Here is a 57671-nt window from a genome sequence, read left to right on the forward strand (position 1 = left end):
AGACGAAGCCATAGCCCGGCGAATCCTGCGGGATCAGTCCGATATTCGAGGCGATGATCGCGAACAGGATCGCCCAGACGGCCCCGGTCAGCAGGGCGCCGATCCGGGTCTTTTCCATCAGGAAGCCGGCGGCCGCGATGACGAACAGGCCTGCAATGGCGGCGACGGCATTATCAGCCGGAATCAAGGACATGCGCATTCCCCCAAAGAGTGTCTTGACCCCGGCCCGAGCCAGGGCGGCAATGCCCGGAACACCTTGCCGGGCCTGCCGCCCAAGCCGCCACCAGTCTTGCCGGCACCACAGGCATGGACGAGGTGCCGTGCCGGTAGTCCCGTAACAGTGGCGGGCCGGTCAGACCGCCTAGCCCTCGGTCGGTTTGGGCAGAAGGTCCATCGCAACGGCCGTGCTGGCCTCGATCGCCATGGTGATGCTGGTCTGTGGATCATCGGGGGCGAAGAGCGGCGAGTGATTGGATGGCGCCGCGATGCCCTGCTGCGCATAGGCCGCCAGCTGTTCCCGCGTGGTGCCGCCAACCCAGAACATGAAGCTCGGAATCGCTGCCTCGGTGCGGTGATATTGGGCGAAATCCTCGCCCCCCATCACCGGGTCGGCCTCGGTCACCGAGTCACTGCCGAAACGCGCCCGCATGGCCGAGACAGCGCGCGCCGTCAGGGCCGGATCGTTGTACATGGCCGGCGTATAGGGTTCCTCGACCTCGACATCGGGATACTCGTCCGGTGTCAGGCCATAGGAAGCCGCCTGGGCATGGGCGATACGCTCGATGCCGGTCAGCAGATGGTCACGGACCTCGTCGGTATAGGAACGCACGGTCAGCTGGAGGTGAACCTCGTCGCTGATGATGTTGTGCTTGGTTCCGCCATGGATCGCGCCAACGGTGATGACGCCGGGATCAAGCGGCGAAAGCTCGCGCGAGATCAGCGACTGCAGCGCGACAATGATCTGGGCCGACAGATAGACCGGATCCTTCGTCGCCTGGGGATAGGCGCCGTGCCCGCCGCGGCCGTGGACGGTGATATCGACCGAGTCGACATTCGCCATGGCATAGCCGGGGGCGTAGGTGATGTGCCCGGAGGGAATGCCGGAGAAAGTGTGGAAGGAGAGGTTGAAGTCAGGCTGCGGGAAGCGCTCGAACAGACCATCCTCGATCATCATGCCGGCACCGAGACCGATCTCTTCGGCCGGTTGGCCGACCAGGACCAGTGTTCCCGACCAGTCATCGCGCCGATCCATCATCTGGCGCGCCGTGCCGACCAGCGCCGTCATATGGGTGTCGTGGGCACAGGCATGCATGACATGGCTTTCCAGCCCGCGCCGGTCGATGCCGGTCACGGTGGAGGCATAGGGAACGTCCGTCTGCTCCTCGAGCGGCAGGCCATCCATATCGGCGCGCATCATCACGGTCGGCCCTTCGCCATTGACCAGCACGGCAACAAGCCCGGTGCCGCCGACCCCTTCGGTGACTTCATAGCCCAGGGCCCGCAATTCACTGGCGAGCCGGGCCGCCGTCTCCACTTCCATCAGCGACAATTCGGGATTGGCGTGGAAGTGCTCGTAGAGGGATTGCAGATTGGCGGTGTAGTCCGCAGCGATGGAGGCACGCAGGGCGTCATCGCCGGGCGCAACCACCACAGGCGCGACGGTGTCCACGGCGGCGGCATCGGATGGTGTTGCAGCATCATTGGCCGTCTCGGAGGACGGCTGGGTGCAGCCCATCAGGGCCAGAGCCGCGACGGCACTCAAAAATTGGCGTTTCATATCGGTCCAGTCCCCATGATCTTCAGTTGCCCCTATTCGACCCGCGACTCGCGATGAGGTCAATCACTCATCGGGGATTTGCGCGGCTGTGCCACACCCAGCAAGCGCTCATAACGTGCCGCGACATGGCTGAGGTCGATCTCGTTGAGGAAGGTGGAATAGGCCAGATAGGAGAGGAGGTAGCGCAGATCCGTCGCCCAGGGCGGCATGAAGGCGGGTTCCGCGACCAGCCCCTGCTCACGCAGCATTTTCATCGCCTCCAGATCAGCCAGGTCGATCTTGCCGACAAAGAGCAGGCGGATGAAGGCCGGATCCCCGGCCCTCACCGCGGTGCGCAGATAGTTGTGCACCTCCAGCAGGCCGCCGAGATAGATCGAGTCCTTGGTGCAAGGCGCACCGCCGCCCACCAGGCCGCCGCGCACGACCCGGCGCGCATTCTCGAAGGCCTCGATTGGCGCGTCATGGACACCGCGCTCGCGGAAGAAATTGAACAGCTCGATGAAATCGGCACCTTCGGCCGCCATGTCGATGGCGATGGTGCGGTCGGCCAGACGGCGGAAGCGGCGCGGATCGAGCGCCCCGGAGATGAATTCGGCAAAGACCGCCAGACCTTCCTGGGTGCGGGCATTGCCGGGATGCGCCTCGCCCAGGATCGGGAAGCGGTTCTGGGCGGCGCCATTCATATTGGTGGCGATATGGATCAACGCCTCATGCTGCAGCAGCTGGATCACGTCGAGATCGGAGAAGGCCGCATCAGCGCGCAGCTTGATATAGTCACGCCCGGCCGCCGCCTTGGCCGATACATTCAGCGTCACCTCGACCTGCGGCGCATAGATGCCGAAATGGCGCGGCAATTCGGCATCGAGCCGGGCTTTCAGCTCACCGGCGGTCAGCCTTTCCGGCGGTTCCAGCCGGATACTGCCCTCCTCGAAATCGGCCAGCAGCGTGTCGAGCCGGTGGGCGAGATCGAGGGCATTGCGCTTGCCATCGGCGATCGGGGTCCGGGGATCGCCATACAGGGCGCGCGAATGCTCATGGAAGGCTCTGGTGCCCGTATTGGCCAGCAGGGCCGCAGTTTCCGCCGTCGTGTCCGCAAGCCGCCGCAACCAGTCATGCACCGGACTGTCACCAGCGATCAGCGCCCGCGCCGCCGCCACGCGCTCCAGAGAGGGCGCCGGGTCGATGCGCGGATAGACAGGTTTCGGCAATTCGCGCGCGCCGGCCGCAAAGAAGGCGTCGGCATGGGAGCGGTCCCAGGCGATGGTCCTGAGGACGGGCAAACGGTCTTCGGCCTCAAGCAACAGCCAGGCCGCGCGCGACAGGCGCTCGACCTCAGCCTCTGCCAGCGCGCCGGACATCAGTTCACACGCCGCGCCCGTGCCGGAATATGGCAGGCCTCGATCACCGCTGGCGGCGTCTCGAAAAAGAAGTCGGCCGTGCGATTGCGCCGCGCCGTCTTGAGGTCGAAAAAGGCCTGGCCATCAGTGCGCATGATCTCGTAGGCCGGGCGCTCCGCCTCGGGCAGGTCGGCAGCGATGCGCATCGACAGGATCGGATCGCGCTGCGCCGGATCGGCGATGACGCCGGAATTGGCCATCGGGTCACCGCGCGTGAGCGCCTGGACATGATCCATGCCGTCGATCACGCGTCCGAACACGCTCATGATGCGGTCGAGATGGCGCGGCCCCTGCCCGATCACGATGTAGAATTCGACATCGCCGGTATCGGGACCATTATCGCGGGCCATCGCCACGGTTCCCGGGCAATGGATCAGCCAGGTTTCGCTGCCATCGGCTGTCTGCGCCGCCGGAAAACCGTTCACATGCCCGACCACGGGCGCGTAGAGATCGTCGTCAATCATCGGCGTGAAAACGATACCGGCGCTGGGACGGTAGAACTCGCCCGCGAGCACGGGATATTGCGGCAGCTCCACCGAATCCGCCTCCTCGCCGCGTCCGCCCTGGGCAACGAAGCCATCGATCACGCGATAGAAGTCACGCCCATCGAAAAATCCGTCGCGGACGGCCTGGCGCATGCGCGCTGCGTGATTGGGTGCGAACTCGTCGGAGAGTTCAACCGTGATCATGCCATGGCGCGTCTCGATCAGAAGCAGGTCTTCCGGATCCGCCAGCCGCCAGTCGGGGATGCCGGTGAAATCTGGCATTTCGATCTCGGCCATCGCCTGATCGGCTTCGTCAGGACCGAATTGCGCCTCATCAAGCGCGGTGCGATCCCCCTGCGGCGAACACGCCGCCAGCGCCAGCATCGACAATCCCAGAACCAGACCACGCATCACAATCTCCCGCTGCAGCATCAGTCCTCGGCCCCGCCGAAGCGCTGCGTCCATTCGGCGATATCGTCTTCCTCGATCTTCTTGAACAAGACCTCGGGCGGCTCGACCGAAAGCCCGACCGGCATCGCCGTCAGCATCGCCTTGGCATCGCCCTTCGGCCAGCTGCGGTGCTCGTCCGGAATGCTCAGCGCATCGAGAATGACCTTGGCGGAAACCGGGATGATCGGCTGGGCGACGATGGCCATGATGCCCATGAAATTGAGCGCCGTGCGCACGCCGATTGCGGCGCCTTCCGGGTCGGTCTTGAACTTGGTCCAGGGCTCGGCGCGGGTGAGGTATTCATTGCCGAGTGCCCACAGGCCGCGCACTTCGGCCGCTGCCTTGCGGAACTCCATCGCCTCGAAATTGGCCGCAGCCGCTTCCAGCCGGACGTTCATTTCGGCCGCCAGCCAGTCCTCGTTTTCGCCCCATGTCCCGCCGGCAGGCACCACGGCCTCGAAGCGCGACTTGTTGAAGCGCAGGACGCGATTGACGTAATTGCCCAGCACATCGGCCAGGTCCTTGTTGATCACCGACTGGAAATGCTCCCAGGTGAAGGCTGAGTCCGAGCCTTCCGGCGCATTCGCCGTGAGATACCAGCGCCAGTAGTCGCCGGGCATGATCTCGAGCGCCTTGTCCATGAAGACGCCGCGCTTTTCCGAGGTCGAGAACTTGCCGCCATACCAGGTCAGCCAGTTGAAGGCCTTGAGCTTGTCGACCGTCTTCCAGGGCTCTTCCGAACCGAGAATGGTCGCCGGGAAACTCACCGTATGGAAGGCGACATTATCCTTGCCCATGAACTGGACATAGGTGACGTCATCAGCGCCCTTGTCGGTGCGCCACCAGCTCTCCCAGTCGGCCTGGTTGAGCGCGGCCCATTCGGCCGTCGCACCGAGATAGCCGATCGGCGCGTCGAACCAGACATAGAAGACCTTGTTTTCGAAGCCCTCGCGCGGCGCGCCATGGCGGGTGACCGGCACGCCCCATTTCAGGTCGCGGGTGATCGCCCGGTCTCTCAGGCCTTCATCAAGCCATTTATAGGCGATGGACTTGGCCAGGGAGGGCCAGCCGGTGGCGGCGTCGACCCAAGCGCGAATGCGATCCGCCATCTTGGTCTGCATCAGGTGAAGATGCTTGGTGCCGCGCACTTCGAGATTCTTCGAGCCGGAAACCTTGGAATAGGGCTCGATCAGATCGGTCGGCTCCAGCAGGCGGCCGCAGCTGTCACACTGGTCGCCACGGGCGCGCTCGAAACCGCAATGCGGACAGGTGCCCTCGACATAGCGATCGGGCAGGAAGCGGTCATCATCGATCGAGAAGATCTGGTGTTCGAGCACTTCCTCGATCAGCCCCTTGTCCTCGAGCACATCGGCGAAATGCTGCGTCAGCCGGGCGGTTTCCGGATTGGAGGTGCGGCCGAAATAATCATAGCTCAGCGAGAAACCCTCGCCGGAGCGTTTCTGGATCTCGTGCTGTTCGTCGCAATAGGTGCGCACATCCATGCCCGCCTCGCTCGCGGCCAGTTCGGCCGGCGTACCGTGCTCGTCGGTGGCGCAGATATACAGGACCTCATGGCCGGCCAGCCGTTGGAAGCGCGCATAGACATCGGCCGGCAGCATCGAGCCCGCCAGATTGCCGAGATGTTTGACCCCGTTGATATAGGGCAAGGCGCTGGTGATCAGGATACGGGCCATGGTTGGTGCTTCTTCTTTGCGGCGGAATTCGTGTATGTCTATTCGCCTGAAGCGCGAGGATCAAAACCCGCGCGCAGGACGCGCAGACATAGCCGTCCTTACAAGGGGAGGAAATACCCAATGCCGCGCATATTCGGTCTCAACATCATCGCCGTGCTGGTTTCAGCCATCGCACTCTTTTTCGTCGGCTTCCTGTTTTACGGCGTGCTCTTCACCGATCTCTGGGTCGGCCTGCACGACTTCACCGATGCCCAGATGCTCGCCGCAGACGAGAACATGGCCGCCGGCATGCTGCACGGCTTCCTGCTCTCGCTGGTCACCGCCATCTTCATCGGCCTGGCGCTGGAGCGCTTCGGCGGCGATGGCATGATGTCCGCGATCAAGAGCGCCGTCCTCCTCTGGGCCGGTTTCGCCGCAACAACGCTGGCCTATGGCTTCGTCTATGCGATGCAGCCCTTCATGCTGTTCGTGCTCGACGCCTCGCACCTTCTGGTCGGCTTCATCGTCGTCGCCATCGTGCAGACAGCGCTCGATGGCGTCGCCGTCAAATCCGAATACGCCTGATACCTGGCGCGCGCAGTCGAGCCGGCTGCGCGCGCAGGCCACCAGAATGACCGGCCCCCAGCCCCGCCGGGCGGTGGTCGCTAAAGCCCCGTCACGATCGTGCCCGCGACCACGGCCAGGCTCGCCGCCAGCCCGACAGCCGGCACCCAGAGCGGTACGCGAAAGCTTCCCGGCGCGCCCGGCACCTGGCGCAGGCGCAGGGCCAGCAGCGCCCCGTTGACCAGCGAGAAGACCAGAAGGGTCACAGTCGAGGCAGCAATGGCCAGCGGGCCCAGGGCTCCGGAAAGGGCCAGCAGGGCGACAATGCCGCCCGCCACCAGCGTCGCGACCACCGGCGTGCGGCGCCCCGGATGCACCATGCCCAGCACAGCCGGAGCCAGGGCGCGGCCGGCCAGGCCGTAGAGCACCCGCGCCACCATCACGATCTGGACCAGGGCGCCATTGACCATGGCCAGCAGGGCGATCAGGGCAATGCCGCGGCCATCGAGCCCCGTCGCCTGTTCGAACACGGCGGCCAGCGGCCCGCCCTCGCTCGCCAGCACCTCCGGCGGCAGCGCCCGCACCGAGACCCAGGCCACCGCCAGATAGATCACCGCCGAGACCGAGAGCGTGATCAGGATCGCCAGCGGCAAGGTCCGGCGCGGGCGTTTGACCTCCTCGGCCATGTTGGCGATGTCCTCGAAACCGATAAAGGCGAAGAAGGCCATCACACTGGCACCAAACAGGCCTGCCCAGGGCACCGGGCCGAAATCGGCCGGCGCCGGTGCCGCGATGGCGCCGGGCGCGGCGACCGCGATGATCAGGATCAGTCCGCCAGCCTCGACCAGGGTAATCGCCCCGGCAATCCAGACTGAGGCCCGAACGCCCCAGCTCGCCACCGCGACCAGCACGATCAGGGCGCCGGAAATGGCGATCCAGCCGGGCACCGGCGCCAGCGCGCCGAGATAGCCGGCAAAGCCGTGCAGGACGACGGCCGAGGAAATCGAGCCCGACAGGGCAACCCCATAGCCTGCCGCCGCCGTCAGCCAGCGTCGCCGGAAACCGTAATCGACATAGGCCGCCTCGCCGGCACTTTCCGGATAGCGCGAGCCGAGCTCGGCATAGGACAGGCCGGTGAAGGCCGCCAGCGTGCCCGCGAGGAGAAAGGCCAGGGGCGCATACAGTCCCGCCAGGCCCGCAATCTCGCCGACCAGCGCATAAATTCCCGCCCCCAGCGTGACGCCGATTCCGTACAGACAAAGGCCGGGCAGTCCGATCACGCGCTTGAGCTGGCTCATGCCAAGCGCTTAGCACTGCACGCATTGCAGCGAAACCTTGTGGGATGCTCCGGCTGCGGCTATCAGAGCGCCAGACGATCGAAATCGGGCCGGCTTAGCTCAGCTGGTAGAGCACCTGATTTGTAATCAGGGGGTCGGGGGTTCGAGTCCCTCAGCCGGCACCATTTTGATCTTGGCGGGCTCGCGGCGGCGCCCGGTTTTTGACAGGGCTCTCCCCGCAAACCTTACCCCTCGATGTTTCCGAAGGCACCGGTCCGTTGCGGACCGTGTCCGGGTTTGCGCTGCTGCTGGCGGCGCGGCGCGTTCGGGCATCCCGACAACGAATGGGACATCCAATCATGACGCGTCACCTGGTTCTGCTTGCCGGCCTCGCCGGTCTTCTGGCGCTGCAGGCATGCGAAGCCATTCAGCCGGAACACGCGCCGCCCGGGCAGGTCCGGGAAATCTCCTGGTCCGATGGCGATAGCGGCCATATCGACGGGGAACGCTTTCGTCTCGCCGATATCGATGCACCGGAAACAGGAACGGTCGGCTCAAGGAGCGGGGCACGATGCGAACTTGAGCGTCAACGGGGCCGCGAGGCCAAGGCCTGGATGGTCAGTCTCACCCGCAGCGCCGTTGTCACCATCACCGGCGATCATGGCGCGGACCGCTATGGCCGGCGCGTCTTGCGGCTCTCGGTCGACGGCGAGGATCTGGCCCGCACCGGCATCACCGCCGGGTATCTGCAGGCCTGGCCTCATCGCAATGGACGGGCCCAGACGCCGAAGCCGGACTGGTGCGGCAATGCCCGCTGAAGACCGGATTTGAGACCGCCTCAGCCTTCGCGGTAGGGATCGGCCTGGCTTTCGAACAGCTCTGCATAGAGCCCGCCCATCGCGACAAGCGCATCATGGGTGCCCGCCTCGATCAGCCTGCCCTTGTCGAGCACGATAATCTGGTCGGCACCGCGCAGATTGGACAGGCGGTGCGAAATCAGGATCACGGATTTGCCGTCGAGCGGGCGCTGCATGAATTCGGCTTCAGCCGCCGGGTCCATGGCGGCCGTGGGTTCATCGAGAATCAGGATGTCGGCCTGTTCATTGAGATAGGCACGGGCCATCGCGAGGCGCTGCCACTGCCCGCCGGAGAGATCATGGCCATCAATGAAATGGCGCGAGAGGCGGGTATCAAGCCCGTCCGGCAATTCGCCGATCAGCTCCTCGGCGAGGCCGAGCCGCGCGGCCTTGCGAATATCGGCCTCATCAATCTTGGCCAGGGCCAGGCCGGCGGCAATATTGTCGCGCGCGCTCAGCTTGTAGTTCATAAAGGGCTGGAACATCACGCCCAGCCGCCTGTGCAACGCCGCGTGCTGCCACTGCCGCAGATCGAGACCGTCGAGGGTAACGCGGCCGCTATCGGGCGCGTAGAGGCCGGTGACAAGCTTGACCAGGGTCGTCTTGCCCGACCCGTTGGCCCCGACAATGCCAAGCCGGGCGCCGTGGGGCAGATGGAAACTGACCGAGTCCAAAGCCGGGCGCTTGCGGCCGGGATAGCTGAAACTGACATTCTCGAAGCGCAGCCCGTCGGCCGGATCGGGGCCCTCGGTGGCACCGCCGGTGCGGTCCTCCTCGGGCAATTCCATCACCGCAAACAGATTGGCGACATAGAGCAGGTCCTCGACGACACCATTGAAGGCCGCCAGCAGGGAGGACACATTGGCCTGGCCCTGTTTGAGCAGGCCGACCAGCATGGTCATCTGGCCGAGACTGATCGCACCGCCGATCGTCACCCAGACAATCCAGACCTTGCCGCCAAGAAACACGGCCGAACTGAGCACACCGAGCGCCGCCGCGATCCAGGCCTGGCGGGCATGCAGGGCCGTGTCGGCGCCGTGCAGGCTTTCAAACAGATCGCCATAGCGGCGCAGCAATTCATCACCGAAGCCGAAATGCAGCCGCTCGCGCGCGGCGGCCTCGGTGGTGATCAGGCTCTCCAGATAGCTGCGCTCGCGCATTTGCGGCGAGCGGCCGGTATAGAAACGGTAGGCGGTGCCGGCAAAGCGCAGATTGCCGATGAAGAGCGGCAGACCGCCGGCAACGACCAGCAGGAACAACCAGGCCGAAAAACCCCAGAGCAAGGCCGCCACCGAGATCAGGGTCAGGAATTGCTGGGCACCATCGAACAGGCGGTTGACGAGATTGTAGGGGCGGCTGGCCGCATATTGCCGCGCCAGCAGCAATTGCTGCTGGATCGCCGCGTCCTCGACCTGCGCCAGCGACAGCGCCGCCGATTTGCGCAGGATGATCGAGGTGACGGCGAAACCCAGCTCGGCGTGCAGGCGGGTCTTGTAGAAGACCAGCAAGCGGCGCGCAGCGAGCAGCAGCGCCAGGGCAGCGGCTTCAGCCGTGACCCAGATCAGCGCCAGATCGCGATCCCCGGCGGCGGCGCTGTCCATGGCGGTCACGACCCCGTCGATCACCAGTTTGGACAGGTAGAGCGCCAGCGCCGGCAGCAGCGCGACGAACACGGTCAGCGCCGCGATCAGCAATGTCAGCGAGCGGCTTGTCGACCAGGTAATGCCGAATGTGCGCCAGGCATGGCCCAGCGCAAGGGCAAAGCCGGGCCCCGGCGGCGGCACGGCAGCGTCTGGGTCACCGGTTTGCGCCATTGAAATCTAGGCCACGCGGACCGATTGCGACTCCGCCTCGCTCTTGCCGGTCATGGTCGCCGAAAGCACGGCGCCATTATGCGGAAAGGGAGCCGCCGGAATCGGACGTTCCAGGAAGCTCGACAGCTTGCTGAAACCCTCTCCGGAACAGATATCGATGACCAGAAGGTCATCGGGCCGGTCCTTGAAATATTCCATCACCGAACGGACGTGCTGGTCATAGACGTGGGAGAAGCGCTCCGGGTCGAAATTGTAGCAACCATAGACCGCGGCGCGCAGGAACTGGCGCATGCGCAGATGCACTTCCTCGTCAGGATCGTCGAAATCCTTGAAGGCCGGGCGGTTGTACCAATGGCGCGCACAGGAGGCGAGCCAGTCATCCTTGTCGCGGACGGTGAGGATGAATTTGCTGCCCGGATAGAGCTTGTCGAAATGCGGGTAGAAGGGAATGGTGGTGATGTCTGTCAGCCCGTCGAGATCGCGGAGCAGGGTCAGGTCATACTGGGCATTGGCCAGTTCAACATAGGTGTCCTCGTCAATCGGATAGTGCGAGCAGTCGAAGCCGAGCATTTGCAGAGCGCTGGTCAGGCTGCGCGTACCGGTCCGGCTGAGACCGAGACCGAAGACTTTCGGTTTGGCAGCGTTCTGGCCATAGGCGATGCGATTGCGATTGCTTGCCAACCAGGCGTCGAGTTCCTCGCGGCTGAAATCCGGCTTCTCGGCAATCCCCATCCGCGCCAGCTCGGCCGTCGCATGCCGGGGCAGCGCCTCGATGAAATCATGCACTTCCTGCGGCGACGCGCTCGCGGGCACGGATGTTTCCGCGAAGGACACGGCATGACGGGCAATCGTCAGATCGCACATCACGCCCTCTTCGGTCTTCCAGCTGCGCATCGCGCGCTCCAGCCGCTGGCGCTGGACCTTGGTCCGGCTGCGCAGCTGGCGCAGGGCGTATTTCATGAAGACGTGGTGATAGGACTGAAAGTGATCGTGCAGGATGTCGAAATTGCGGAACTGCTTGCTCGATCCCATCGGCTTCATCGCCAGATTGCGCAGGCGCGATTCCGGACGCAGCACGTATTTGAGGTCGTTCTCGGGCACTTTCGTCGCCGCCATCGCCCGCACCACATCGATACGGGTGATATGGACACCGCAATGCAGCCGGCCGCGGAAACGGTCGCTGACATAGGAATCGACATAGGGCGCATCGCAGGCATCGATGAAGGCGCGCATATCCTCGAGGATCAGGCAGTCGGCATCGACATAGACGACGTAATCGCAGTCATGATTGATGGCGAGCATCTGGTTGACGCATTCGGTGAAGGGCCGGACGTCATCGAGAATGAAGGTGTTTTCGGGCCGGATATGCTCCTGCGCCAGGGCCAGGGCGACGTCGCGCGTGCGCTCGTCAATCTGCCGGAAAACAAGGTCAACTTTTGCCATAATCTGCTCAGACTCCAACACTGAACTGTGCGTTCAAGGCTCCGGCAAGCTGTTCGAACAAGGCCAGGTGGGCCGGGTCGAGTTCCTGCTTCCATCGCAAATCGAGCTCAATCCCGCCGGAATGATTCTCGTAATAACCACTTGTCCGGTCGGTCAGGCTGACGAAGGCCTCGTCCGGATCGTCGAACCGCGTTTTGGCGGCAATGAACTGTGTACCGCTATTGCCGCCCAGCACGTGATGCGACTGCTCGGCAAAGCGCAGCATCGACGGCTCGAATTCAATCTGCATCAGGTCACAGACCCGGCGCACTTCCGTCTCGGTCTGCGTCGACAGCAACTCATAGCTGATCTGCAATTTTGGCCCCTCAAACGCGTCGAACAGGGCCTGGCTCAGCGCCATCTTTCCCATCCACTGCCGGATCTGTGCCTCGGCACCGCGTTCCGGGTATTTCCTGATCCGGGAATTGACCACCGCACGTCCGTCCCGGGTCAGGAAGATCAGGCAAGCCTGCCGCCCCGACGCGTTCATTTCGGCGGCCCGCGCCTCGATCCAGGCTTCATCTTTTGTCGAGTCGATGATGACTGGGCGATGAACGTGCGCCGCAACCTGTTCATAAAGCGGGCGGTCGCGATCCCAGCGAAACCCGGCCCAGACCTCGCAATCCTCGCCGCATATCTTGCAGACACGCTTGCGCAGGGGTTTGTTCTCGTCACCGAGATTACGGATCTTGGCACCCTCCCCGACATAGAATGCCTGTGAGTGGCTGCCCAGAATCATGCCCAGGAGCGTCGATCCGGAATGACCGGCACCGCACATCAAGGCTGCCTTCAGATCGCCCGGCTCCGTCATCGTATCACCTTGATGGGCCAAATCAGCCTCGTCCAAGCCCCATGGCCCGAACGAGCGATGTGGAACTCCAAATTCTGGCATACTGCAAGCGGAATTGCATATCCCTCAGTGCCCGCACCTCAAGGCCGAGGGTGGCATCCTGCCACATGGCCTTGCCAGCCGGGTGCGGTATGGAAGACTCTCGCGTGCCAAGTGGAGACTCTGCATGACCCGTTACCTGCTGCCCATTCTCGCCGCCTTGACCCTGAGCGCCTGCGGCGACGGGTCTGACCCGCAGGTCACGCCGAGTGCCGGCGCGCAATCTCCCGCAAGCCAGCCCCCAGCTCCAGCCCCCGGGACAGGCTCGGCGCCCGTCCAGCTGGCCGCCTTGCCCAGTGGCCCCGATCTCGCCAATGGCCAGCGCCAGTTCCGGCGTTGCCAGTCCTGCCACACCATGACCGAGGGCGGGCGTCACACGGTGGGGCCGAATCTCTACGGCGTGCTTTCACGCCCGGCGGCCAGCGCGCCAGGCTTCAGCTATTCCCGCGCGCTGCGCGAATCGGGCCTGAACTGGGACCGGGAGACGCTCGACGCCTGGATCGAAAACCCGCGTCTCCTCGTGCCGGGCAACCGGATGAGTTTTGTCGGCTTGCGCAATGCCGAGGATCGCCGCGACGTCATCGCCTATATCGCCTCGGAAACCGGTGGGCATCCGGAGCATGACGAACACCATGAGCGCGGCGAGCACGGGGATCGGGACGGGCACGGCGACGACGACTAGAAGCGCCGCCAGACGGACAGGAAAACCGAACGCTCCGCAATCGAGTTGCGGCCGGCTGGCGTCAGGGCGGCGCCCAGATGGTATTCCAGCCCGCCGATATCACGCCCGATCGAGAGCTGCAGCTTGTGCTGCTCGAATTCGCGTACGCCCGGGCGCGGCGCGTCCAGGCTCCAGACCGAGAAAGACTGGGCGATCACGTGCCAGCGGTCGCGCGGCTGCCAGCCGACGGTCAGGTCCAGCCGCGCTTCATCGGAGTATTCATCTTCGCGCGACCGATAGGCGAGCTGGGCATCGGCGAAGACATCACGCGCCAGATTGCTGCCCCAGAGCAAACGCCCCTCCCAGGCATTGCCACCATCACCCAGCGGTTGATCGGAAATGTTCTCGCCCTCTCCGGGCAGGATGGCCATCGCCTGCACCGACAGCACCTGGCGATCACCGGCCCTCAACACGCGGCGCAGGCCCAGCTCGCTGGCCGCGAAGCCCTCCGCGCTGTCGAAGTCAGGACCACTGCGGCGCTCGACGGTCTGCCAGGCCAGACGCGAGACCAGGGTGAGGCGCTCACTCAGCCCGTATTCGAGATACAGCGCGAGCTCGTCCTTATAGAAATACCCGTCATCGCGCCGCTCACCCTCGGCATCAAAGCTGGTCTCGGCGCGATCAAGCAGAGTGGTGGAGATCAGAAGCCCCTCGCCGCGCGGCTGCGGCCAGGCTCCGGCATCGGCCGGAACCGTGACTGCAGCCAGCGCAAGCGATGCTATCAGGTATCGAAGCCAGGGCTTTCGCGGCGGACGCGGTCGAGCAAGGCAGCCCAGGCAATTTCCTTGAAGAACTCGTTGCTGGAGATCTCCGAGGATTGCCCGAATACCCGATCCTGCATCTTCTGATCCCATTCGATCAGCTCTCCGCCGGCCTGTGCCATGACCTGAATCCGGCACGCACGTTCAAGTAGGTATATACGAATATACGCGCTAAACGGGTGATCGCCAACCGACAAGGTGCCGTGGCTGGACAGAATCATGAGATTCTTGGTGCCGAGATCGGCGACGAGGCGTTGTTTTTCATCCGCTTCCAGCGCGATGCCTTCATAGCCATGATAGGCCACATCATTGAAAACATTCATCGCCAGCTGGGAAATCGGCCGCAGCCCGCCCTTCTGTGCCGCCACGGCGACGCCGGCATCGGAATGAAGGTGAAGCGCGACCTGGACGTCCTCGCGCGCGGCATGGATGGCCGAGTGGATGGTAAAGCCGGCCGGATTGATGCCGTAGCGTGACGGCGGCAGCACATTGCCCTCGAGATCGACCTTCACCAGATTTGAGGCGGTGACATCCTCATAGAGCAGGCCGAAGGGATTGAGCAGGAAATGCTCGTCCGGGCCGGGCACACGCATCGAGATGTGGGTGAAGAACAGATCGTCCCACCCGTGCATGCGTACCAGACGGTACAGCGCCGCGAGATCGCAACGCGCCTTCCATTCCTCGGCCGATACCTGGTCCTGAACCGAGATTGTCGCTTGGTCGTCCATTCTTACCTCCCGCAAGGTCTTTCGATTTTATGGTTTCAATCATCCGCCGCCAGGGCTGCGCGGTCAAATGTCCTTTGCCAGACGAAGGCCGGAAAACTGCCATCGCGCCTGCGGCGGGAAGAAATTCCGGTAGGTCGGCCGGATATGTCCCGGCGGCGTGGCGCAGGATCCTCCGCGCAGCACGTATTGGCCGCTCATGAACTTGCCATTGTACTCGCCTACCGCGCCGGGCGCCGGACGGTATCGTGGATAGGGTGCGTAGTCGGAACGGGTCCATTCCCAGACGCCGCCAAACATCTGCCGCAACCGGCCATCCTGCGGCCCGCAGGCACCGGGGTGCGCAGCACGGCCCGGCACAGCAAACCGTCCGTCCGCACCGGCAGATTGCCGGGCGGCATGTTCCCACTCGCGCTCCTCGGGCAGGCGGGCGCCGGCCCATTCCGCATAGGCCGCCGCCTCGTAGAAACTGAGATGCACCACCGGCGCATCGGGCTGCGGCGCGGCTTCGCCGTGCAGGGTGAACTCGCCCCACCCGGCCTCGCCCCGGCGCCAATAGAGCGGCGCCTGCCAACCTTCGGCATTCAATCGCGCCCAGCCATCCGACAACCAGAGAGACGGCGTGCGATAGCCATCATCCTGGATGAAGGCCGCATATTCGCCATTGGTCACCGGCCGGTCAGCCAGCGCGAAGGGCGTCAGGACCGCCTGGTGCCGCGGCCCCTCATTGTCGAACTGGAAGGGCAGCTCCTCGGCCCCGAACTCGAACACGCCGCCATCGAAGGCAAGCCAGGAGGCCCCCGCCTCCCCGTCAGCCATGGCGTCACCGGTCAGCGCCGGCCAGGCGGCCGGAGCGAAGGGATGGTGCGAAAGCACGTGCTTGATGTCGGTGAGAATGAGTTCCTGGTGTTGCTCCTCATGCGCGAGCCCCAGCCGCACAAGCGGTTCCAGGCGCGCCTGTTCTGCCTCATCAAGCCCGCCCAGCAGGCTCATCATCGCGGCATCGACATGGCGGCGATAGGCCAGCACATCGTCCAGGCCCGGCCGCGACAGAAACCCGCGCTGCCCGCGCGGATGCCGATCGCCGATGGCGTTGTAATAGGAGTTGAAGAGGTAGTTGTAGGTCGGATCAAACTCGCGATAACCGTCGAGCATCTCCAGCAAGAGGAATGTCTCCCAGAACCAGCTGGTATGCGCCAGATGCCATTTGGTAGGGCTCACATCATCCATGGTCTGGACGAGCATGTCCTCGCACCCAAGCAACTCTACCATTGCTTGTGTATTTTGCCGGACCCTTGAATATTCAACCGTGAGTATTGCCCCAGAAACATCCTTCACTACCAGCAACCTCCGGCCTCAGCCCCATTAACAAGTTTTCAAGGCGAACCAGCCTTAATGGGTCACAACAATAAACCAACTCATGCCAGGTCCATGGTCAGCAACCCAGCACAAGCTATAGCCCAACTCGCGCAATTGCGAGACCCCACCAAGCGCAGTCAGCTTGCGCTGGGCGTCACGGACATGTGCCTTGCCCAACAGCTTTCGCCGACGGCCGAGCCGGTTGCCGGCGAGTTGCTGGTGACCCTCTCGGACACGCTCGACCTGCCGACCAAAATCGCCATGGTTGAAAAACTTTCGGCGTCCGAATGGGCACCCTACCCGGCGATCCGGCATTTCGCCTTCGACCAGATCGAGGTCGCCTGCATCGTCATCCGCAAAAGTCCGCGACTGACCCAGCAGGACATGATCACCCTCGCGGAAACCGGTTCCATCGACCACCGGCGCCATCTGGCCAGCCGCGCCAATCTCGGCCCGGCCATCACCGATGCGCTCGCCAAGCCGGCCGAGGCCGTCATCCTGCGGGCACTGGCCAACAACTGCACCGCCCAGATCAGCGAATCCGCGCTCGACATCTGCCTCTCCGTCGCCCGGGAGCACATGAAGCTGCGCGAGGCCCTCGCGCGCCGGCACGACCTTTCAGCCGACTACGCGACCCAATTGTGCATCATGCTGCCGGAGAACTGGCGCGAAGACCTGTATCGCCGCTTCGGTCTCGACAAGGACCATGTCGAGGGGCTGGCCGTCGAGGCCGCTCTCAACGCTACTCCGGTCGGTGTAGACAGTGAGGCCTCCCGCGCCGTGGATGCCGCAGAAAAGGCGGGGTCTCTCACGGGAAACTTTGCCCTGACCGCGCTGCGCGCCGGCAAGGAAGCCGTCTTCGACCATGCGGTCGCCCGTCTGTGCGGCCTGACCCCGGCGCAATGGCGCGTCGCCCTGACGATGGGCGGTGTCCGCGCTGCGGCCATGGCCTGCCAGGCCAGCGGCCTGGACCGGACCGATTATCCGACCGTCCACCGCGCCTTGCAGCGGACCGGACGCATGCATCAGCAGCTGGAAGGCGAGGCCATGAACGCCGCCGCCAATGTGTTCCGGATGTATGGTCCGGATAAAGCTGCCACAGTCTTGCGTCAGCTCGGAAGCAGGTCTTGAATGGGCGCCGGTCACAACGGACGCTCCCTTGCCCCCTTCCCTTGCATTTCTCGCCAGCCCCAGACCCGACGCCAAGGCCGCCAAGGCGCTGCTTGAAGAGCAATACGGTCATGTCCCGCTAGACGAGGCGGAGATTATCGTCGCCCTCGGCGGTGATGGCCTGATGCTGGATGCCCTGCACGCCGCCATGCGTACCGGCGCCCGCGTCTACGGCATGAATTTCGGCTCGGTCGGCTTCCTGATGAACGAGTTCCGGCAGGACGAGCTGCTGGCCCGCCTGGCCGATGCGGAACAGGCCCAGCTGCACCCGCTGCGCGCCACGGGCGAGGACGTCTATGGCCACCCCTTCCAGGCCCTGGCGATCAATGAAGTCTCCCTGCTGCGCGGCACACGCCAGACAGCAAAGATCCGGATCAAGATCGATGGCCGCGACCGGATGGGCGAATTGCAGGCCGACGGCGTCCTCGTCGCCACCCCGGCCGGCTCCACCGCCTACAATCTTTCGGCACACGGTCCGATCCTGCCGCTCGACTCCAAGGTTCTGGCACTGACACCGATCAGCGCCTTCCGGCCACGCCGCTGGCGCGGCGCCCTGCTGCCACACACCGCCAAGGTCGGTTTTGAAATCGTCGAGCCACGCCTGAGGCCCGTCCACGCCGTGGCCGACAACCAGGAATTCCGCGAGGTAGTCCGGGTCGATGTCATGGAGGCCAGCGATGTGACCCTGACAATCCTGTTCGATCGCGGCCGCGATCTGGCGGAGCGCATTCTTACGGAACAATTCGAAAGTTAGGCCTGCTTAGGGGGCCGTTAAGCACCCCGCGATAGAGTGACGCACGGTAACCGAGTTCGGCCCACTATCCGCGAGACGATGACAATGGCGCTCGAAGACATCCTGTCCCAAACCCGCGTCCTCGTCGTGGATGACAACGCGGCGCTGCGCGGCGTGCTACGGGTTTCGCTGCAGGCCTTTGGCTGTGCCAGGGTCACCGAAACCGGCACGGTGGCGCAGGCGCTCGAACTCCTCAAATCGCAACCGGTCGACCTGGTCATCACCGACTGGAAGATGAAGCCGCGTGACGGCATTGATCTGGTGAGCAGCATTCGTTCGCCGCTGACCAGCCCCTGCCCCGGCCTGCCGGTGATCATGCTGACCGCCTACGCCGATACCGACCGCATTCGCCAGGCCCGCCGGGCCGGCGTCAATGCCTTCCTGATCAAACCTGTCACCGCATCAGCGCTCGCCGGATGCCTGCGCGATGTGCTGACCGGAGAGCACAATATCGTGGAATGCGACACCTATGTCGGTCCCGAACGCCGCATGGCCGACCGCGCGGACCAGCCCAATCAGGCCGCGCAACTCACAGCTTCCCATTAAGAGGACTTCACCCATGGCCAAACTCAATCCCGACGTCGAGATGATCGCAGTCCCCAACATGCTGCAGATCAAGGTCGGCGGTCCGATTGGTGCGACCGACCTGCACCTGATTGAAAAGGCAGAAAATGCCCTCAACGACATGCGCTCCGATTTCGCGCTCTGGCTTGAGGATGAAGTCGTTAAGCTCGAGGAATCGGCTGCGATCGTCCGCAAGGCCGGGCTCAAGGGCCAGGAGGGGGAAGACCTCTTCATTCGCGCGCATGACCTGCGCGGGCTCGGATCAACCTATGACTTCCCGATCATCACGCGCCTGGCCTCATCGATGACCAAGATCATCGACATGCCGGAGAAGCGCAAGGTCGCGCCGGTCGCGCTGGTGCTGGCGCATGTGAATGCCATCCGCGCCGCGCTGGTGCAGAATATCCGCGACACGACAGACCCGGTCGCGGCTGAACTGGCTGACGAACTTGAAGTGATGGCGACCGCCTTCGCGGCGCCCTGGAAGGACGAGGCTCAGCCGGCAGCAGCCAGGGGCTGAGCGTCCTCGGCGAAACGCCGCAGCATGTAATCCAGATCTTCTTCCGGAATGCCCTGGAACCGCGTGATAGCCCGCTCGGCCAGGACACGGCGGAAATGCTCGCGGCTTTCGCCATCATGGGGCATTTCCGTGGAATGATAGACATCCAGCCCCGCCCGGATTGCCGGATAGAGCCGTGGCGGCATGCCGGTCCGGTCATAGATCGCACGCAGGCCCAGCGGTCCGGCATCATGGACCAGTAGCCAGGCCTTCGCATGCGGCAAGCCGGAGAGTTCGGCGAAGGCATGCTCGACAAACGCCACATGCCCGCGAAACAGCGCGCGCAGGATGAGCGACGGCGTCAGCCGGCTATTCAACCGCAATTGCTGCACGAATTGCTTCGGATCATGCGCAAGACCGGCCTGGTCGACGAGATCGATGGTCGCGCGTTCGCGCGCGCCCTCGGCGATCTCGACAGCCAGTTGCGGTGGCAGGGCATGGCTCTTGACCAGACGGTTAAGGGCCTGGTCGCTGACATGGGAGATCAGGCGTTCGGTGATGTCCAGCGGCAGGTGGGAGCGTGCCACGAAGGCGTCCATCACCGGCTGGCACTCGCAAAATTCGCTGAACGCGCGCTGATAGGCGGCGTCATCGAAATCCGCACCATCATTGGAGGCGGCAATCCCGACGGCTCGCTCGTCCATGGAATCCAGGATTTCATGGACGACAATGGCCGAGACCTGATCGCGTGCGGCAACGGCGCAGAGCTTGGCCGAGCTTGCCGAGTGAAGGATCTCGATCAGATCCTCATCCGTCAGGACAGGCGATGACAACAGGATGGGCGCCGCCACCGAGTCGACATCATCGGCCAGTTTCAGGGCGATCTCGTGTGGCAGATTCGGGGACTGGCGCAGCGTGACCGCCATGGCGCGGCGAACCAGTTCGGCGGCGTCGCGCGCGATCACGTCAAGAATGTCACGGGCCGCGGCGCGCTCAACATCGGTGAGGCTGGCAGCGTCGATGCGATGGCATATCTTGCGCGCAGCCAGGGCGCGATCTTCGGCCGTCTCTCCGCGCACCAGGCGGCGGACATCGGTTTCTGTCAGGCGATTTCGCAGCGCGACAACACTCATGATTTTCCCGAATTCTTTCAGACCTTAATGAAATCTAACGCCGACATGCTTAATGAAAGCTTGCCGTCGCGCCTGACGGTTCAGGATTCGCGCGTCCTGGCGCCCGCGGGCGCATCGAGCGAGGCGAGGATCTCGACCAGCGCCGGAGACAATTCGCCGTCCCCGACCCGGTAGCTGCCCGGATTGAGCGGGCCGGAATAACGGCCGGACGGCAAGCCGGACGCGGGCCGCGAGACCATCGACGCGTCGGAAACGGCCGCCGGAAGATTGACCACCGGACGCTCGCCGGTGAGCGAGGCGAGCACTTCGCTGGCCGACCGGGCGCGGCTACCGTCATAAAAAATGGGCCGATTGGCCTGGGCGGCTTGCGGGAAGAGGTCATCGGCACGGATATCGGGCGACTGCTCCGCCGCCGCGATCAGGCCTGCCGCGCCATGGGCGCCAAGGAAGTGCGCCGCGTAAAGCTCCCCGCCCGAGGCCGGACGGCCAAGACGTGACTGGATGACCTGGGCGTTTTCCGCGGCCAGCTCACCGGCCATGCGCGCAGCGGTTTCCGGTTCGAATCGCAAATCGAGAATACGCTCGCGCTCCGCAGGGTCGGCGACGGTCAGGCGGCCATTCTCGCCCTGGACAATCGCCTGCGCCGCATCGCCATGGCCGTGCTCGGCACCATGCCGCTGCATGACCCCGAGCCAGGTCTGCTCGATGAACTGGTACATGCCGGCCGCGCTGGACGTCGAGGCCTGCGCCGTGGCGTCGAAATTGCTCTCCCGCGCCGCAGTGCGCAGCAGGAAATTGAAATCGGTGCCGGTCTCCTGCGCCGCCTGGCGGATCAACCGCGTCGTGGAGTCCTGCTGGCTTATTTCAATCGGGCTGACCACGTCAGACCTCCGCAATTTTGCTGAATCGAATCAATCCCCAGCATCGGGGCTGCACGCCTAACCGCGCGTTAACGATAATACTATCGCCGACTCGAAATTGTGTGCTACTCTGGATTGAGGGGTCAACTAATACAGGAGTTCCAGATGAACCGTTTCTACTTCGCAGCGATGGCCGCCCTGGCCGGGATGCTGGCGTTCAGTGCTCCGTCGGCAGCCGAACGGATTCGCCTGGTCAATATCAATGGCTATAGCGTCATCGACAACCAGCACATGGTGCTCAATGGCGGACCAAGTGACCACTACCTCGTGACCCTGCGCAATCCTTGCCACGGGCTGCGCTCCGGCGTCGAGGTCGGCCTCAGCTTCCCCTCGACCACGACCCTGTACACGCCATTCCTCGAATATGTTTACACGCGAGACGATGGCCGGTGCTTCATCGAAACGATCGAGCCCGTCGACAGCAAGGAGGCCGCAGAAGCCCTGGTCGAAGAGCGCGCTGCCGAAGACGATGGCGATGAAGCCGCATCACCGGACACGCAGGACTGACAATCACCGTCAGGGCCGGGTTGCGGTCGGCAATCGCGACAGCCCCGGCCCGACGGCACCCTTCGCAAAGCCGCGCATTTGCCCGCACGATTCAAGTGCCCGTAAACCACTTTGCGGATTGAGCATCCATTAACCATCCTCGTTAGGCGAACGTTACACATAAACCGGCATGGTCGTTCCGGTACGGGGCAATTTATTGAACGGGGCCGACATGAAAAAATTCCTGCTGCGCACATCTGCGACGCTGCTGCTGACCACGTCCGTGGGCTCATTCCTCGCCCCCGCTGCACTGGCGACGGACAACCAGGACGGTGCGCCGGCGAGCACGGGCTCGGAATTCATCCTGCCCTATAGTGGCGACATCAATCCCTTCCACGGGGATATCGACCCGTTTCATGGCGACATCGACCCTTTCCACGGCGATATCGATCCCTTCCATGGCGACATCAATCCCTTCCACGGGGACATCAACCCCTTCTACGGGGATATTTCGCCATTCTGGGGCGATATCAGCCCCTTCTGGGGCGACATTGATCCTTTCAATGGCGATATCAGCGCCTTCTGGGGCGATATCGATCCCTTCCATGGAGATATCGATCCCTTCCACGGCGACATCGATCCCTTCAACGGCGATATCAGCGCCTTCTGGGGCGAAGTCGGACCGCTGTGGGGCGACATCAATGCCTTCTGGGGTGATATCGACCCCTTCACCGGTGATGCCGCCGCCCTGGCCGCCCAGCTGGAAGACCTGTTCGGCCAGGCCGAAGCCATCTTCGGAACAGCCGTGGAATCGCAAACCGGGCAATCCTTCCGCCGGGAGTTCCTGCAGACACTGCTCGCCCGCTACGGCATTGACCCGTCCAATCCGGATTCACTCGAACAGGTTTCCGCCGACCAGCGCTCGGCCTTCTTCCTGGCCTTCTATGATGGCCTGATGAACTTCACCGGCACTGATCGTGTCGACCACTGGATGCCGGCGATCAACTGGTCTCCGGCCCTGTCCCAGGCGACCGGCGGTGGCGAAGGCGTCATGGTCGGCCTGCTCGACTTCAGCTTCCAGCATGACGAAGTCTTGGGTGCCCGCTCGTTGGCGGTCCGCAATCCTGTCTTCAATCATGGCGCCGCAGTCGCCAGCCTGATCGGCGCTCCTCATGATGGCCAGGGGATCATGGGTGTCGCACCCGATGCAGACTTCAGCACATATGATCCCTTTGACGAGACGATGAGTACAAACTGGGACGAAGTGCGCACCGGCCTCCTGAGCCTCGCCCAGTCCCGCCCCGACATCATCAATCTGTCACTGGGCATTCCCGGCTGGACCCTGCACCAGGAATGGGGCCGCGTTTTCAGCGACTGGCAGGTCGCTCGCGCCACCGGTGACAGCCTGCTCGTCGTCGCCGCCGGCAATGACGGGCTCAGCCAGACCACCGACCTCGACTGGACCGGGGTCCGGACGCTGGACAATCTTCTGATCGTCGGCTCGGTCGACCCCAATGGACGGATTTCCGCCTTCTCCAACCGCCCAGGCACGGCCTGTCTGACCGTGCGCGGCCAATGCCGGACCGGCTCTCGCCTGATGGACCGCTTCCTGGTCGCCCCGGGTGAATTGCTGCTGGCCTTTGATGGCGACGGAGATGTCACCCGGGTCACGGGCACGTCTTTCTCGGCACCGCTGGTGACCGGCGCGGCCGCGCTCGTTCTGGGCCGCTGGAGCTGGCTCGAGGCGGAAAACGTGGCAGATCTGCTGCTGTTCTCGGCCGAGGATCTCGGTGCGCCCGGCGTTGATGAAGTCTATGGCTGGGGCCTGCTCGATATCGACGCCGCCATGTCACCGCTCGACATGACGAACCTGGTACACCTGGAACGCTCGAATCGCGGCAGGGGCCGCAGCCGGCATTACCGCGAACGCTCGATCGACGTGCTGTCACTGGCCACCGGCCGGCTGTCCTTCCGCTCGCCGCACGACAATACCGTGACCGTTTTCGAGCCGATCGGTGACACCTATCGCGATTTCGAAATCTCGGTCGCCGACCTGATGTTCGACAATTCCAGCCGCGACCGGAACCGGCGGGCCAATGCCGAGACCTATCTGCGCGAACGCACCTGGTGGCTCGTCAATGGACGGCAGTTCAATGATACAGGCGATACGGTGCATCAGCTCTCGGCCGATGGCCGCTTCCAGATCACCAGCATTGCTGCAGCGTCTGATCCGCGGGCACCGGTCACAACCAACGGCCTGCCCTTCCAGACCAGCCTCAGCTTCCGCGACACCGAAACCGGGCGCGAACTGCGCATCGGTTCCGGCGAAGGTGCCATGGCGCTGAACGCGCAGAACGGCTTCGGGCTGTTCTCTGATCACCGTCCGGAAACCGGCGGCGTCAATCCTGTGCTCGGCTTCGCCTCCGGCGGCGCCTACGCCCTGTCGACCCTCCCGCTGGGTACACACACGCGCCTCGCCATCGGGGTCACGACATCCCGGGACGAGCACCTGTTCGTGAATCCGTTCAGCGGCGAAGAGCAAGCCCTGGTCGAAGGCATATCCGGCTACCAAGCCACCGCAGTCCTCGCCAGCCTCAGCCATGACGTTCATCGCGACCTGACGGTGCAGGTCAGCTATACCGGTCTGCAGGAAGCCACGGGCCTGCTCGGTGCCCAGGGCAGCGACGGCCTCGGCCTGGAGGGCGGCGCGACCACCGACGCCCTGACGATCGGCGCTGAAGCGCGTCTGCCGCTCGCAGTGACATTGAGCAGTTCCGCCACACTGGCCCGCACCCGCGCCGCCAGCTTCGACGATTCCCTGCTGAGCCTGCCCGATGGCACCGTTTCCAGCGCCTTCCAGCTCACCGCACGGCGTGATGGCGTGCTCGGGGCCCGGGATGCGATCCGTTTCAGCCTGATCCAGCCGCTGCACGTGGAATCCGGTGCGCTCGAATACAGCTCGACCATGGTGGTCGATCGCACGACCGGCGAGCTGGGGACCGACCTGCAGTACTGGGAACTCGGCGGCCAGCGTCCGATCTATGCCGAGCTCCTCTACGCCAGGCCGCTCCTTGACGGCCGGGCCGATATGAGCCTCTTCACCCGCGCCGAACTGGCGGGTGAAACCTCCACCCAGGACGTGGCCGGCATGGCCACCGGAGCCCGGTTCCGCCTGGAATTCTGATGGCTGCCAGCGCGGCCTCACGGTGAAAGACTGCCGCCGTCCCGACAGCCGGGACGGCGGAACTCGTCTGCAACAACCGCTCCCCCAAACCGGCCGCCGGGCCGTCCACGCCTGCCAGCTCGGGACGCGACGCGCCTGTTCGCGCGAATTTAATCTTTTTCCTGCAACTTGATAGCGATACGAGGTCGAACCAGCCGTTGTCAGGATTAGAAATGCCCCGCGTCAACGAAAATAGCTGTCCCATCATCACCGCGATCCGGGATGTCACGTCATGAGCATCTGGCGTATCCCCGCAAGCGCGCTTACAGCCCTCCTCCTCCTGGCCAGCCCGGCTGCGGCGGTGCAGGCACTCGAACCCGATATCGAGACGGCAAGCGTCGAGCTGATCACCTTTGATTCCGAGATTGCCGCCGCACGCGCCAATATGATGGCCAATCCGAATTTGGCGCTGGCCCATATTGCCACCGCCGAAGCGCTGCTCGCAGCCCATCAGGACTCGAGCGAGGCCAATCTGGATTTTGCAACCATCGGATGGCTGAAATCCGAGGCGCTGACCCGGCTCGGACGGCCGGTCGAAGCCAGGCCGATCGCGCAGCAAGCACTGGAACGCCTGGGGCCGAATCCGGCGCCAACCAAACTGTTTGCCGACATTCTCGTTTCCCTGGGCCGCATCGACAAGGTGACCAGCGAATACGGCCGGGCGTTCGAAAACTATCAGCGTGCCTACGAGGTTTACCGCGCGATCGGCGAGACGCGCAGCGAGTCGATCGTGCTGCAGTCCATCGGCTCGATCTACAATGACGCCCACCGCTACCGGCGCGCCGAGAGCTATTATGTCGACGCGATGAATCGCCATCCCGGCGATCCGGCGCTCGATCTCGCGGCCAACAACAATCTCGGCAATACCTATCGTGAACTGGGCCAGTACCAGGTCTCTCTCGAACACTTCCAGCGGGCGCGCCAGCTCGCGCAGGACATGGGCAGCCCGACTCTGCAGGCCCGGATCCTGAACAATATCGCTTCGCTCCAGGTCGCCTTCGGAGAGCTTGATGCGGCGAGCGGGACGATTGATGAGGCCTTCGCCATCATCGACAATTCAGCCAGCAATGAGTGGAGCCGTTTCCTCTGGGGAACGCGCGCGCAGATTTCCTATGAGCGCGGCGACCTGCAGCGCGCTCGCGGCGAGATCGCCCACACATTCGACGGGGTTTCCCTCGGCGACACGACGCAGAGCTTCACCGAATTCCATGCGACAGCCGCCGATATCTACCAGGCGCTGACGCTGTGGAATGAAGCCGTGCCACACCTGCGCGCCTTCAAGCGGCTTGATGACGAGGCGCGCGAAGTCGCAGCCTCTGCCAATACCAGCCTGCTGGCCGCCCAGTTCGACTATGCCGAACAGAATATGCGCATCGAGCAGCTGCGCCTGGAAGGCTCACAGCAAGACCTGCAACTGGCGAATTCCCACGCCAGGCAGCGGCTGATCGGCGTCAGCGCCATGCTGGTGCTCGCCCTCGTTGTCCTGCTGCTGATCTATGTCCGCCACCGCACATCGCGCGAGCGCCAGCTGGTGCTCGAAAAGGCGCTCTATGAAGACATCGAGACCGGTCTGCCATCGCGCCCGGCCGTCGAACGCGCCATCGCCGGACAGGCCCTCAAGACCGGCCATCCGGTGACCTTGATCGCCCTGGGCATCGAGCGTTTCAAGCATCTCAAGATCGCCCTGGGCTTTGCCCGCTCGGCCCAGCTGAAACTGGCCATGGCGGAGCGGATCCGCGCCCATCTGGGTGCTGAAATGGTCGCAGCGCTGGGCCCCGACATGCTCGGTGTCGTTATCGCTGTGCCCGACGCCGACGCGGTCCTGCCGGCGGCGGAGCAGATCCGCCTTTGCTTCAACAGCCCGGTGACCCTTGACGGCGTCGATATCGACGTCGCCGTCACCGCCGGCCTGTATGCGGGCACGGTTGGCGAGGAATGCGTCAAGAATGCCATTATCGCCGTCGACCAGGCGCGCGAAACCTCAAGCACCTCGGCGATCTTCGATGCCGTCCGCTTTGGTGATCCGGACCAGAACCTGACACTGATGAGCCGCATGATCGCGGCGACGCGCAATGGCGATATGGCAATGCAGTACCAGCCAAAACTGCACCTCGCCTCGGGACGCTACCACGCGGCCGAAGCACTGTGCCGCTGGACGGATTCCGATCATGGTCCGCGCACACCGGACAGCTTCATCCCCCTTGCCGAAGAGACCGGGCATATCCGCGAATTCACCTTGTGGTCGATCGAACAGGTTGTCCGTGACCAGGAAATTCTCCGGAAGGCCGGCCACAATGTCAGCCTGGCGGTCAACATCTCCGGCTCCCTGATCTCCGATCCCGATTTCGCGACCCTGGCCCTGCGCATTGCCAGCCGGGGCGCTGGCCGCATTTCCTTCGAGGTGACGGAAACCGCAGCGATGCAGAATCCGGAACGGGCGCTGGAAAATCTCGAGAAATGGGCCGCGGCGGGAATCAAGCTGGCGATCGACGACTATGGCTCCGGCCTGTCTTCCCTGGCCTATCTCAAGACCCTGCCCAGCCATGAGCTGAAGCTTGATCGCGCCTTCGTCACCGACATGGCCTCATCGCAACGCGACCGGATGCTGGTCAAGTCGACCTCGGACCTCGCCCACGGGCTGGGTCTGGAGATGACCGCCGAGGGCGTCGAGACGCACGAATCCCTGGCCTTGTTGAAACTGATGGGTTGCGACTGGGCCCAGGGATATGTGCTCGCCAAGGCGATGCCCCTGCCCGCACTGATCGACTTCCTCGACGCCAATGCCGATACGGTTGTCTCACCCGAGATCACCGAGGAAGCCTGGCGCCAGACAGGTTTTCCACCTGCGACGGGTTCTACCCGCGGCTGAAGAAGAAAGAGGAATGGTACCGCCTCCCCGAATTGAACGGGGGACCTCTAGATCCACATTCTAGCGCTCTAACCAACTGAGCTAAGGCGGCACCGGGTACGCACCTGTTCGACAGGGCGTAAGGCGCGGGAAACTAGCGCCACCGCCCGGCGGTGGCAACCATGCAATCAGCCCATTTACAGGCGGACTTCAGCCATCCTCAGACATAGCCTCTCGCGGCCATGTGTTCGCGCATCGCTGCGATGCGATGCTCGTCCGAAGGGTGGGTCGATGCAAACTCCAGCTGACCGCCCTCATGGGTGGTCGACATGGCGAGCCAGAAGTCGATCGCCTGGCGCGGATCATAACCGGCTGCGACCATGTAATCGATTCCCAGCCGGTCGGCCTCGTACTCATGCTGGCGCGAATAGGGCAGGATAATGCCGAGGCTGACCCCCATGCCCAGTGCCGCCCCGAGCTGGTCACTATAGGCGATGTCGGCATTGCTGTTGAGCGCCGAAGTGACGAGGCTGAGTCCGATCTGTGCCGCCATCTGCTGGCTGGCACGCTCGGCGGAGTGGCGCCCGGCAATGTGCCCGATCTCATGACCCATCACGGTTGCGACGTGGTCGTCGGTTTCCATCAGGTCGAGAATCCCCTTGTAGAACCCGACCTTGCCGTTCGGCAGAACCCAGGCGTTGACGATGTCGCTGTCGAACACCACGAACTCCCAGTCGAGATGGGTCTGTCCCGACGCACTGACGATGCGTTGACCGACGCGGTCCAGCCGCCGGGTATAGGCCGGATCGCGCGAGACACGTTCGCGCTGCAGGCTTTCCTGCCAGGCCTGGGCAGACAATTGCGAAAGCTGGGCATCAGAGACCAGCATCAGTTGAGTCCGCCCCAATGCCGCATTTTCAGCGCAACCGGAGACGAACGGGATCATGGTCCCGGCCGCCAGTCCGATCAGAATCTCGCGACGTCGCATCAATGTCATGGAATTTCCGGTCATCGCCCCCGACTCCCTCTTCGGTTTTTTGCCAATTGACCGTAAGACTATCGCAGCCGCGCGCCACCGTCTCGCCCGAAATCTCTTTTCGGGCCGGGGGAGCAGCGTCCAGTACAACCCGATCCGGAGTACCGTCCCATGACACGCCTGCTGCAAGTCATTTTCGTACTGATCGTTCTCGTCATTGGCGCAGCGATCATTCTCCCCTTCGTTATCCCCGCCTCGATGTATCGCGAGCGCGTCCAGCTGGCGGCGAGCGAAGCCCTGCACCGCGACATCACCCTGGGCGGTGAACTGCATCTGAGCCTGCTGCCGCGGATCGAGATCCGGGCCAGCACCGTGTCGATCGCCAATGCAGAGGGATTCGGCGACGCCCCGCTGGCGGAAATGGGCGAGATGCGGGTCGCGGTGAAATTGCAGCCCCTGCTCTCCCGGCGGATCGAAATCGCCGAATTCGTGCTGATCGACCCGACAATTCGCCTGCAGCAACGCGGCACGCGCAATAACTGGACGCTGACCGATGCCGCCGCGCCGCCACCCGCGCCCGCCAGTTCGGACGGCTTCCGCCGCCCCGGCGCCCTGCCCCTGGAGGCCAGCTTCGGCGATGTCCGGATCGAGAATGGGTATATCAGCTATAGCGACGGCACCGACAGCCACGACATTTCGGGCCTCAACCTCGTGACGAGCATGCCGTCGCTGGATGGGCCCATCCAGCTCGACGGTTCGCTCAATGCCGATGGCCAACGCATCACGTTCAGCACCCGGGTCGCTTCGCTGCGCGACTTCTTCGAAGGCCGGCAGACCGGGCTCCTGGTCGACCTCAGCGGCAATCTGATCACCGCCCATTTCGATGGCAATTTCCTCGAATCATCCGACCTGTCGATGGACGGCGCCTTCAGCACCGTCATACCTTCGATCCGCAATCTGGCCACCTTTGCCGGCGTGGAGATGCCCGCGGGCGACAGCCTGCGGCGCTTCAGCGCCTCGGGCCGGATTGCCGGAGATCCGCGGCACATCGCCCTCACCGCCAATTCCATCCAGCTGGATGACGTGTCCGGCTCGGGCAATGTGACGGTCAATCTGGACGCAGCGCGCCCGGCGCTGAGCGGCGCACTCACGCTCGCCACCGTTGATGTGACGCCCTTCCTGCCAGACGCCCCTGCCGAGGCGCCGGCCAATACGGCCGACCTCCAGCCCTGGAGTGAGGCCCCGATCGATTTCGCAGGCCTCGGCCTCGTCGACGCCGATCTGCGCCTGACCGTCGGCCTGCTCAAATTCCGCGAGATCGAGGTCAGCGATGCGAGCCTGCGCCTGCAGCTGACCAACCGCCGGATGGAAGCCAATCTGACGCAGATTTCGCTCTATGAGGGCAGTGGCTCGGCATCGCTCGTGGTCAATGCCCGCAGCGCCACTCCGAGCTACTCGTTGCGCGCAGATCTGAGCGGGCTGGACGCCCAGCCCTTCCTCGATGCCGTTGCCGGCTTTGACCGCCTGAGCGGGACCGGCGCGGTCGACTTTGCCTTCAGCACCTCGGGCCAGAGCCAGGCTGCGATCATGCGAAGCCTCGCCGGCAACGGGGAGTTCAGCTTCGCCAATGGCGCGATCACCGGCATCAATATCGCCCAGACCATTCGCAATGTGAGCAGCTTCGTCTCGGGCAATGGCAATGCCAGCTCCAGCGATTCGGAAACGCCGGCGGCGACGGGCGACAATGCCCAAACCGATTTCTCGGCCCTGACCGGCACGTTCAGCGCCTCGGCCGGACGGCTGACCAACCAGGACCTGTTGCTGCTCAGCCCCCTGCTGCGTGTCACCGGGGCCGGCTGGGCCAATCTGCCCGACCAGACCCTGGACTACCGCCTGCAACCCCGCGCTGTTGCCTCGATCCAGGGCCAGGGCGGTGATCGCGACCTGCAGGGCATCACGGTGCCGGTACGTATCCGCGGCACCTTCAATGATGTCTCGGTGGGCGTCGATACCGAAGCGGTGGGCCAGGCCCTTCTGACCGGCGCGATCTCCAATGCGCTGGGCGGCTCGTCTGGCCAGGCCACGACACCGGAAGAAGCGGTTCGCAATACATTGCTGAACGCGCTGGGCGTCGATACCGGCTCCAGCACCGACTCCGATGCCCCGGCAACCGATGAGGACCCGGCGCAACAATTGCTGCGGGGCCTGTTCAATCGCGGTCGCCAGACACAGGACCCGGAGCCGGATGACGGAGCCGATGACGGAAATGGCGGACGTTAGCCCCTGGCGCGGGCAGCCCTTCGGCGCTGCCCGCGACCCCGGAGCGTGCGGCTGGCCGAGCCTGAACGATAAATGAATTGCCCGGTGAAGGCGGGTTCAGCTTCCCTGCGGCAGGTTACTCGCAGTACACTTGTCATTCCTATCCCACGGAGATCACCGATGACGTTACGCTACCGACTGGCTGCCATGGCTGCCCTCGTGCTCGCAGGCACGGCGGGCGCCGCAAACGCCCAGGAGATCATTCTCTACGACCAGCCGAATTTTCAGGGCCAGAGCCTGACGATCAATCGCGCGGTCAGCGACCTGTCCGCAATGCGGTTCAATGACCGCACCAGCTCCATCCGGATCGTTTCGGGCCAGTGGCAATTGTGCGTCGATGCCAATTACGATGGCGGGTGCTTCACCTATACGGGCAATGAAGCCAATCTTGGCCGTTACGACAATATCTACACCGCCTTGCGCCCGATCCTGCCGCAAGCCGGTTCTGGCGGCCGGCCTGGCGGGGAATCGCTGACGCTCTATTCGGGCCCCAACTTCACCGGCCGCGCTGTCGTTCTCAACGAAGCCCAGGCCGACCTTTCGCGTCTTGGTTTCAACGACGCCACTCAATCGATCCGCCACAGCGGCCGCAGCAGCTGGCGCGTCTGTGACGATGCCAATTACGGCGCCCCGTGCATGCAGGTCGATGGTGACCTTCCAACGATCCGGGGCGGCCTTGCCGGCCGGATCAGCTCGGCTGCGCCCGACTATAACGGCTACCCCGGAGGCCCCGGCCGCCCTGGCGGCAATAACGGGCCACAACCCCGCAACGGGGTCTGGCTGTTTGACGGCCAGAACTTCACCGGTCAGCGCGTCGACATCCAGCAGAGCAATCCCGATCTCGACCGTATCGGCTTCAATGACCGTGCCGACAGCCTCGCTGTTGCCCGAGGCGAGACCTGGCAGGCTTGTGAGCATGCCGACTATCGTGGCCGTTGCGAGTATTTCGAGGGCGACAGCGTCGAGGATCTGACGCGCTATTACCTGCGCAACACGATCTCCTCTCTGCGCCGGGTCGATGGCACCTATGGCCAGCCGGGCAACGGTTATCCTGGCCCTGGCGGCGGTGCCGGCTATCCCGGACCGGGCGGAGATCGCGGCATGAATGTGCGCGGCGGTGTTCGTGGTGTCGACACAACCTTCTTCGCGCGTCCCGAAGTGAACGGCATGGGTGTCGATCATTGCCTCGGTGCCGGCGGACGGTTCTGCGACGAGGAAGTGGCCCGGCGGGTCTGCCGCGCTGCCGGCTATAGCCGCGCCGTCCACTTCTCGGTTGAGAATTATTCCCGCAGCCGCACCTGGTATATCGGTGCCAACCAGGAATGCCGTGACGGCCAGTGCGCCCCACTCGTGGACCTGCTGTGCTCTAACTGATCCAGAGCCGGCAGACCTGCATTGCGACAACGCCGTCCCCGCCACCGGGGGCGGCGTTTTGCGATCTGCTGCGCAATGCAAATCAATCATTTCACCAGCGGCCGATGCGGCGTATATTTGGTTACAAACGAAACTAAATCGCGATCAGGAAAACCGCCATGCCCGTCAATGACCCGGTCGTCGCCGAACAGACCCCGGCCGCAGACTTCACGATCGAGCAAAAATGGGATCGCTATACCAGCGAGGAACACGCCATCTGGACGACGCTGTACGAGCGCCAGATGAAAGTCCTCGGCGGGCGGGCGGTGCCGGAGTTTTTCAAGGGACTGGAATTACTGAACCTGAATGAGGGCGGCATTCCCGATTTCCGGCGCGTCAACGAGAAGCTGGAGGCCCTGACCGGCTGGACCGTGGTCACCGTGCCCGGCCTGATCCCGGAGAAGGAGTTTTTCGAACACCTCGCCAACCGGCGCTTCGTGTCCGGCCGTTTCATCCGGGATGGTGAAAAGCTCGACTATCTGCCCGAGCCTGACATTTTCCATGATGTCTTCGGCCATGTCCCCCTGCTCAGCCTGCCGGTCTTTGCCGACTATATGGCCGCCTATGGCCGCGGCGGACTGCGTTCGATCGGCTTCGACGCCATCCAGCAAATCACGCGGCTCTACTGGTACACGGTCGAGTTCGGCCTGATCAACACATCCGAAGGCCGGCGGATCTATGGGGCCGGTATCGTCTCCTCGCGCGCCGAATCGATCTTCAGCCTGGAGGCGCGTTCGCCCAACCGCATCCATTTCGACATCGAGCGGATCATGCGCACGGACTATCGCTATGATGACTTCCAGCAGAGCTATTTCGTGATCGACAGTTTCGAGGAATTGATGGAAGCGACCTATCAGGACTTCGAGTCGATCTACAAGCGCCTGCGCGGCCAGCCGGAACTCAAGCCGACCGAACTCCTCGAGGGCGACAAGGTCTATAGCCGCGGCAGCCAGGAATATGCCCTCGCCGGCGGCCTGCTGGCCAAGGCAGAAGCGCTCTAGGCGGAAACCAGACGGCGCCGGCCGTCGGACAGGGTTTCGACGGTGAGCACCCCACTCGCCGCAACCACGCTCTCAAGCTTGGCGTCCGAGATCGGTTTGACGATATAGAAACTCGCCCCGGCCGCGCGGCAGGCGGCTTCCGTGTCCGGGTTCTGCGCACCGGAATAGACTCCGATCACCGCGTCCGGGGCACTCACCACCACCTGGCAGATGAAGTCGATGGCATCAGCCCCCGACAGGCCGATATCGGTGAGCACGACCACCGGACCGCCCGGATGGGCCGACAGGTGTCCAAGGGCATCGTCCGGCCGGATGAAGCAATGGATGTCCAGATCGAAACCGGCATCCTCGAGATCGGTCCGGAACAGGAAGTGTTCGTCCGGATCATCATCAAGCAATATGAACGGAACGATCTGGCTCAAGCATCTTCCCCATTGCGACCGTGACTGGCACGGCGGGATGACAACCTGATTCGGGGTGAGTGTGCCGATATCTTTACCAAGGATGGGTCAGCCACGCTGGAACGGATAGAAATCCGTACCCAGATCGAGCAAATCCGTCAGCGCATCAAGCGCTTCCCGGCTCTCCACCAGGAGGTTCGGATCGGCCAGATCGGCCGGCAGCAGGGTCTCGCGATAATGCCTGTTGCCCCAGGCATTGAGCGCCTCGAACAGGGCCGGCGTCATCAGCACATTGCCCGAAAGCGCGTTGCGCTCGGCTTCGGTCAGCACTACGCGCAGCCGCAGACAGGCAGGGCCGCCGCCATTGCGCATGGACTGGCGCACTGAGGCAAAACGGACGGCGCCGATCGGACCATTGCCCGCCACCAGCCGGTCGCAATAGGCCCGGGTGGCCGGGTTTTCGCGGGTCTCCTCCGGGGCCAGCAGGACCAGACGGTCCTCACCGGGGATCTGCAGCAGTTGCGAGTTGAACAGGTAGGACGTGATGGCGTCGTCGAGGGAGACCTCGCTGGCCGGCACTTCCACGAACGCCGGCTCGAACAACCCGTCGGCGGCCTTACGGATCGCCGCAACGGCACCGTCGCGGTCCTCGAAGGCCTGCTCATGATAGAACAGGCAGGTGCCGGTCCCGACACAGACCACATCGTTATGGAAGGCTCCGGCCTCGATCGCCTTGCGTGACTGTTGCACCAGCACGGTGCGGGCCGGATCGAGGCGATGACGCCGGGCGATCGCCTCGCAGGACTGGCGTGTCTGGCGAGCCGGGAAACGCCCCTCATAACTGGTTGCGGCATCGCGGCCCCAGACCAGCAATTCAACGCCGGCCGCGCCATGGCTCTCGCACAGGCGGACATGATTGGCAGCGCCCTCGTCGGCGAAGTCCGACTGGTAGGGCAAGGGCTCGTGGACGCAGAAGCGCCCGGTGTCAGCGAAGATCCGTGCCAGGGCACGGCGGGTCTGCGGCGCCTCGATGGCGCGGTGCCCGGTGGTCATGAGATTGGCCGGCGAGAAATGCACACGCCCGTCAGCGCTGTCGGCCGAGGGCGAGACCATGGCGGCATTGGCGGCCCACATGGCCGAGGCCGAACTGGCGCGCCGCAGGAGGTGCGGTGCCTCGCGTCCGACCTTTTCGATGATCGCGCTATCGCTGCCGGAAAAGCCGAGCGCCTTGAGTAGCGGCAGGAAGGGCCGCTCATGCGGCGGCATCACGCCCTGGACCAGACCGATATCGGCCAGGGATTTCATCTTGGCGATACCCTCCAGCACCGCCTCGCGCGGCGAGGACGCCAGGCCTTCGCTGCGCGCACTGGCAAGATTGCCCTCGGAGAGGCCGCCATAATTGTGCGTCGGCCCGACCAGACCGTCGAAATTGGCTTCAATCGCAGTCATGGCCCGGCCCTCTTCCAGCATCAGTCGACGCCCTTGATCGCCATGAATTCCGGTTCCGGAGCGGCCTGGGTGGCCACAGGGAAGGCGCAATAGTCGGCGGCGTAGTAGGCGCTCGGGCGCAGATTGCCGGACTGGCCCGGACCGCCGAACGGCATGTTGGAGGCGGCACCGCAGGTCGGCCGGTTCCAGTTGACGATGCCCGCGCGGCTCTCGACCCAGAAACGTTCCCACAGATCGCGGCTGTCGGACACCAGTCCCGCGGCGAGGCCGTAGGCGGTATTGTTGGCCGCCTGCATCGCGTCTTCAAAGCTCGCAACGCGGGTGACCTGGAGCATGGGGCCGAACACTTCCTCGTCGGGCACCTCGATGCCTGTGACATCCAGCAGGCCAGGCCGCAGGAAGGCATCACCGGGCGCGACGCGCTCGACCTTGCGCAGCGGCGTGGCGCCGAGGGCAATCAGCGCTTCCTGGGCATCAAGCACACCCTGGGCGGCACGCGCCGAGACCAGCGGGCCGATAAAGGGCTGAACCTCGTCATTCCATTTGCCGATCGTCAGCCGGTCGGCGAAATCGACGATGGCGGCGATGATCGCATCACCCTGCTCGCCGCGCGGCACGATCAGGCGTCGGGCACAGGAGCAGCGCTGTCCGGCGGTGATGAAGGCGGAATGCACGGCGATGCTGGCGGCAGCGCGGGCATCGGCCGCATCCCAGATCACCAGCGGATTATTGCCGCCCATCTCGAGCGCGAGCTGGATACCGGTGCGGCCGGCGAATTTCTCATGGATGAATTTGCCCGTGCCCCAGGAGCCGGTGAACAGGACACCGTCGAGCTCCGGATTATCCAGCGCGGCGGCGCCGGTTTCGCGCGCACCCTGGACCATGTTCATCACCCCGGCCGGCAGACCGGCCGCATCCCAGGCGCGGACCATGGCCTCACCGACTCCGGGCGTGATTTCCGAGGGTTTGAAGACGATCGTATTGCCGGCAATCAGGGCCGGGATGATATGGCCATTGGGCAGATGCCCCGGGAAGTTATACGGCCCGAGCACGAACATCACGCCGAGCGGCTTGTGCGCCATGCGGGCAAAGCCGAACGCGGTGTCGGATTCATAGCCGCCGGTGCGCGCAGCATGGGCGGCAATCGAGATATCGACCTTGCCGATCATCGCTCCGACTTCACCTGCGGTTTCCCACAGCGGCTTGCCGGTTTCGCGGGCGATCAGATCGGCGAACTCGTCGCGCCGGCTCTCCAGCTCGGCCTTGTAGCGCTGAACCGCTTCAATCCGCTCGGCCAGCGATGTCCGGCCCCAGGCCGGGAAGGCTGCGCGCGCGGCAGCAAAGGCCTCGGCGACCTCAGCGGCACTGGCCGCACCGCCCTGCCAGACCAGACTATCGTCAGCCGGATTGGTCGAGGTGAAGGTAGCGCCTTGGCCGTCGCGCCAGTTTCCATTGATGAAGTTCATGATCTTACCTCTGCCGGCGCCAGAACCGGGCGCGCTCTCCGTCTCGCAAATCCATCGCCTGCATCACCTCATAGGAGATGCCCAGCACGTCACCATCATCGACCGCCTCGACCGCACAGGTGCGAAAATCCTCCAGCCGGTCGGTCGACAGGATACCTTCAACACCACCGGCCGTGGTCGCGGCCCGCACCGTCACTTCGCGGCTCTCGCGCAGGGTTCGGATATTCTCCGTCCAGTTCGAGACCAGCGGACCACCATCGAAAATGTCGACATATTTGTCGTAGTGGAAGCCTTCCCAGCGCAACAGATTCATCGCCCCGGCGCCATCGCGGTGGGTCTTGCCGATCACATCGCGCACCGATTGCGGCAAGAGATCGACATAGATCAGATGCTGCGGACCGAGATCGAGAATGAACTGGTTGTCGGTCGAGGCACTCAGGCGATCAGCCTCGTCGAAATCCATCCGGAAGAAGGGCCGCGAGACATAATCGAAGAACGGCGAGGAGCCATCATCGAGCACCACGCCGCGCAATTCCGCCAGCACTTTCTCGCCGAAGCGCTCCGGCGCGGCGGCCATCAGCAGATAGCGCGACTGGGCGACCAGGCGCCCGGCCCCGCCGCCACGGCCGGCCTCGGAGACGAAGAGTGTTCCGACTTCGGTGGAACCGGCGAAGTCATTGACCAGCAGCATCGCGTCCATGTCGAAGCGGCGCTGGGCGTCGACCGAATGCTGGGCAATGGTAATGATCTTGAAGTCCCAATAGGGTTTGGAGACACCAACCATCGCCTTGATGGCGGAACAGCCCACGATCTGGCCACTCTCGGTATCCTCCAGCATCAGCTGATAGGTGTCCTCGGTCTGGCCCTTCGGCGTGGAGAGGTAAGCCGCTTCCGACTTCTCCAGCCGTTCAGCCAGCACATCGCGCGTGACGGCCAGGCTGGTGAAACCGGTCCCGGCTTCTTCAGCCAGACGGCTCATGGCATCAATGTCAGATGCCTTGGCGGCACGTACGATCAGCATTGTTTTCCCCGAATAGTCAGTCTTGTTGTTGAACGAGCGCGCGGGCCTCGCGCGCATCGAATTCACCGCGTGCGAATTTCATCAGCATCACGGCGGAAAGCTTGGCCCGTTCGGCAAAGCTCGAAAGCTTCACGATCTCGCGGTCCGAATGGATATCGGCCCCGCGCACACCGAGCGTATCCACATTCGGACAGCCCGCCGCCCACAGATTATTGCCCTCGCAGACACCACCCGTATCCTGCCAGCGAATATCGAGCCCCAGGCTCGACCCGGCCGCGCGGGTCCAGTCGAACATCTTCGCATTGGCGGCGCTCATCGGCTTGGGCGGGCGGGTGAAACCGCCGTGCAGCTCGGCGGCGATGCCGTCGCGGATGCGCACCATGTCCAGCAGGCGTTCGAGTTCGGCCAGCACCCAGATGCGGTCATTATCGGTCTTGACCCGGATATTGAAACGCACAACGGCGTTGTCGGGCACGACATTCGGCGGACCGCCGCCATCGATACGGGCGAGATTGAAGGTCACGTCCTCGCGGCGGCCATTGAGGCTGTCCAGCTCGAGGCCGAAGGCACAGGCGGCGGCAAGCGCATTGCGGCCGAGATGGTGTTCGCGGCCGGCATGGGCGGCGCGACCGGAAAGCTTGAGCGACCAGTTCCCAGACCCTTTACGCGCACCGGCCAGGGAGCCATCGGCGAGGGCCGGCTCATAGGTCATGCCGATATCGGCGCGTGCGCCGATCTCCGCCAAGACCGGGGCCGAGCCGAGCGAGCCGATTTCCTCATCGGGACTGATCAGGACATCGACGCCGATCTGGTCCTTCCAGGGCGAACGCTGCAGACCGAGCAGGCCATGCAGCATCACCAGTATCCCGCCCTTCATGTCGGCGACACCGGGGCCGTTCAGCGTGTCTTCGTCCCACAAGGTCGTGGATTGGAAAGCGCTCGAGAGGGGAAAGACCGTATCGTGATGCCCGGTCATGGCGATGCGAATCGGTGCCTCCGGCCGGATGCGGCAACGGAAGGACGGCGTGTAGGGCTGTTCGTGAACGCGGCCATCCGGTTCGACAACCGTCGAGGGCTTCAGCTCGACTGCCTCGATACGGGCATCATCAAGCTCGCCAAACGCCGTTTCGAGGCAGGAGCGCATGCGCTCAAGCCCCTCCGGATTGCGGCTGCCCGAATTGATCGCCGACCAGGCCTTGACGGTCTCGATCATGGCATCACTGCGCGTATCGACCCAATCGAGGACGGCACGCTCGTCGGCATTGAGCTCCAGTGGATTTTGCATGGCCCAGTGATACTTGTTTAAAACGGGCGGTCTAGCCCCGGCGGACATATCCGCCGGGGCCAGGCCAATTCCGGACCTCAGACCTTGTCGAGGGCCTGTTTCAGATCGGCGATAAGGTCGTCAGGGTTTTCGATCCCGACCGAAACCCGGACCAGACCTTCGGAGAAGCCCTGTCGCTTGCGCAATTCCGGATCGACACCGCGGTGCGTGGTCGAACCGGGATGGCAGATCAGCGTCTCGGTGCCACCCAGGCTGACGGCGAGCTTCATCACCTGCAAGGCATTGAGCATGCGGAAGGCGCTGGCCTCGTCAGCGAGATCGAAGGCGAATGTCGAGCCGGCCGAGGTGCATTGCGCCTTGAAGACGTCAGCATCGCGATTGCCTTCACCGAGGAAGCCGAGATAGCGGACCCGCTCGACCTTGGGATGATCGCGCAGGAAGGCAGCGACCTTCGCAGCACCGAGGGCGGCGGCATCCATGCGGATCTTCACGGTCTCGAGCGAGCGCAGCAGCATCCAGCAGGTGTGCGGATCGAGATTGGTTCCCAGATAGCCGCGCAGGCCCCGCACCAGCGCCATCGGCTCGGACTTGCCCAGCGCCGAACCGGCGATCAGATCGCTATGGCCGCCGACATATTTGGTCAGCGAATAGACCAGCACGTCAGCGCCGAGTTTCAGCGGCGCCTGGCCGACCGGGCCGAGGAAGGTATTGTCGACCACGATCCAGGGGCGCGTGCCCTGCTTCTCGGCAATCATGTCGGCAATGCGGTTACAGGCCGCCAGATCCACGAGATCATTGGTCGGATTGGTCGGGGTCTCGGTATAGATCACGGAGACCGGACCGAGCGCCATGGCGGCCTCGGCGGCCTCGCGGATTTCCGCTTCCGTCGCGGCCGCGAAGAAATCGACCGTCTTGATGCCGTAATTGGGCAGGAATTTGCGCAACAGGCTTTCAGTCCCGCCGTAGAGTGGCGTCGACTGCAGGATGACCGAACCGGCATGGGCCAACCCCATCAGCGTCGTCGAGATTGCGGCCATGCCTGACGAGAAGACGGCGGCCTCCTCGGCTCCGTCATAGAGCGCCAGACGGTCTTCAAGCACTTCCATGTTGGGATTGTTGAAGCGGGAATACATCAGGCCGCCCGATTCCGGGTCACCCGCCTGCGCCTGCCCCAGGGCAACGCGGAAGAAGGACGCGCCCGCTTCAGCCGACTCGAACGCAAAGGTCGAGGTCAGGAAGACCGGCGGCTTGATCGACATTTCCGAGAGCTTGGGATCATAGCCATAGCTCATCATCTGGGTCTCGGGGCTCAGCGTGTGGCCGGCCACGGAATGTTTGCGGTAGGGCTTGTCAGGTTTGCTCATCGGAAGGTCCTCGAAATCGCGCGTGGCGGGGCCGCCCCGCTGCGTATGCGGGCGATTAGAACCAGCTTCTCGCCCGGGTCAAGTCTGCCCTCGCACCCCCGAAAAATGCCTGCCGTCCAGCCCCGGTTTCGCGGTTTTGCGGCATGATTTTTCCAAAAAAAAGGGCGGCCCGGCAATATGCCGGACCGCCCGATTTTTCACATCAGCCTCAGGATTAGTTGAGGACGATGATCACTTCTGCACGACGGTTGAGCGGCTCGCGCACACCGTCTGGCGTTTGAACCGCATTGCGGGTTTCGCCAAAGGCTTCCAGCGAGATCGTGCTGGCCGGGACGCCGAGGCGAACCAGTTCATCACGAACAACGCGGGCACGGCGCTCGGACAGACCCACATTGTAGGATGCTGCACCGGAACGGTCCGTAAAGCCGGCAACCGAAACGCGCGTCACGCCACAGGAACCACGTTGGTTCGAAGCTTGTGCGATAACTGCACGTGCTTGATCCGTCAGGTCCGCACGATCCCACTCGAAGTAGACCGGGAACTGCACATCGTTACACACGACCGCTGGTGGCGGTGGTGGTGGCGGTGGCGGTGGCGGTGGTGGTGGTGGCGGTGGTGGCGGTGGTGGTGGCGGTGGTGGCGGTGGCGCTGCGAAAGCATAGCGCAGACCGATCCAGGCCTCATGACCGGCGAGCGCATCAACGCTTACGCCTGGGTCATAATCCGAACCGCCGGCCGAGAAATACCGGTATTCGGTATCCAGGGTCAGACGCTCGGTCAGGTCCCAACCAACACCGGCCATAACCTGCCAGGCGAATGGGTTGTCGCTGTCCGTCGACACGACATAGTCAGCCGCAGTCGGAGCAACAGGCATCGTGCCCGCAGACCAGCCAGCGAGCGTACCATTGGTTTCGGCAACGCCGACACCGACACCCACGTAAGGATGGTAGGAGCCATTCGGATTAAAATCGAAAATGGCGTTCGCCATCAGCGACCAGATCTGAAACTTGCTGTCGCTGTTCTCAAAGGAACCAACAGCGCCGGTATCATTGAACCGGTGAGCCAGCTCGCCTTCGAAACGGAAGCCGTCAGCCCACTCATAGCCGAGAGCAACGGCTTCGCGCCAATTGCCTTCACCATTGATTTCGCCGTTCAGCGAACCAGAAACATCGGTGTCGCCTGGGCCGCCGTAACCGACAGCGCCACGACCATACCAGCCTTCGTCAGCGAACGACGCAGGAGCCGCTGCCAGGAAGGCTCCGACGGCAACCGCCGTAAAAAGCCGTTTTTTCATCATACCCCCTCCGGAGGCTTTCGCCTCCTTGGTGTGAAAGTGTATTTCCGGAATCGTTCCGGAAAACTCGAAAACACCCACTCCGGATATTTCCCATTCAATTCAATATAACAAACCGTCTCGCTTCGCCACCGCGAAGTCCGAAAAAACACGCAATCGGTGCAAATTTCTGACGCCGTTGCAGAGACGCTACACCTTTGCGGCGAAAGCTGGGCATGACAACCAGGGGAAAGCCGCGCGAGGGCTCGGTCCCCGGCCTGTCACAGCTTGGCTTCAGCCTCTCTCGCACCGGCTCGGTGGCGGCCCAGGCCCGCTCGCGTCGGATGCTGCAGCGCATCAACATCCAGAGCGTGTAATGGCGTGAGGACGTCACTCCAGACGCCACACACCGCCCGTCCAGCCCCGGAATCGTCAGCGCAGCGAGGCCGCCGCGCCGCTGCGGCCGGCGAATCGCTCGCTGCCCGATCCGGTCACTTGCGACCAGGCCAGCTCGAACTGGCGGATGACCGCACCGTCACGATGATAGAGGTCGTTGAGGTAGCGCACCTCCCCATCGGCATCGCCGACAACCGTCCAGTAATTGATGTGGACCGGGATCCGGTCATCGAGCCAGACCACTGTCGGCGTATTGCCCGCGGCCACCCGCTCGATCTCGTCACCATCCCAGCCCTCCTGCCGGCTCAACACCCACTCGGCCAGCACCAGCGGATCGCGCACCCGGACACAGGCCGCCGAGAAATCGCGCCGCGTCTCGGAGAAACGGTCTCGTTCGGTGGTGTCGTGGATGTAGACGTTGTGGCTGTTTGGGAAGATGAACTTCACCTCCCCCATGGGATTGCTGCTGCCGGGCGGTTGCGACATGCGATAGGGCCAGTCCCGCCCCCAACGGCTCCAGTCGATCTCGTAAACGGAAATCTGCTGGCCCTGGGCGTCATAGATCCGGAAGCCGAGCTGGGCAGCCAGGCCGGGATTGCGCCGGAAGGACTGGAACCGGGTGCGGGCCAGCCCACCCGGAATGCCCCACCAGGGATTAAGGACAACATACTGCATGTCCTCGGAAAACTCCGGAGTCGAACTGACCTGGCGCCCGATCATGACCTCATGTCGCCGCGCCACCTGCCCGTCTTCCCAGGCCTCGAGGGTGAAATCCGCCAGATTGACCCGGATATGACGCTGCCCCGGATCGCGGGACTGCCAGCGGCGCTGCTCGAGATTGACCCGCAACTGGGCCAACCTCTGGCGCGGCGTGATATTGAGGTGGCGCAGGGTCGCCTGGTCCATCTGACCCGAGGGCGACAGATTGGCCCGCCCCTGATACCGCCGGACCGCCGTCTCGAGCCGCACGTCAAAGGCATCTCCTGCCTGCCAGGTTTCGCGATAGAGGCCGACAGCGGCCAGACGGGCCCGGAGCTGGTCGACCCGCTCGCCCTGGTCGCCAATCGCCAGCGACGGCCCGGGGTCGATCCCCGGCCAGATCGGCTGCAAAGCCATCAGGCGCAACATTTCGGCGCGCAGGATCTGATACCCGCCGATATCGGGCGCCAGCGCGTTCAGCGCCTCACCGACCCGGTCCGAGGCCAGGGCCCGGTTCAGCGCCGCGCCCAGCTCGGCCCGCTCGGTCTCATCGAGCACATTGAGTTCGTGCGTCTCGGCATCGGTCAGTCCGTAGCGCAGCCAGCCGCCGAAACGGAAAAACGCCTCGGTCGCCAATCCGGCGCGTCGCTCAAGCGGCACGGTCCGGTCGAGCAGGAGCCCGGCGGTATCATCAAGACTGGGCAGGCCGTGGCTGGGCGCGTCGAACAGGGTGATCGCGAGCTGCTCGATAGCTGTTTCGCTCCACCCGGCCTGGCTGCGGGCGCGAACAGACATACTCGCCGGCGCCGGCGTCGCGGCGACCTCGCGCGCATCATCACCCGCCGCCTCCAGGCGGCCGGCCGCACTCAGCCAGAGCAGTGTCAGAAAGCCTAAAACCCGAAACACGAACGGCCCCTCCCAGAACCTTTCGCGCAGGTTAACGATATTCGTCCATCGCCGAAAGCCGAATCGGCTCCGGCCTGTCAGCCCGGCCGGAAGGCACCAACCGGCTCAGTGCTCGAGCTGTTCCTCGGCATCATCGGCCATCAGCTCGCCGAGCGAGACAACCCGCGACCGGGCGCGTTCCATATAGGCCTCGTTATCGAACAGGTCTGTATCGGCATCCCAGACCTCGAACAATTGCTGCAGGCTTTCTTCATCATGCGCGGCGAAAGCCTTGATCTTGCGTTCCGCCTGTTCCGATGACCGGCCCAGAAACTCCAGCGCCTGGCGGCCGACTTCGAGCGAGGAGCCGAACAGCTCGCGAACCGCACTGTCGGCACCGGCGGCGCGCAGGCGGTAGACATGTTCCCGGCTGGCAGCGCGCGCGATGACGCGAACCTGCGGATAGCGTTGCTTGACGTGCCGCACGAGTTCGATGGCGCGGTCCTGGTTGTCGGTGGCGACAATCAGCAGGCGGGCATGGCTGATCCCGGCTGCCTCGAGCAGGCCCGGACGCAGGGCATCGCCGTAATAGACCCGGATGCCGAATTTGCGCAGGCTCTCGATATGCGCCGGTGAATTATCCAGCACGACCGGCCGCTGGCCGTCCATCACCAGCAGACGCTGGACGATCTGCCCGAAGCGCCCCATGCCGGCGATGATGACCGGCGCCTCTTCCTCGATCTGGTCCGCCTCACGCGGCGCGCCCCGGCTGCGGGTGACATGCGGCGAGACCCATCTCTCGAACACGATCATGATCAGCGGTGTGGCCATCATGCTCAGCGCCACCACCAGGCCGGTGATATTGGCGACATGGTCGGGCAGGACGCGCACGCCGACGGCATAGGTCAGCAGCACGAAGCCGAACTCGCCGCTTTGCGCCAGGGAGAAGGTGAACAGCCAGCGCGCATGGCCATGGATCCGGAAGGCGACCGCGAGGCCCCACAGGATCACGCCCTTCACCAGGATCAGCGCCAGCAGCAGGCCAAGGATCAGGACCGGTTCCTGTGCCAGCAGCCTGAACTGCATCCCGGCCCCGACCGTAATAAAGAAGACGCCCAGCAACAGGCCCTTGAAGGGTTCGAGCACGCTGACCAGCTCGTGGCGGTATTCGCTGTCGGCCAGAACCACCCCGGCCAGAAAGGTTCCCAGCGCCGCCGAGAGCCCGACCCAGCCCATCAGCAAAGAGATCGAAATCACCAGCAGTAGCGCGGCGGCGAAGAAGATTTCGTGCAGGCCCGTACGGCCGATGGCGCGAAATGCCGGCCGGGTGAGATAGCGCCCGACGAGGATGACCAGGGCGACGGCCGCGAGTGTGACCAGGGCCTGCCCCCAGGCCGGCAAATGCTGGATCAGGTTCTCGGCGCCGACCGGCGCCTCGCCGCCGGCCTCGAGCGCCAGGCTGCCCGCCACCGGCACTTCCCCCGTCCCCGTGCTCAACGCCAGCAAGGGCATCAGGGCCAGCATGGGAATGACGGCCACGTCCTGGAACAACAGGACCGAGAAGGCCGATTGCCCGCCCTCGCTCCGCAGCCAGCCCTTTTCACCCAGCGTCTGCAACACGATCGCCGTCGAGGAGAGCGACAGGATCAGGCCGAGCGCGACCGCGACGCGCCAGTCCATGCCGACCGCGAGACCGCCGCCCAGCGCCAGCGCCGTCACCACGACCTGCAGACCGCCCAGCCCGAGCAGGCGCACCCGCATGTCCCAGAGCAGGCGTGGCTGCAATTCCAGACCGACCAGGAACAGCATGATGACGACACCGAATTCAGCGAAATGCTGCACGTCTTCGGTGTGCGAGCCGACCATGTCCAGCAGCGGCGCGATCGCGATCCCGGCCAGCAGATAGCCCAACACGGAGCCGAGCCCGAGCCGATGCGCAATCAGCACAGCAATGACGCCGGCCCCGAGATAGATGGCCGCCTGCAGCAGAAATGTCTCCATGTCCGTTACAATGCACGCCCGGCAGCAAAACCTCAATCGCGGACGGGCGTGAAATCCTGATAAAAATCACATTTTTGCCAGCCTTTTCGATGCCGGACGCTCCATGTTTTCCCACCGCCCCCTCCATCCCGCTGACAGCCGCCGGGATCGATGCTAGTCCTTGGCCCGAATTTGTCTGAGCGGGGAAAATCTCATGCATGTATCGACCAAGATCGGCCTGGCCCTGGTGCTGGCCGCGAGCCTTGCGGCTTGCAGCGAACCATCCACATCCGGGCCGGCGACCGACGCGCCCGAAACCAGCGCGGCCGAGGCCACGCATTTCACGGTCCTGGTCGGCGGCACCGAGATCGGCGCCCTCGACATCACCCCGTCCGACAGCGGCTATGGTGTCGAGTTCGAATACCGCAATAACGGCCGCGGCCCGACGATTTCCGAAACCGTGACACTCAATGCCGCCGGCTTGCCGACCAGCTGGACGATCGACGGTGCCTCGACCTTTGGCAATCCGATCGCCGAGAGCTTCGAGTTCGAAGATGACCAGGCCAGCTGGAGCGATGCCACCGGCAGCGATGAAGCCGTGATCGAGGGCGAGGCCTTCTACGTCCCCCAGGATGGCAGCCCCTACTGGCTGGCCATCGCCGCGCGCGCCCTGATGGACAGCGCGGACGGCACCGTCAATGCCATTCCCGGCGGTGCGCTGCACCTCAACGAGATCGAACAGCTCAGCGTCTCCGACGGCACACATGAGCGGACGGTCACCAGCTACGCCCTCACCGGCACCAGCCTGGATCCGACCTATATCCTGATGCATGACCGCGCCTTCTTCGGCCTGATCACGCCCGGCTTCGCGATCCTGGAATCCGGGTTTGAAGCCGAGGACGAGCGCCTGCGCGGCATCGCCGCCGCCTATGGCGCCGCACGTCTCGAGAACATCCAGACGCGCACGGCCCATGATTACGGCGCCCCGGTCCGTATCCGCAATGTCCGCGTCTTCGACCCGGCCAGCCAGGCGCTCGGCGCACCGGTCTCGGTCGTGATCCAGGGGGACCGCATCGCCGCGATCGATGCCCTTGATGTCGCCACCCGCGCCGGCGAGGTCGAGATCGACGGTGCCGGCGGCTCCCTCCTGCCCGGCATGTTCGAAATGCATGGCCATATGGGCGAGGCTGACGCCATCCTCAACATCGCCGCCGGCGTCACCAGTGTGCGCGATATGGGCAATAATAACGAGGTTCTCGGCGCGCTGATCGATCGCATCGAGTCCGGAGAACTGGCCGGCCCACGCGTCTTCCGCAGCGGCTTCATCGAGGGGCAAAGCCCGTTCAGTGCCAATATGGGCATCGTCGTCGACAGCCAGGAAGCCGCCCTCGCAGCCGTCGATACCTATGCCGATGCCGGCGATTTCATCCAGATCAAGATCTACAACTCGATGAATCCCGACTGGGTGCCCGCCATGGTCGAACGCGCCCATGAGCGCGGCTTGCGCGTGACCGGCCATGTGCCCGCCTTCTCCAATGCCGACACCATGATCGCGGCCGGTTATGACGAGATGACCCATATCAACCAGGTCATGCTCGGCTGGGTGCTCGAGGAGGGCGAGGACACGCGCGAGCTGTTGCGCCTGACCGCCCTGCGCCGCCTGCCGGCCCTGGATCTGCACAGTGAGCCGGTCCAGAACACGATTAATGCCATGGCCGCGCGCGGCGTCGCGATCGATCCGACACTGGCGATCCATGAAGCCCTGCTGCTGTCGCGCAATGGCGAACTCACCCCCGGCGCTGTCGATTATATCGACCACATGCCGGTCGAGAGCCAGCGCAGCGCCCGCAGCGCCTGGGCCGATATCGCCAATGCCGAGGATGACGCCAATTATCGCGGCGCCTTCGACCAGATCCTCACCACCATCACGATGATGCGCGAAGCCGGTATCTTCCTGGTTCCGGGCACGGATCTGGGTGGTTCCTTCACCTATCACCGCGAGCTGGAACTGTATCAGCGCACCGGCATGACAGCCCCGGAAATCCTCGCCTGGGCCAGCCAGGGCATGGCTTCCTATCTCGGCGTCGATGACGAGCTGGGCACCATCGCGCCGGGCATGCTGGCCGATTTCTACCTCGTCCCCGGCGATCCGACCCAGGACCTGCGCGAGATCAAGACCATCTCCATGGTCGCCGCCAACGGGGTGATCTATTACCCCAGCGAGATCTATCCGGAATTCGGCATCCGTCCCTTTACCGAAGCGCCGAATGTAATCGCGGCGCAGTAACCGGGCCCCGGGGCTCACGCTGTCTGCCTTGCCGTCGCCGTGAGCCCGGGTGCGGTGCCCCTGCACGAAAATCTCCACGCGGCCTGCCGCTGGAGGTTTGAGGGGGCCTCCCGGGATGGGAGGTGTGCGGGACGCCGGCGAATGCCGGTTAGCGCAATAAATAGTTGAGACATTCGAGACGTCCCGCACGTGGAGATTTACTCAGGCCCCTCACGGGTCCTGCCTCGAAATGACCGTGGAAGATTGGTCGAGCCCTAATGCCTCACTTCCCCGATCATGGCCCCACCGGAACTCGGGCTGTCACGCCTCCGTGCGGATGGGCTCCACGCTCCCGATCGCCGCAAGTGACTGAGCTCACGCCTCCCGTGTGATCGGAACGGAGGGATTATGCGCCAGGGTTCTGGGGGTGGGGATAACATCAGCAATTTATCGTCATCCCGACGAAAGTCAGGACCGCGATATTGCAGGCTCCGCACTTGTCACGTCTGGGTCCTGACTTGCGTCAGGATGACGTGGGCTAGTTGTCAAACGTGGGGGATAAGCGGGAGCGCAATCGCGCCAGCCTTCACCCGCCCTGCCCCGCCAGCGCCCGTACGGTCTGGCGCGCATAGCCCGTCAGCGTCACCAGGGTCAGCGCCGCCGCCAGTACAATCAGCGTTTCGGCAATCGGGGCGAGTTCGATCTGTGTGCCCGGAACCTGGTCCAGCGGCATCATCGCCAGGCCCAGGCCGGCAAAGCTGAGCACGATCTTGGGGTATTCGAAGCGCGACGAGACCAGCGCCGGGCGGGTGGCCAGCGCCTCGCCAAAGGATGCCACGACATTGCAGCGTGCGACCAGGATGACGGCGGCGCAGGCGGCGGCCAGTCCGAGATCGCCATGCACCAGCAGACCGGCAACAGCCGCCAGTGTGAGCAGGCGGTCGGCGACAAGATCGAGCATGGCACCCAGCGGCGAGCTTTCGCCGAGCCCGCGGGCCAGCTTGCCATCGACGACATCGAGCAGACCCGACCCGAGATAGAGCGCCAGCGCGATCCATCCCGGACCGCCCATCGCGAGCAGGATGAAGAGCGGCAGCACCAGGCTCATCCGGAACAGGGTGACGGCATTGGAAATCATCGGAGTCTCCGTTTGAAATCGGGTCGGGACGCGCTCACAGCCAGCGCAGGGGCGGCGCATCCTTGCGCAGGGTTTCGATCGTCGTCTTGAGCTGATCCATGAAGGCGGCGCGATTGCCGGACCAGGTGAAGGGGGCGCCGATAATGGCGCTGCAATTGAAGGGTACGAGAATGCGCGCACCGCGCGGCAGGACCCGCCCGGCCCCCTGCAGATAGACCGGCGTGATCGGGGCGTGCGGGAATTCCTCGGCGAGGCGGGCGATGCCGGCCTTGAAATCCCCCATCTCCTCGGCCTTGCCGCGCGTGCCCTCCGGGAAGATCAGCAATATCTCGCCGCGCGCCAGCGCCGCCTTGCAGCCGGCCAGGACATCGCTGCGGCCGGCACCGGTGCGCGTGATGGGCAGAATGCCGACGACGCGCTGATAGAACCAGCTGGAGAATGGCGTCTTGAGGAAATGATCCGCCGCCGCGACCGGCCGGATTTTCGCCAGGCTGGCGGAGGGGAAGAGGCAGATCAGCAGCAGGGTGTCGATATGGCTGTTGTGATTGGCGGCGATCATCGCCGGTCCGGTGACGGGGAGATTGTCGCGCCCGCGGACATCGAGCCCGATGATCAGCCAGGCGAAGGGCTTCACGAGCAGGACCAGGATCAGTCGGCGCACCAGCTGCAGCATCTAGAAGCGCTCCAGTGCGAAGATCGCCAGCATGTGGAAATACCAGGGCGCGGTGAACATCAGACTGTCGAGCCGGTCGAGCACGCCGCCATGGCCGGGCAGGAAGAGGCTGGTATCCTTGACGCCGAGGTCGCGCTTGATCGCCGACATGGTGATATCGCCGAAAAATCCGAGCACCGGCAAAACCGTGCCGATCAGCACGCTCGGCCAGAAGGCCAGCGGCGTGAAGAAGGGCGCCAGCACGATGAAGACAATCGCCGTCGTCGCGAAGCCGCCGATCGCGCCTTCCCAGGTCTTGTTGGGGCTGACGGTGGGGATGATCTTGTGACGGCCGAAGGCCTTGCCCCAGACATATTGGGCGACATCATTGAACTGGGTGATGAAGATCAGGAAGAAGACCAGCCCGGCCGCGCCCGCCTGCGGCACCTCCGCCGCCGGTGTGCGCATCAGGAAGGCGACATGGCCGAGATTGTAGACGCAGACAATCACGCCCCAATGCATCACCCCGATCGTCGCCAGAAAGCCGTCAGTGCGGCCGAGCAGGGTCATCATCACCGCCGTGGCAACGAAGACATAGATCGGCACGATCACCAGGAAATAGGCGTAATTGTCGATCCAGATCGCCCAATAGCTGATCAGGACCGAGGCATAGACGACCAGCACCACCAGCCGGTCCTCGCGCCGCGTCGGCGCCAGGGTGAGGAATTCGCGCAGGGCAACGAAGCTTACGAAGGCGAAGACAATGGTGAAGGCCTGCCAGCCGGCCAGAAGGGCGCCGCCGATCACGCCGCAAATCAGCCACCAGCTGCGCATGCGCGGCCCCAGATCGCTCCAGCGGCCCGGCTGCACCCGCGGCAGGATGATCGCCGCGAGACTGCCGGCGAGCAACAGCACCAGCAGACCGGCAAAGCCGGCGCCGAGCGGAGCGGGAAGCTGGGTGAGCGGGTTCAAACCGCCCCGCCATCATGGCGGCGGGCGGGCTCGGACCTGCCTGCGAGTTTCAATCTGCACGCCAAGACCGGATTCCCCATTGCCCATGCAACCCTAGCGGTAAATCGGCTTCACGCAACAGGGTTCAGGCGGATGCGCGGCGCCCCCTATCCGGGGCAGCGCACCAGCGTCCAGACATATTCGCGGTCATCGCCGGACCATTGCTCAAGCTGGCCATCGACAATCGCGAGATTGTATTCGACCGTTTGCTTGTCGCCCTCGACACTGCAATGGCCGGAGATGTGCCATTGCGCCGGCCCGGTCTCGCTGACGCTGTCGAAATCGCAATGGGCCTCGTGCTGGTCATAGCCATCGGCGCGCAGGATCATCGGCGGTTGTTCGTATTCCTGCCCGACAGCGCATTGTGCCAGATCAACGCCCCAGGTGCCGACATAGGCGGGCTCGGCCGCCTGCGAATTGTCCATGTCGACCGCAGGCGCGGTGGCTTGGTCGGCCGCGGGCGCGGCGGCTTGCGTGATATCCGCCACAGTGTCGGCGGACATTGCGGTCTCAGCGACCGTGGCAGCGTCAGCGCCGTCTTCGCCGCCACATGAGACGAGCAGTGCCGCAGCGAGCAAAAGGCCGCTTGCCGGCAGACTCTTTGCGATCCGGATATGACTGGTCATGGCATTCCCCCATTTGCCTGAAAAACCTCAATCTTCCGACGAGATTGGGCGAGAGCGGCCGATTGTTCAAGCGGGGACGGGCTCCAGAGAGAAAATTGCAGCTCAAGCCGCAATAATGATGTTTCATATATCATCATTGATATGTATGATCATTCCTCGAACCGGAAAATGCGATCATGATCACCTCGGCCCAGATGCGCGCGGCACGCGCCCTGCTCGGAATCGACCAGAAAACCCTGGCGGCGAAAGCCGGCGTCTCGGTGCCAACCATCCAGCGCATGGAGGCCAGCGATGGCAATGTGCGCGGCGTGGTCGGCTCACTGGTACGTGTGGTCGAGGCCCTTGAAGGCCTCGGCGTCGAGCTGATCGCCGAACAGGCCCCAAGCCAGGGCACCGGGCGCGGCGTGCGCCTGAAAGCGCCGCCCGACATTCCGGCCGATGAAGGTTCGACAACAGACTGATTTGAATTTCGCGACGGCGACCGCCGACTGATGCCGACGATCCCGCCCCTCTTGAAGGCAGGTGGACATGACCAAGACGACCAAGAAGCAGACCCGGGAAACCACGCCGCAGGAGCCGCCCGTCCTGGGCGAACTCTTCCTGCCCAAGCTGATCACCGTATTGCGCGAGGGCTATACGCTGGCGCATTTGCGCAGCGATGCCGTAGCCGGCCTCACCGTGGCGATCGTCGCCCTGCCGCTTTCGATGGCGATCGCCATTGCCGCCGGCGCCTCTCCGGCCCAGGGCATTATCACGGCGATTGTCGGTGGCTTCTTCGTCTCCCTGCTCGGTGGCAGCCGCTTCCAGATCGGCGGTCCGGCCGGCGCCTTCATCGTGTTGATGGCAACGACCGCGCAAACCTTCGGCATGGACGGGCTGATCCTGGCGACGCTGATGTCCGGCGCGATCCTGATGGCGATCGGCTTCTTCAAGCTCGGCACCTATATCAAATTCATCCCCTACCCGGTCACGGTCGGCTTCACGGCGGGCATCGCCGTCATCATTTTCGCGAGCCAGGTCAAGGAATTGCTCGGCCTGCAGCTCGCCGAGCCCGAACCCGGCCCGTTGCTGGAAAAACTCCCGGTGCTGTGGAATGCCCTGCCAACAACGGATGCGCTGACCATCGCGGTTTCGGCGGCGACGGTGCTGGTCATCCTCGGCATCCGCCATTTCAGGCCGCACTGGCCGGGCATGCTGATTGCCGTCGCACTGGCGGCCGGCGCGACCGCCGCCTTCAACCTGCCGCTGGAGACCATCGGCTCGCGCTTTGGCGGCATCCCCTCCAGCCTGCCCTGGCCTGCCCTGCCCGACATGTCGGGGCCGCGCCTGATGGCCTTGCTCCCGAGCGCGATTGCCTTTGCCCTGCTGGGCTCGATTGAATCCCTGCTCTCGGCCGTCGTCGCCGATGGCATGACCGGGCGGCATCACCGCTCCAACAGCGAGCTGGTCGCCCAGGGCGTTGCCAATATCGGCTCGGCGCTGTTTGGCGGTATCTGCGTCACCGGCACGATTGCGCGCACCGCGACCAATGTCCGCGCCGGGGCCCACGGGCCCGTTGCCGGCATGATGCATGCGGGTTTCCTGCTGCTCTTCATCCTGATCGCGGCGCCGCTCGCCAGCTTCATCCCGCTCGCCTGCCTGGCCGGTGTCCTGGCGCTGGTAGCCTGGAACATGGTGGAGAAACACGCCTTCATGATCCTGCTGCGGGCCTCGCGCGCCGATGCGCTGATCCTGCTGGCGACCTTCGGCCTGACGATCTTCCGCGACCTGACCGAAGCCATCATTGTCGGCTTCGCCATCGGCTCGGTCGTCTTCATCCACCGCATGTCGCAAACAACCGCGATCGAGAGCCTGACGCCCTTTGTCGATGAAGACCAGCCCGACCGGGTCACAGCCCCGGCTGATGCCAAGGCCGGCCCGACCGAGCAGGATGCGGATATCCTCGTCTACCGCATCAGCGGGGCCTTCTTCTTCGGCGCGGCGGCCTCGATCGGCTCGGTGCTGGAGCGTATTGCCGATACCCACCGCGTGCTGATCATCGACTTTGCCGCCGTGCCCTTTGTCGACTCCACCGCCGCCCACATGATCGAGGGTCTGGCCCACCGGGCCGGCCATCGCGGTCTGCCGGTGATCATTTCCGGCGCCTCCAAGGCAGTGAAGCAGGCGCTGGTTGCCCACGAGGTGGCGCCGCCGCTGGCCAGCTATGAGCCGGAGCTGGCGCAAGCGATGGTCGCGGCGCGGAGCTGGATCGACGCGCATCATGAATAAGCTCCTGCCGGTCTGGCGCGCCTTCAATCTGCGCTGTCCGGCCTGCGGCAAGGGCAAGCTCTACCGCCGCTACCTCAAACCGGTCGAGGTCTGCGCGTGCTGCGGCGAGCCGATCGGCCTGATCCGCGCCGAGGATGGTCCCGCCGCCTGGACCATTCTCGGTCTCGGTCCATTCCTGGTCCCGATTGCCTTCATGGTCTCGATGAGCGGCGCGCCGATCTGGCTGACCCTGCCACTGATGCTGCTCGGCGCAATCGGGATCGTGCTGGTGGCGCTGCCACGGGTGAAGGGCGTGTTTATAGCGGTATTGTGGAATATGGGCCGACGCTGACCCGGCGCGAAAATCCCGCTTGACGGCCGATCATATTTCTATAATCGTTGAAATATGGAAACTTCACTCGCCGTCCTTCGTCTCTCTGCCCTGGCCCAGGCCAATCGCCTGTCGGTGTTTCGCCTGCTCGTCAGGGCCGGCCAGTCCGGCCTCGCGGCCGGCGAGATCGCGCGCCAGCTCGACATCGCCCCCAATACGCTCTCGGCCCAGCTGACTGTCCTGGCCAATGCCGGTCTGGTCGACAGCCGGCGCGAGGGCCGCTCGATCATCTACACCGCCGCCTTCGAACAGATGGGCGATCTGCTCGTCTATCTGGTCGAGGATTGCTGCCAGGGCGATGCCGGCGTCTGCACGCCGGTGATGGATGCGGCCCAGCGCATCGCCTGCTCACCCTCATCCAAAGGAGCCTGCTCATGAAACGCCTGCACATCCACGTCGCCGTCGACGACCTGCCCGGCTCGATCAATTTCTATTCGACCCTGTTCGCCAGCGCGCCAACCGTCGAGAAATCCGACTATGCCAAATGGATGCTTGAGGATCCGCGCGTCAATTTCGCCATCAGCGCCCGCGGCGCCAAGACCGGGATCGAACATCTCGGCATCCAGGCCGAAGATGGCGAGGAACTGGCCGAGGTCTATCAACGTCTCGCCAGCGCTGATGCCGCCGTGCTCGAAGAGGGCGAGACGACCTGCTGCTACGCCAAATCCGAAAAGAGCTGGGTGCATGACCCCAGCGGCATCGCCTGGGAGGTCTTCCACACCACCGGCGAGTCCGTGAATTATGGGGGCGCTGCTGCCGCCACAGACCTGCCACCCTCCGCCCGGGCCGGCACCGAGCCGCAGGCCTGCTGCACCCCGACCGTCAAGCGCGACGGCGCCTGCTGCTGATGGGCACGTTCGAACGCTATCTCTCCGCCTGGGTCGCGCTGGCGATCGGGGTGGGGATCGGTCTCGGCCAGCTCATGCCGGGCCTGCTGGGCGCCCTGGCAGGGCTGGAAGTCGCGCACGTCAATCTGCCCGTCGCCCTGCTGATCTGGGCCATGGTCTGGCCGATGATGATCGGCATTGATCTGGCCAGTGTGAAACAGGTCGGCAAACAGCCCAAGGGCCTGGTCATCACCCTGGTGGTCAACTGGCTGATCAAGCCCTTCACCATGGCTGCGCTGGGCGTGCTCTTCTTCAAGCATGTCTTCGCCGGCCTGATCCCGCCGGCCGATGCGCAGGGCTATCTCGCCGGCCTGATCCTGCTCGGCGCCGCGCCCTGTACCGCCATGGTCTTCGTCTGGTCCCAGCTCACGCGCGGCGATGCCGCCTATACGCTGGTCCAGGTCAGCGTCAATGACGCCATTATGGTCTTCGCCTTCGCACCCATCGTCGCGCTTCTGCTCGGCGTCACCGATATCGCCGTGCCGTGGGAGACCCTGCTGATCTCGGTCGGCCTCTATGTCGTCATCCCGCTGATCGCCGGCATGCTGACGCGGCGAGTCCTGATCCGCCGCGGCGGTCCGGCAGCCGTGACCGCCTTCACCGACCGCATCAAACCGGTCTCGGTCATCGCCCTGCTGGCGACGGTCGTGCTGCTGTTCGGCTTCCAGGGGCAGGTCATCCTCGCGCGGCCGCTGATCATCGCCCTGATCGCGGTGCCGATCATCCTGCAATCCTACGCCATTTTCGCGCTGGCCTATGGTGCCGCCTGGGCCTGGAAACTGCCCCATGCCGTGGCCGCCCCCTGTGCGATGATCTCGACCTCCAACTTCTTCGAGCTCGCCGTCGCCGTCTCGATCAGCCTGTTCGGACTTAATTCCGGCGCGGCGCTGGCCACCGTGGTCGGTGTGCTGGTCGAAGTTCCGGTGATGCTGTCCCTGGTCGCCATCGCCAATGCGACCCGTGGCCGTTTTCCGGGAGCAACATCGTGATCCTCATCCACCACAATCCGGCCTGCGCCACCTCGCGCAATGTGCTGCACACGATCGAGGCCGCGGGCTATGCGCCCGTGGTGATCAACTATCTCGAACAGGGTTGGACACGGCCGCAATTGCTCGGCCTGTTCGCCGCCGCCGGTCTGACCCCGCGCACCGCCCTGCGCGAGACCAAATCGCCCGCCGCCGAGCTTGGTCTGCTCGAGGCCGGCGTCAGTGATGAGCGCATACTCGACGCCATGCTGGAGCACCCGGTACTGGTGAACCGGCCCATCGTCTGCTCGCCCAAAGGCGTAGCGCTCTGCCGCCCCAGCGAAACCGTGCTCGACCTGCTCGAGCAATGGCCTGAAGGGCCGTTCGCCAAGGAGGATGGCGAGATCATCATCGATGCCGCCGGTCAGCGTGTAGAACGCGCCGGCCAGACGGGCTGATCGGCGTCGCTCTGGCAGATTTTGCTGGTCAGCCCGCGGCAATTACAGGAACACTGACCGGCAATGCCGAATCCTCGGCGACCGGAGTTCCAAGTGGTCGTTTCACGCCCGCACAGCGCGCCCGCTTTCCGCCTCTCCCTGCCGGAGGAGGCCGCGACCATTCCGCTGGTGCTGGATTCGCCGCATAGCGGCACGGCGCTGCCACCCGGCTTCGAGACACTGGCGACACGTGAGCAGCAACTCACCGCCTGGGACGCCTTCATTCCCGATCTCTGGAGCGGTGCGGTCGCAGCCGGCGCCAGCCTGGTCGAAGCGAATTTCGCCCGCATCGTGATCGACCCCAATCGCGCGGTCGATGACATCGATCCGGATATGGTCGACGGGGCATGGCCGGCCCCCTGGGGCAAACTGGCACCGACCCGCTACAGCGCGCGCGGCATGGGGCTGATCCGCAAGCTGATCCTGCCGGGCCTGCCCATGTATGCCGGCCCGCTCAACCCGCAGGAAATCCACCAGCGGATCGACAAGCTCTACACCCCCTATCACTGCGCCCTCGCCAACCGGCTCGATGCTCTGCACGCCCGTTTCGGCGCGGTCTGGCATATCGATTGTCACTCGATGAAATCGCAGGCCAATGCGATGAATATCGATCTCGGTCAGGCACGTCCCGACATGGTGCTCGGCGATCTCGACGGAAGCAGCGCCGCCCCGGAATTCACCGATCTGGTCGAGCGCGAATTGCGCGCCTGCGGCTATTCGGTGGCGCGCAACCAGCCCTATAAGGGCGGCGATATCGTGCGGCGCCATGGCGATCCGGCGCGCGGGCGCCACAGCCTGCAGATCGAGATCAATCGCGCCCTCTATCTCGACGAGGCCCGCTTCGAGCCCTCGCCCGGCTTTGACAAACTCCAACGCAATCTCACCCGCGTCGCCCAGGCGATCGCCACTGATCTGCGCGCGCGGATCCAGCCAGGACAGATTCGATGACAAGCACCGCCAAACCGGCCCGCCCGATGAATCCCGTCGTCATCCTGCTGGGCATCCTGTTGCTGGCGACCCTGATGACCTGGCTGGTCAGCTCGGGCAGCTATGAGCGCGCCGGACGGCTGATCGTGCCTGACAGCTATGCGCCGATGGACAAGGACTGGTCGCTGGCCGGGGTTTTCGTTCCCGTTGATGCCCGCGAGGGCATGGCCACGCCGGTCAGCCTGACCGAAACCCTGCGTGCGATTCCC

Annotated in this window: 50 protein-coding genes, 2 tRNA genes and 1 pseudogene (1 of these 53 running past the window's edge); 25 read left to right on the forward strand and 28 right to left on the reverse strand. The window is 64.2% G+C overall.

Annotation, left to right across the window (positions count from 1 at the left end):
• The 5 genes and pseudogenes from ACN0YF_RS07245 to metG form a co-directional block, all read right to left on the reverse strand.
• A pseudogene (locus ACN0YF_RS07245) lies at positions 1-193 on the reverse strand (hypothetical protein); the annotation flags it as partial.
• A gap of 168 nt (positions 194-361) precedes the next feature.
• Complete coding sequence (locus ACN0YF_RS07250; RefSeq protein ID WP_417493871.1) at positions 362-1777, reverse strand: M20 metallopeptidase family protein; 1416 nt, start codon at positions 1775-1777, stop codon at positions 362-364.
• Between the two features lie 59 nt (positions 1778-1836).
• Positions 1837-3135 (reverse strand): flavohemoglobin expression-modulating QEGLA motif protein, encoded by a 1299-nt coding sequence (locus ACN0YF_RS07255; protein WP_417493872.1) that lies wholly within the window; start codon positions 3133-3135, stop codon positions 1837-1839.
• Entirely contained in the window at positions 3135-4070 is a 936-nt protein-coding gene (locus ACN0YF_RS07260) for a peptidylprolyl isomerase (protein WP_417493873.1), read from the reverse strand. The genes ACN0YF_RS07255 and ACN0YF_RS07260 overlap by 1 nt, the downstream gene beginning before the upstream one ends.
• 20 nt (positions 4071-4090) lie before the next feature.
• The gene (metG, locus tag ACN0YF_RS07265; RefSeq protein ID WP_417493874.1) at positions 4091-5803 is read right to left on the reverse strand and encodes a methionine--tRNA ligase; all 1713 of its coding nucleotides are present in this window, start codon (positions 5801-5803) and stop codon (positions 4091-4093) included.
• Positions 5804-5923: 120 nt separating this feature from the next.
• On the opposite strand from metG, the gene ACN0YF_RS07270 reads away from it, so the two are divergent.
• On the forward strand, positions 5924-6367 hold the full coding sequence (locus ACN0YF_RS07270) for a DUF1761 domain-containing protein (protein WP_417483190.1): 444 nt from the start codon (positions 5924-5926) through the stop codon (positions 6365-6367).
• 80 nt (positions 6368-6447) lie between these two features.
• Here the strand turns inward: ACN0YF_RS07270 and ACN0YF_RS07275 are convergent, their stop codons facing one another.
• On the reverse strand, positions 6448-7644 hold the full coding sequence (locus ACN0YF_RS07275; RefSeq protein WP_417493875.1) for an APC family permease: 1197 nt from the start codon (positions 7642-7644) through the stop codon (positions 6448-6450).
• A gap of 88 nt (positions 7645-7732) precedes the next feature.
• On the opposite strand from ACN0YF_RS07275, the gene ACN0YF_RS07280 reads away from it, so the two are divergent.
• A tRNA-Thr gene (locus ACN0YF_RS07280) sits at positions 7733-7808 on the forward strand.
• Positions 7809-7982: 174 nt separating this feature from the next.
• Entirely contained in the window at positions 7983-8441 is a 459-nt protein-coding gene (locus tag ACN0YF_RS07285; protein ID WP_417493876.1) for a thermonuclease family protein, read from the forward strand.
• Positions 8442-8461: 20 nt separating this feature from the next.
• Here ACN0YF_RS07285 and ACN0YF_RS07290 read toward each other — a convergent pair whose 3' ends face one another.
• Genes ACN0YF_RS07290 through ACN0YF_RS07300 form a run of 3 tightly spaced genes read right to left on the reverse strand, consistent with a single transcriptional unit; the run spans position 8462 to position 12587 of the window.
• Positions 8462-10294 carry an ABC transporter ATP-binding protein gene (locus tag ACN0YF_RS07290; RefSeq protein WP_417493877.1) on the reverse strand — a complete coding sequence of 611 codons (1833 nt, stop codon included), beginning with the start codon at positions 10292-10294 and terminating at the stop codon, positions 8462-8464.
• Positions 10295-10300: 6 nt separating this feature from the next.
• On the reverse strand, positions 10301-11737 hold the full coding sequence (locus tag ACN0YF_RS07295) for a sulfotransferase family protein (RefSeq protein WP_417483181.1): 1437 nt from the start codon (positions 11735-11737) through the stop codon (positions 10301-10303).
• 7 nt (positions 11738-11744) lie between these two features.
• The gene (locus tag ACN0YF_RS07300) at positions 11745-12587 is read right to left on the reverse strand and encodes a sulfotransferase (protein WP_417493878.1); all 843 of its coding nucleotides are present in this window, start codon (positions 12585-12587) and stop codon (positions 11745-11747) included.
• Between the two features lie 205 nt (positions 12588-12792).
• On the opposite strand from ACN0YF_RS07300, the gene ACN0YF_RS07305 reads away from it, so the two are divergent.
• Positions 12793-13347 (forward strand): c-type cytochrome, encoded by a 555-nt coding sequence (locus tag ACN0YF_RS07305; protein WP_417493879.1) that lies wholly within the window; start codon positions 12793-12795, stop codon positions 13345-13347.
• A gap of 760 nt (positions 13348-14107) precedes the next feature.
• Here the strand turns inward: ACN0YF_RS07305 and ACN0YF_RS07310 are convergent.
• Together ACN0YF_RS07310 and egtB are read right to left on the reverse strand one after the other, a co-directional pair.
• The gene (locus tag ACN0YF_RS07310; RefSeq protein ID WP_417483178.1) at positions 14108-14875 is read right to left on the reverse strand and encodes a class II aldolase/adducin family protein; all 768 of its coding nucleotides are present in this window, start codon (positions 14873-14875) and stop codon (positions 14108-14110) included.
• Positions 14876-14938: 63 nt separating this feature from the next.
• The gene (egtB, locus tag ACN0YF_RS07315) at positions 14939-16144 is read right to left on the reverse strand and encodes an ergothioneine biosynthesis protein EgtB (protein ID WP_417493880.1); all 1206 of its coding nucleotides are present in this window, start codon (positions 16142-16144) and stop codon (positions 14939-14941) included.
• A gap of 249 nt (positions 16145-16393) precedes the next feature.
• On the opposite strand from egtB, the gene ACN0YF_RS07320 reads away from it, so the two are divergent.
• From ACN0YF_RS07320 to ACN0YF_RS07335, 4 genes are all read left to right on the forward strand, one after another.
• Positions 16394-17362, forward strand: a complete 969-nt coding sequence (locus ACN0YF_RS07320) for a DUF2336 domain-containing protein (protein WP_417483176.1) — start codon at positions 16394-16396, stop codon at positions 17360-17362.
• Positions 17363-17390: 28 nt separating this feature from the next.
• Entirely contained in the window at positions 17391-18155 is a 765-nt protein-coding gene (locus ACN0YF_RS07325) for an NAD kinase (protein ID WP_417483175.1), read from the forward strand.
• A gap of 78 nt (positions 18156-18233) precedes the next feature.
• The gene (locus ACN0YF_RS07330) at positions 18234-18740 is read left to right on the forward strand and encodes a response regulator (RefSeq protein ID WP_417493881.1); all 507 of its coding nucleotides are present in this window, start codon (positions 18234-18236) and stop codon (positions 18738-18740) included.
• A gap of 13 nt (positions 18741-18753) precedes the next feature.
• Positions 18754-19278, forward strand: a complete 525-nt coding sequence (locus ACN0YF_RS07335; protein ID WP_417483173.1) for an Hpt domain-containing protein — start codon at positions 18754-18756, stop codon at positions 19276-19278.
• Here the strand turns inward: ACN0YF_RS07335 and ACN0YF_RS07340 are convergent.
• Both ACN0YF_RS07340 and ACN0YF_RS07345 read right to left on the reverse strand, forming a co-directional pair.
• A complete protein-coding gene (locus tag ACN0YF_RS07340) occupies positions 19254-20390 on the reverse strand; it encodes a DUF2336 domain-containing protein (protein ID WP_417483172.1) in 1137 nt (378 codons plus the stop codon). The genes ACN0YF_RS07335 and ACN0YF_RS07340 overlap by 25 nt on opposite strands.
• A gap of 80 nt (positions 20391-20470) precedes the next feature.
• Positions 20471-21271 carry a hypothetical protein gene (locus ACN0YF_RS07345; RefSeq protein ID WP_417483171.1) on the reverse strand — a complete coding sequence of 267 codons (801 nt, stop codon included), beginning with the start codon at positions 21269-21271 and terminating at the stop codon, positions 20471-20473.
• Positions 21272-21415: 144 nt separating this feature from the next.
• Between ACN0YF_RS07345 and ACN0YF_RS07350 the strand changes: the two genes are divergently transcribed.
• The 3 genes from ACN0YF_RS07350 to ACN0YF_RS07360 all read left to right on the forward strand — a co-directional run bounded on the left by ACN0YF_RS07350 (position 21416) and on the right by ACN0YF_RS07360 (position 27888).
• Positions 21416-21817 (forward strand): DUF6491 family protein, encoded by a 402-nt coding sequence (locus tag ACN0YF_RS07350; RefSeq protein WP_417483170.1) that lies wholly within the window; start codon positions 21416-21418, stop codon positions 21815-21817.
• Between the two features lie 211 nt (positions 21818-22028).
• Positions 22029-24980, forward strand: a complete 2952-nt coding sequence (locus tag ACN0YF_RS07355; protein ID WP_417493882.1) for a S8 family peptidase — start codon at positions 22029-22031, stop codon at positions 24978-24980.
• A 271-nt stretch (positions 24981-25251) separates the two neighbouring features.
• A complete protein-coding gene (locus ACN0YF_RS07360; RefSeq protein ID WP_417493883.1) occupies positions 25252-27888 on the forward strand; it encodes an EAL domain-containing protein in 2637 nt (878 codons plus the stop codon).
• 14 nt (positions 27889-27902) lie between these two features.
• On the opposite strand, the gene ACN0YF_RS07365 is transcribed toward ACN0YF_RS07360, so the two are convergent.
• Positions 27903-27979, reverse strand: a tRNA-His gene (locus ACN0YF_RS07365).
• Positions 27980-28087: 108 nt separating this feature from the next.
• Entirely contained in the window at positions 28088-28864 is a 777-nt protein-coding gene (locus ACN0YF_RS07370) for a M48 family metallopeptidase (protein WP_417493884.1), read from the reverse strand.
• Between the two features lie 150 nt (positions 28865-29014).
• Here ACN0YF_RS07370 and ACN0YF_RS07375 point away from each other — a divergent pair, with 150 nt between their 5' ends.
• The 3 genes from ACN0YF_RS07375 (at position 29015) to phhA (ending at position 33576) form a co-directional block, all read left to right on the forward strand.
• The gene (locus ACN0YF_RS07375) at positions 29015-31123 is read left to right on the forward strand and encodes an AsmA family protein (protein ID WP_417493885.1); all 2109 of its coding nucleotides are present in this window, start codon (positions 29015-29017) and stop codon (positions 31121-31123) included.
• Positions 31124-31282: 159 nt separating this feature from the next.
• Positions 31283-32536, forward strand: coding sequence for a beta/gamma crystallin-related protein (locus tag ACN0YF_RS07380; protein ID WP_417483165.1), 1254 nt, complete (start codon positions 31283-31285; stop codon positions 32534-32536).
• A gap of 158 nt (positions 32537-32694) precedes the next feature.
• Entirely contained in the window at positions 32695-33576 is an 882-nt protein-coding gene (phhA, locus tag ACN0YF_RS07385) for a phenylalanine 4-monooxygenase (protein ID WP_417483164.1), read from the forward strand.
• Here the strand turns inward: phhA and ACN0YF_RS07390 are convergent.
• The 7 genes from ACN0YF_RS07390 to ACN0YF_RS07420 all read right to left on the reverse strand — a co-directional run bounded on the left by ACN0YF_RS07390 (position 33573) and on the right by ACN0YF_RS07420 (position 41937).
• Positions 33573-33998: a response regulator gene (locus ACN0YF_RS07390; protein WP_417493886.1), complete on the reverse strand. Its 426-nt coding sequence runs from the start codon at positions 33996-33998 to the stop codon at positions 33573-33575. The two genes, phhA and ACN0YF_RS07390, sit on opposite strands and share 4 nt — an antisense overlap.
• 87 nt (positions 33999-34085) lie before the next feature.
• Entirely contained in the window at positions 34086-35426 is a 1341-nt protein-coding gene (astB, locus tag ACN0YF_RS07395; protein WP_417493887.1) for an N-succinylarginine dihydrolase, read from the reverse strand.
• Between the two features lie 20 nt (positions 35427-35446).
• Positions 35447-36892 (reverse strand): succinylglutamate-semialdehyde dehydrogenase, encoded by a 1446-nt coding sequence (gene astD, locus ACN0YF_RS07400; protein WP_417483161.1) that lies wholly within the window; start codon positions 36890-36892, stop codon positions 35447-35449.
• A 4-nt stretch (positions 36893-36896) separates the two neighbouring features.
• Positions 36897-37913, reverse strand: a complete 1017-nt coding sequence (locus ACN0YF_RS07405; protein WP_417483160.1) for an arginine N-succinyltransferase — start codon at positions 37911-37913, stop codon at positions 36897-36899.
• A 16-nt stretch (positions 37914-37929) separates the two neighbouring features.
• Complete coding sequence (locus ACN0YF_RS07410) at positions 37930-39198, reverse strand: hydrolase (protein ID WP_417483159.1); 1269 nt, start codon at positions 39196-39198, stop codon at positions 37930-37932.
• A 77-nt stretch (positions 39199-39275) separates the two neighbouring features.
• Positions 39276-40562 (reverse strand): cystathionine gamma-synthase family protein, encoded by a 1287-nt coding sequence (locus ACN0YF_RS07415; RefSeq protein ID WP_417493888.1) that lies wholly within the window; start codon positions 40560-40562, stop codon positions 39276-39278.
• 214 nt (positions 40563-40776) lie between these two features.
• Complete coding sequence (locus ACN0YF_RS07420; protein ID WP_417493889.1) at positions 40777-41937, reverse strand: OmpA family protein; 1161 nt, start codon at positions 41935-41937, stop codon at positions 40777-40779.
• A gap of 134 nt (positions 41938-42071) precedes the next feature.
• Here ACN0YF_RS07420 and ACN0YF_RS07425 point away from each other — a divergent pair, with 134 nt between their 5' ends.
• Positions 42072-42212: a hypothetical protein gene (locus ACN0YF_RS07425; RefSeq protein ID WP_417493890.1), complete on the forward strand. Its 141-nt coding sequence runs from the start codon at positions 42072-42074 to the stop codon at positions 42210-42212.
• A gap of 55 nt (positions 42213-42267) precedes the next feature.
• Here the strand turns inward: ACN0YF_RS07425 and ACN0YF_RS07430 are convergent, their stop codons facing one another.
• On the reverse strand, positions 42268-43836 hold the full coding sequence (locus ACN0YF_RS07430) for a L,D-transpeptidase family protein (protein WP_417493891.1): 1569 nt from the start codon (positions 43834-43836) through the stop codon (positions 42268-42270).
• A 105-nt stretch (positions 43837-43941) separates the two neighbouring features.
• Complete coding sequence (locus ACN0YF_RS07435) at positions 43942-45816, reverse strand: cation:proton antiporter (protein WP_417493892.1); 1875 nt, start codon at positions 45814-45816, stop codon at positions 43942-43944.
• Positions 45817-46009: 193 nt separating this feature from the next.
• Here ACN0YF_RS07435 and ACN0YF_RS07440 point away from each other — a divergent pair, with 193 nt between their 5' ends.
• Positions 46010-48082 (forward strand): amidohydrolase family protein, encoded by a 2073-nt coding sequence (locus ACN0YF_RS07440; protein ID WP_417493893.1) that lies wholly within the window; start codon positions 46010-46012, stop codon positions 48080-48082.
• Positions 48083-48647: 565 nt separating this feature from the next.
• Here ACN0YF_RS07440 and ACN0YF_RS07445 read toward each other — a convergent pair.
• The 4 genes from ACN0YF_RS07445 to ACN0YF_RS07460 form a co-directional block, all read right to left on the reverse strand.
• Positions 48648-49199 (reverse strand): CDP-alcohol phosphatidyltransferase family protein, encoded by a 552-nt coding sequence (locus ACN0YF_RS07445; protein ID WP_417493894.1) that lies wholly within the window; start codon positions 49197-49199, stop codon positions 48648-48650.
• Positions 49200-49233: 34 nt separating this feature from the next.
• Entirely contained in the window at positions 49234-49872 is a 639-nt protein-coding gene (locus tag ACN0YF_RS07450; RefSeq protein WP_417482498.1) for a lysophospholipid acyltransferase family protein, read from the reverse strand.
• A complete protein-coding gene (locus tag ACN0YF_RS07455; protein ID WP_417493895.1) occupies positions 49873-50823 on the reverse strand; it encodes a phosphatidate cytidylyltransferase in 951 nt (316 codons plus the stop codon). It lies immediately after the preceding gene.
• A 146-nt stretch (positions 50824-50969) separates the two neighbouring features.
• Entirely contained in the window at positions 50970-51488 is a 519-nt protein-coding gene (locus ACN0YF_RS07460) for a hypothetical protein (RefSeq protein WP_417482500.1), read from the reverse strand.
• Positions 51489-51664: 176 nt separating this feature from the next.
• On the opposite strand from ACN0YF_RS07460, the gene ACN0YF_RS07465 reads away from it, so the two are divergent.
• From ACN0YF_RS07465 to ACN0YF_RS07505, 9 genes are all read left to right on the forward strand, one after another.
• A complete protein-coding gene (locus ACN0YF_RS07465; protein WP_417482501.1) occupies positions 51665-51949 on the forward strand; it encodes a helix-turn-helix domain-containing protein in 285 nt (94 codons plus the stop codon).
• Between the two features lie 67 nt (positions 51950-52016).
• Positions 52017-53756 carry a SulP family inorganic anion transporter gene (locus ACN0YF_RS07470; protein ID WP_417493896.1) on the forward strand — a complete coding sequence of 580 codons (1740 nt, stop codon included), beginning with the start codon at positions 52017-52019 and terminating at the stop codon, positions 53754-53756.
• Positions 53749-54087, forward strand: a complete 339-nt coding sequence (locus tag ACN0YF_RS07475; RefSeq protein ID WP_417482503.1) for a DUF983 domain-containing protein — start codon at positions 53749-53751, stop codon at positions 54085-54087. Before ACN0YF_RS07470 ends, ACN0YF_RS07475 begins: the two co-directional genes overlap by 8 nt.
• Positions 54088-54141: 54 nt before the next feature.
• Positions 54142-54504 (forward strand): ArsR/SmtB family transcription factor, encoded by a 363-nt coding sequence (locus ACN0YF_RS07480; protein ID WP_417482504.1) that lies wholly within the window; start codon positions 54142-54144, stop codon positions 54502-54504.
• The gene (locus ACN0YF_RS07485) at positions 54501-54974 is read left to right on the forward strand and encodes an ArsI/CadI family heavy metal resistance metalloenzyme (protein WP_417493897.1); all 474 of its coding nucleotides are present in this window, start codon (positions 54501-54503) and stop codon (positions 54972-54974) included. The genes ACN0YF_RS07480 and ACN0YF_RS07485 overlap by 4 nt, the downstream gene beginning before the upstream one ends.
• Positions 54974-56002 (forward strand): ACR3 family arsenite efflux transporter, encoded by a 1029-nt coding sequence (gene arsB / locus ACN0YF_RS07490; RefSeq protein ID WP_417493898.1) that lies wholly within the window; start codon positions 54974-54976, stop codon positions 56000-56002. Before ACN0YF_RS07485 ends, arsB begins: the two co-directional genes overlap by 1 nt.
• Entirely contained in the window at positions 55999-56436 is a 438-nt protein-coding gene (locus ACN0YF_RS07495) for an arsenate reductase family protein (RefSeq protein WP_417493899.1), read from the forward strand. The genes arsB and ACN0YF_RS07495 overlap by 4 nt, the downstream gene beginning before the upstream one ends.
• A 93-nt stretch (positions 56437-56529) precedes the next feature.
• Positions 56530-57423, forward strand: a complete 894-nt coding sequence (locus ACN0YF_RS07500; RefSeq protein WP_417493900.1) for an N-formylglutamate amidohydrolase — start codon at positions 56530-56532, stop codon at positions 57421-57423.
• On the forward strand, positions 57420-57671 hold the 5' portion of the coding sequence (locus tag ACN0YF_RS07505; RefSeq protein ID WP_417493901.1) for a YfcC family protein. The gene runs 1140 nt beyond the window's last position; the window shows 252 of its 1392 coding nt (coding positions 1-252); its start codon is at positions 57420-57422; its stop codon lies off the right edge, out of view. The genes ACN0YF_RS07500 and ACN0YF_RS07505 overlap by 4 nt, the downstream gene beginning before the upstream one ends.

Origin of the sequence: Maricaulis sp. (assembly GCF_048270265.1) — a bacterium.
GTDB lineage: Bacteria > Pseudomonadota > Alphaproteobacteria > Caulobacterales > Maricaulaceae > Maricaulis.

What these genes read in the sequence shown, in the direction of transcription:
- ACN0YF_RS07250 (WP_417493871.1), bottom strand. Translation starts at nt 1,777, where the DNA reads ATGAAACGCCAATTTTTGAGTGCCGTCGCGGCTCTGGCCCTGATGGGC.
- ACN0YF_RS07255 (WP_417493872.1), bottom strand. Translation starts at nt 3,135, where the DNA reads ATGTCCGGCGCGCTGGCAGAGGCTGAGGTCGAGCGCCTGTCGCGCGCG.
- ACN0YF_RS07260 (WP_417493873.1), bottom strand. Translation starts at nt 4,070, where the DNA reads ATGCGTGGTCTGGTTCTGGGATTGTCGATGCTGGCGCTGGCGGCGTGT.
- metG (WP_417493874.1), bottom strand. Translation starts at nt 5,803, where the DNA reads ATGGCCCGTATCCTGATCACCAGCGCCTTGCCCTATATCAACGGGGTC.
- ACN0YF_RS07270 (WP_417483190.1), top strand. Translation starts at nt 5,924, where the DNA reads ATGCCGCGCATATTCGGTCTCAACATCATCGCCGTGCTGGTTTCAGCC.
- ACN0YF_RS07275 (WP_417493875.1), bottom strand. Translation starts at nt 7,644, where the DNA reads ATGAGCCAGCTCAAGCGCGTGATCGGACTGCCCGGCCTTTGTCTGTAC.
- ACN0YF_RS07285 (WP_417493876.1), top strand. Translation starts at nt 7,983, where the DNA reads ATGACGCGTCACCTGGTTCTGCTTGCCGGCCTCGCCGGTCTTCTGGCG.
- ACN0YF_RS07290 (WP_417493877.1), bottom strand. Translation starts at nt 10,294, where the DNA reads ATGGCGCAAACCGGTGACCCAGACGCTGCCGTGCCGCCGCCGGGGCCC.
- ACN0YF_RS07295 (WP_417483181.1), bottom strand. Translation starts at nt 11,737, where the DNA reads ATGGCAAAAGTTGACCTTGTTTTCCGGCAGATTGACGAGCGCACGCGC.
- ACN0YF_RS07300 (WP_417493878.1), bottom strand. Translation starts at nt 12,587, where the DNA reads ATGACGGAGCCGGGCGATCTGAAGGCAGCCTTGATGTGCGGTGCCGGT.
- ACN0YF_RS07305 (WP_417493879.1), top strand. Translation starts at nt 12,793, where the DNA reads ATGACCCGTTACCTGCTGCCCATTCTCGCCGCCTTGACCCTGAGCGCC.
- ACN0YF_RS07310 (WP_417483178.1), bottom strand. Translation starts at nt 14,875, where the DNA reads ATGGACGACCAAGCGACAATCTCGGTTCAGGACCAGGTATCGGCCGAG.
- egtB (WP_417493880.1), bottom strand. Translation starts at nt 16,144, where the DNA reads ATGGTAGAGTTGCTTGGGTGCGAGGACATGCTCGTCCAGACCATGGAT.
- ACN0YF_RS07320 (WP_417483176.1), top strand. Translation starts at nt 16,394, where the DNA reads ATGTGCCTTGCCCAACAGCTTTCGCCGACGGCCGAGCCGGTTGCCGGC.
- ACN0YF_RS07330 (WP_417493881.1), top strand. Translation starts at nt 18,234, where the DNA reads ATGACAATGGCGCTCGAAGACATCCTGTCCCAAACCCGCGTCCTCGTC.
- ACN0YF_RS07335 (WP_417483173.1), top strand. Translation starts at nt 18,754, where the DNA reads ATGGCCAAACTCAATCCCGACGTCGAGATGATCGCAGTCCCCAACATG.
- ACN0YF_RS07340 (WP_417483172.1), bottom strand. Translation starts at nt 20,390, where the DNA reads ATGAGTGTTGTCGCGCTGCGAAATCGCCTGACAGAAACCGATGTCCGC.
- ACN0YF_RS07350 (WP_417483170.1), top strand. Translation starts at nt 21,416, where the DNA reads ATGAACCGTTTCTACTTCGCAGCGATGGCCGCCCTGGCCGGGATGCTG.
- ACN0YF_RS07355 (WP_417493882.1), top strand. Translation starts at nt 22,029, where the DNA reads ATGAAAAAATTCCTGCTGCGCACATCTGCGACGCTGCTGCTGACCACG.
- ACN0YF_RS07360 (WP_417493883.1), top strand. Translation starts at nt 25,252, where the DNA reads ATGAGCATCTGGCGTATCCCCGCAAGCGCGCTTACAGCCCTCCTCCTC.
- ACN0YF_RS07370 (WP_417493884.1), bottom strand. Translation starts at nt 28,864, where the DNA reads ATGACATTGATGCGACGTCGCGAGATTCTGATCGGACTGGCGGCCGGG.
- ACN0YF_RS07375 (WP_417493885.1), top strand. Translation starts at nt 29,015, where the DNA reads ATGACACGCCTGCTGCAAGTCATTTTCGTACTGATCGTTCTCGTCATT.
- ACN0YF_RS07380 (WP_417483165.1), top strand. Translation starts at nt 31,283, where the DNA reads ATGACGTTACGCTACCGACTGGCTGCCATGGCTGCCCTCGTGCTCGCA.
- phhA (WP_417483164.1), top strand. Translation starts at nt 32,695, where the DNA reads ATGCCCGTCAATGACCCGGTCGTCGCCGAACAGACCCCGGCCGCAGAC.
- astB (WP_417493887.1), bottom strand. Translation starts at nt 35,426, where the DNA reads ATGACTGCGATTGAAGCCAATTTCGACGGTCTGGTCGGGCCGACGCAC.
- astD (WP_417483161.1), bottom strand. Translation starts at nt 36,892, where the DNA reads ATGAACTTCATCAATGGAAACTGGCGCGACGGCCAAGGCGCTACCTTC.
- ACN0YF_RS07405 (WP_417483160.1), bottom strand. Translation starts at nt 37,913, where the DNA reads ATGCTGATCGTACGTGCCGCCAAGGCATCTGACATTGATGCCATGAGC.
- ACN0YF_RS07410 (WP_417483159.1), bottom strand. Translation starts at nt 39,198, where the DNA reads ATGCAAAATCCACTGGAGCTCAATGCCGACGAGCGTGCCGTCCTCGAT.
- ACN0YF_RS07415 (WP_417493888.1), bottom strand. Translation starts at nt 40,562, where the DNA reads ATGAGCAAACCTGACAAGCCCTACCGCAAACATTCCGTGGCCGGCCAC.
- ACN0YF_RS07425 (WP_417493890.1), top strand. Translation starts at nt 42,072, where the DNA reads ATGACAACCAGGGGAAAGCCGCGCGAGGGCTCGGTCCCCGGCCTGTCA.
- ACN0YF_RS07435 (WP_417493892.1), bottom strand. Translation starts at nt 45,816, where the DNA reads ATGGAGACATTTCTGCTGCAGGCGGCCATCTATCTCGGGGCCGGCGTC.
- ACN0YF_RS07440 (WP_417493893.1), top strand. Translation starts at nt 46,010, where the DNA reads ATGCATGTATCGACCAAGATCGGCCTGGCCCTGGTGCTGGCCGCGAGC.
- ACN0YF_RS07445 (WP_417493894.1), bottom strand. Translation starts at nt 49,199, where the DNA reads ATGATTTCCAATGCCGTCACCCTGTTCCGGATGAGCCTGGTGCTGCCG.
- ACN0YF_RS07450 (WP_417482498.1), bottom strand. Translation starts at nt 49,872, where the DNA reads ATGCTGCAGCTGGTGCGCCGACTGATCCTGGTCCTGCTCGTGAAGCCC.
- ACN0YF_RS07460 (WP_417482500.1), bottom strand. Translation starts at nt 51,488, where the DNA reads ATGACCAGTCATATCCGGATCGCAAAGAGTCTGCCGGCAAGCGGCCTT.
- ACN0YF_RS07465 (WP_417482501.1), top strand. Translation starts at nt 51,665, where the DNA reads ATGATCACCTCGGCCCAGATGCGCGCGGCACGCGCCCTGCTCGGAATC.
- ACN0YF_RS07470 (WP_417493896.1), top strand. Translation starts at nt 52,017, where the DNA reads ATGACCAAGACGACCAAGAAGCAGACCCGGGAAACCACGCCGCAGGAG.
- ACN0YF_RS07475 (WP_417482503.1), top strand. Translation starts at nt 53,749, where the DNA reads ATGAATAAGCTCCTGCCGGTCTGGCGCGCCTTCAATCTGCGCTGTCCG.
- ACN0YF_RS07480 (WP_417482504.1), top strand. Translation starts at nt 54,142, where the DNA reads ATGGAAACTTCACTCGCCGTCCTTCGTCTCTCTGCCCTGGCCCAGGCC.
- ACN0YF_RS07485 (WP_417493897.1), top strand. Translation starts at nt 54,501, where the DNA reads ATGAAACGCCTGCACATCCACGTCGCCGTCGACGACCTGCCCGGCTCG.
- arsB (WP_417493898.1), top strand. Translation starts at nt 54,974, where the DNA reads ATGGGCACGTTCGAACGCTATCTCTCCGCCTGGGTCGCGCTGGCGATC.